Here is a 54,425-nt window from a genome sequence, read left to right as displayed (position 1 = left end):
CGCCGCGACCCAGGGCCAGAGCGTGGCCGATGGCGTCGACATCCCGGGCTGCTTCCTGGGCAACCCCAGCGCCAGCAACACCTTCAACCTGCAGAACATCGACGCCAACGGCAATCCCACCGGCACCTACACCAAGCTGACCATGAACCCCAGCGACTGGGGCTGGCCGTCGCCGATGAAGCGCACCTACAAGGCCATCGATCTGTTCCTGGAGCATCCGTTCGACGGCAAGTGGGAGTTCCGCGTGGACTACACCTACTCCAAGCTGCAGGGCAACACCGAGGGTCCGGCCAATTCGGATACCGGGCAGGGCAGCGACAGCCACGACAATGGTGTGTCCACGTCGGAGAACTGGGATATCGCGGCGATCATGAAGTACGCCGATGGCTATCTGGCCAACGACCATCGCCATCAGATCAAGCTGCATGGCAGCTACGCCTTCAACGACGACTGGTCGGTGGGCGTCAGCGCGCGTCTGATGGCGGGTGCGCCGGCCAACTGCTTCGGCTACTACAACCCGGAGGGCAGCATCGACGAGAACGACAATGCCGACGGCGGTCCGGCCGATCCGGCGGGCAACTATGGCGCGGCCTACCATACCTGCTTCGGCAAGTCGGCTTCTCCCGGCACCAAGTTCCTGCCGTGGACGCACGATTGGGATCTGGGCGTGGTGTATGCGCCGGGCTACTTCGATCACAAGCTGCGCTTGGGTCTGAACGCGTTCAACGTGTTCAATTCCCACGGCATCACCTCGCAGGGCTGGACCTCGGAAACGGCGGCCTACACCGTTTCCAACACCTACGGCCTGCCGTACGCGTTCCAGTCCCCGCGCTACGTGCAGTTCTCGGCGGCCTACGACTGGTAAGCCGGCGCGACTGCGACAGCTGCACCAAGAGCCGGCTCCGTGAGGAGCCGGTTTTCTTTTTGGCTCTTCACAGCAGTGCGAATTCGGTGAGCGGACTTCGCCAACCAGCCTCGACCCGGCCAGACGCGGCGCTTCGTGTCCGTCCGCCCTGTAGAGCGGAGCTTGCTCCGCTGGGGCTTTACCCACGAATCAAACCAAGAGCAGCGGAGCAAGCTCCGCTCTACAAGGAGGTCGCGACGTGAGCGGAAGAAACCGCTCCTCCCGTCGGGATCATCTGCAATGACTGATTGCAACCGCCGCCGCAGCGGGCCGTCCTTTCCTCGAGCGTGCGTTTCCCGTCCGGCTCAAAGCCCCGCCAGAAACCCCCGCACCGCCGGGTCGAAGCGGGCGAAGTCGACCAGGAAGGCGTCGTGGCCCTGCGGCGAGGGCAGGGGGACGAAGCTGCTGTCGGCGCCGCCGGCGCGCAGGCCCGAGGCGATCTGTTCCTGCTGCTGCAGCGGGAACAGGATGTCGGTGGTGGCGCCGATGGCCATCGCCTTGTCCAGCTTGATGGAAGTCAGCGCCTGCAGGATGTCGCCGCCCGCGGCGTACTCTGCCAGGTCGAACCAGTCCATCGAGCGGCTCAGGTACAGATAGCAGTTGGGGTCGAAGCGGCGCACGAAGCGGCGCGCGTGGCCTTCCAGATAACTCTCCACCTGGAACTCCAGGCCGAATGGCTCCTCGTCCGGGCGGTCGGATTCCAGCCGCACGCGGCCGAAGCGACCGTCCCATTCCAGCGCCGAGCGGTAGGTGATCACGCCCAGCTTGCGCGCCATGCGCATGCCGCTTTCCGGATAGGCGCGCTCGCTGTAGTCGCCGCCGTTCCACAGCGGGTCCAGGCGGATGGCCTCGCGCTGCAGCGAGCGGATGGCGATGGAGAAGGGCAGGGCCTGCGCGCTGCCGGAGATGTTGACATGGCTGCGCGCGATGCCGGGGTTGGCGTGCAGCAGGGCCAGGGCGGTCATGCCGCCCATCGAGTTGCCGACCACGCAGGCCAGCCGCTCGATGCCGAGCGCGCGCACCACCTCCACGGCAGCGGCGGCGCCGTCCTCGATCGACAGGTCGGGGAAGGTGAGGCGATACGGCTGGCCGGTGGCCGGGTCGATCGACGCAGGTCCGGTCGAGCCCTTGCAGCTGCCCAGCGAGTTGACGCACACCACGAACCAGCGCGTGGTGTCGATCGCCTTGCCCGGGCCGAGCATCGCCTCCCACCAGCCCGGCGTGTCGTCCAGCGCGCTGGAGGCCGCATGCGCATCGGGCGAGAGGCCGGTGACGATCAGGATGGCGTTGTCGCGCGCCGGCGACAGCGTGCCCCAGGTCTCGTAGGCGACGCGCGCGCCGTGCAGTGCGCCGCCGCGCTTCATGGGGAAGGGCGAGGACAGCGCGTGCCAGCGCGTGCCGGGGGGGATGAATTCGGTCATCGCGTCAGTGTAGCCGGTGGGCAAATCGCGACGCGTCGCGCCGGTTGCGTCGATCTGGCAACGCAGCGTGCCGATGATCCGGCGCGCCTTCAGCGCGCGCCGCTGCCGATCACCAGAGTCACCGGCGCCTGGGCCGGCAGGCGCACGCGCACGGGCGCCGATTCCAGATCGCCGGCGCTGCGCTGGGCACTGCCGCTGGCCGAGACGCGGGCGATGAGTTCGACCTCGTGCAGTGCGGAGAGCTTCTGCGTGGGCATCGGGCTGTCCGCATCGCTCAGGCGGATCTCCAGCGGCAGCTGGCCGAGCGTGTGCTTCTGCACGGCCACCGGCATCGGCGGGCCATCCGGGATGCGCGCGATCACGAACACCGTGGCGTCGGCCGGCGGGCGTGCGGCGGCCGGAAGCGCGGGGTCCAGCGTCACCCGCACGCGCACCGCGTTGGCCTCGTCCGCGGCGGCAGGCGCGCTCGTCGGGGCGGTCAGCGGCGGCTGGCCGGCCTCGGCGCGGGCCGCGTTGATCTGCTCGCGCAGGCTGTTGGCCGTGGCGGTGTCGACCTGGGCCAGCAGCGGTTCCCAGGTGGCGGCGGCCTGCGCGGCGGCGCCGCGCTGGCGCTGGGCCACGCCGAGGAACCAGCGCGCGCGTTGCTGCGTCGGATCGATGCGCAGCGCATGTTCGAGCATCGTCACGGCCTGATCGTCCAGGCGCCGCTGCGGATCGGCCAGGCTGCGCGACTGAGCCGCCTCGACCAGCGCGTTGGCATCCTCGGGCAGCAGCGCCGCGGCGCGGGCGAAGGCCTCGCGCGCTTCGACGGCCTTGCCCTGCGCTGCCAGCGTGCGGCCCAGCAGCTGCCAGCCTTCGGCGGCCTGCGGATCGCGCCGCAGTTGCTCCTTGAGCAGGGCGATGGCGTCTTCCATCGTCGTCGGCGCCTGGCTGGCCTGCGGCGCCAGGGCGGCGGGCGTGCCGAGCAGCCGGTACAGCGCGAACGCGCATACGCCCAGAGCGACCACCAGCCCGGTGGCCAGCTTCGGCGCGCCGCGCCACAGCGGCCACAGTGCGCCGCCCAGCACCAGCAGGGTCAGCACGGCGGCGGCGATCACGAAACCGGTCATCACCACTCCTGCCCGTCGTCGGCCGGCGGCGGGCCGCTCGCGCTGCGTCGGCGCACCACGCGCACGACGATCAGCATGCCGACCACCAGCAGCAGCAAGGGCCCGAACCACAGCGGCCACGTGCTGCGTTCGACCTGCGGTCGATACAGTACGAACTCGCCATAGCGCGAGACCAGATAGGTCTTGATCTGCGCATCGCTCTGGCCGGCGTTCATCAGCTGCAGCACTTCGCGGCGCAGGTCGTGGGCGATCTGCGCATTGGAATCGGCCAGCGACTGGTTCTGGCACATCACGCAGCGCAGCTCGTGGGTGAGCGCGTTGAAGCGCGCCTCCTGCGCCGGATCGCGGAACTGCAGCGGCGTGGGATCGCTGACCTGGGCCCAGGCCAGCAGCGGCGCGGCCAGGGCGATCAGCATCAGGGCGCGCAGCAGCGCCTTCATCGCGCGCGCTCCGCGGCGGCCAGCGCCGGCAGCAGTTCGGTCTCGACGATGGCCTGGTCGAGCGGGCCGACATGCTTCCAGCGCACGATGCCGCCGGCGTCGACCAGGAAGGTCTCCGGCGCGCCGTAGATGCCCCAGTTCAGCGAGGCCTTGCCTTCCACGTCGCTGACCACGGCCTCGTACGGGTTGCCGAACTGCTGCAGCCAGCGCAGCGAATCGGCCGGGTCATCCTTCAACGCATAGCCGATCACGCGCACCTGGCCCGAGCGCGCCAGCGCGCTGACGGTGGGGTGTTCGACCCGGCACTCCGGGCACCAGCTGCCCCAGACGTTGAGCACATAGGGCCGGCCGCGCAGCGTGTCCAGATCCAGGGTGCTGCCCGGCGCGTGCAGCAGCGGCAGCACCGTGGCCGGCGCGGGGCGGCCGATCAGCGCCGAGGGCAAGGCCTGGCGGTCGGGGCGGTCGGAGCGCTGCACGGCCACCAGCAGCAGCGCGAACAGCGCGGCCAGGCACAGCGCGCCGATGATCAGCGCCCCACGCGAGACGCCGCGACGCTCGGCGGGCATGCTCATGGCGTGGCCTCCGGACGGCGACGGAAGCGGCGATCGCTGGCGCTGACCAGCCCCCCCAAGGCCATCAACACCGCGCCGGCCCAGATCCAGCGCACCATCGGCTTGACCTGGATGCGCACCGCCCAGGCGCCGTTGCCCAGCGGTTCGCCCAGCGCCACGTAGACATCGCCGAGCACGCCCGGGCGCACGGCCGATTCGGTCATGACCTGACCGCCGCTGGCGTAGGCGCGCTTCTCCGGATGCAGGGTCTGCAGCGGCGTATCGCGCCGGGTCAGCTGCAGCGTGCCGCGGTCGGCGACGTAGTTGGGGCCGCGGCTTTCCTGCACGCCTTCGAAGGTGAAGCCGTAGTGGCCGACCTCGACCGTCTGGCCGGGCCGCAGCGCCACTTCGCGCTGCACGTTGAGTGCCTCGACCAGCAGCGCGCCGACCAGGAAGACCGCGATGCCCAGATGCGCCAGGCTCATGCCGAGCATCTCGGCGGTCAGGCGCCCCTGCGCGCGCAGCCGCTGCCAGACGAAGCGCAGCGTGCCGGCGGCCACCCACAGCGCCCCGGCGATGCCGGCGGCGGTCTTCCACTGGCCCTGCGGCGCGATGAAGTACGCGATGCCGCCGCCGATCAGCGCCAGCACCGCCCACGGCGCCAGCAGCGCGGCCACGCGCGAGGCCTGCTCGCGCTGCCATTTGAACAGCGGCCCGAACGGCAGCAGCAGCACCAGCGGCGCCATCAGCAGCAGGAACAGCAGGCTGAAGTAGGGTGGGCCGACCGAGATCTTGCCCAGGTCCAGCGCATCGGCCAGCAGCGGATACAGCGTGCCCAGCGCGACCATCGCGCAGGCGCAGGCCAGCAGCACGTTGTTGGCCAGTAGCAAGGTCTCGCGCGAGCTGGCCGCGAACGGCTTGCCGTCGCCCATCTGCGGCGCGCGCAGCGCGTACAGCAACAGCGAACCGCCGACCACGATGCCAAGGAACACCAGCACGAACAGCCCGCGCGTGGGATCGGCCGCGAACGCATGCACGCTGGTCAGCACGCCCGAGCGCACCAGGAAGGTCCCCAGCAGCGACAGCGAGAACGCGGCGATGGCCAACAGCAGCGTCCAGCCGCGGAAGGACCCGCGCTTCTCGGTCACTGCCTGTGAATGAATCAGCGCCGCGCCGGCCAGCCAGGGCATGAAGCTGGCGTTCTCCACCGGGTCCCAGAACCACCAGCCGCCCCAGCCCAGCTCCGAATACGCCCACCAGCTGCCCAGCGCGATGCCGCCGGTCAGAAACGCCCAGGCCACGTTGGTCCACGGCCGCGTCCAGCGCAGCCAGCGCGCATCCAGCGTGCCGTCCAGCAGCGCGGCCACGGCGAAGGCGAAGGGCACCGCGAAGCCCACATAGCCCATGTAGAGCATCGGCGGATGGATGATCATCCCCGGGTCCTGCAGCAGCGGATTGAGATCGCGCCCCTCGCCGGGCGAGGGCAGCAGCCGCACGAAGGGATCGGAGGTGAACAGCAGGAAGGACAGGAAGCCCACCGCCACCACGCCCATCACCGCCAGCACGCGCGCCACCACCACCTGCGGCAGGTGCGCGGAGAAGCAGGCCACCGCCGCGCTCCAGCCGGCCAGCACCAGCGCCCACAGCAGCAGCGAGCCCTCGTGCGAGCCCCACACGGCGGTGTAGCGATAGACCAGCGGCAGCAGCGAATTGGAGTTCTCGGCCACGTAGCGCACCGAGAAGTCCTGCTGCACGAACGCGGCGGTCAGCGCCGCGAACGCGACGAACACCGCGGCCAGCTGCGCGATCGCCGCCGGCCGCGCGATCGCCATCCACGCCACGCGCCCGCGCTGCGCACCCAGCGCCGGCAGCACCGCCTGCACGAGGGCCACCAGCAGCGCGAGGATGAGGGCGAACTGGCCGAGCTCAGGAAGCATGGTGAAGCCGGGACCGGGGACCGGGGACCCGGAACCGTGAAAAAGAGAAAGGCGAAAGCTCGGTGCAGCCTGGACGCGACGACGCGCGCAACGATGATCGGTGAGGGCGCGCAGCCGCTTCAGACCTTGGGGTGCCGCTTTCCCGGGTCCCGGGTCCCCGGTCCCCGATGCCGCCCCTGCCAGACCTCACTGCTTCACCTGATGCTTCTGATGCGCCTTGCCCATCTTGTCGGCGACTTCCTTGGGCATGTAGGTCTCATCGTGCTTGGCCAGCACCTCGGTGGCGACGAACTGGCCCCCCTGCATCGAGCCGGTGGCGACCACGGCCTGATCCTCGCGGAACAGGTCGGGCAGGATGCCGGTATAGACCACCGGCAGCTGCGCATCGCCGTCGGTGACGCGGAAATGCGCCTCCATCGAGCCCTGCGCGCGCTGGAACGAGCCGCGCTCGACCATCCCTCCCAGGCGGAAGCGCGCATGGTCGCCGGCCTGGCCGGAGAGCACCTCGGCCGGGGTGAACAGATAGTTGGCATTGCGCGACAGCGCCGCGGCGACCAGCGCGGTGGCCAGGCCCGCGGCCACCAGCAGCGCGCAGACCAGCAGCAGACGGCGACGGCGGACCGGATTCATCGCGGCAGCTCGGTCTGCGCGGGCGCGGCCACGCGCCGGGCTTGGGCGCGGGCCTGGCGCTGGCGCGCGCTGCGCAGCAGCTGGCGCAGCTGCAGGCGCGGCAGCAGGAAGTCCCAGGCCAGCACGATCACGAACACCGCATAGGCGCCGATGACGTAGGGCAGATAGCTCACGGGCGCGCCTCCGCCAGCCGCAGCACCCAGTCCTTGCCGGCCTCGCGGCGCAGGTTGTCCAGGCGCGCGCGCTGCAGCAGCGAGCCGGCGAACCAGGCCTTGGTCGCCAGCACCATGATCCACAGCGGCGTGATCATGCTGGCGTCCATGTGCGAGGGGCCCATCAGGCTGATGGTCTGGCCCTGGTGCAGCGAGTTCCACCACACCACCGAATAGCGGATCACCGGCAGCAGCGCCACCCCGACGATGGCCAGCAGCCCGGCGGCGCGGGCGGCGGCGCGACGGTCCTCGATGGCGCCGTACAGGCCCATCACGCCCAGGTAGAGGAACAGCAGGATCAGCTCGGTGGTCAGGCGCGGGTCCCAGTCCCACCAGGTGCCCCACATCGGCTTGCCCCAGATCGAGCCGGTGGCCAGGGTGATGACGGTGAAGGCCGCGCCGATCGGCGCGCAGGCCATGGCCAGGATCTCGCACAGCTTGATGCGCCAGATCAGGGCGATGGCCGCATACAGCGCCATCAGCCCGAACACGAACAGGCTCATCCACGCGGCGGGCACGTGGATGTAGAGGATGCGGAAGCTGTCGCCCTGCTGGTAGTCGGCCGGCACCACGAACAAGGCCTGCCACAGCCCCACCAGCATGGCGACCAGGCCGATGCCGAAGCACCACGGCGCCCAGCGCGCGGCGAAGCGATCGAACACCGGCGGCGAACCGAGCCGATGGAACCACAGCACTAGCGCATTCTTCTGGGACATCGAGACTCGTGGGGCTTGCGGAAAGACGCCAGCTGGCACCCGTCGGGCGAAGGCAATGCCGAGGCCGCGCCAGGCAGGGTGGGCGGCGCGGCGGTGCCCGGATTGTCCACCAAAAGCAAGGACGGCCGCCACGCTGCGCCGCACACCGCGGCCGCCTCGGCCCGGGGACGCCCGGGCCGCGCGCGCCGGCTTACTTGACCGTCAGCGTGCCCTTCATCAGGGTCGAGTGGCCGGGGAAGCTGCAGAAGAACGAATACGGGCCGCCGCTGGCGATCTTGGCCACCGGGAAGCTGACCGAGGTGCTCTCGCCGCCGCCGATCAGCTTGCTGTGGGCGACCACGCGCGCGTCGCCGGCCTTGACGTAGTCCGCCGGCGCGCCGGCCTTCATGCCGTCGCTGTCGATGCCGGCCATGTCGGCCGTCTTGCCGATCACCACGTTGTGACCCATCACGGTCTTGGCCAGCTTGCCGGTGTGCTTGAGGTTGATGGTGAAGTTGGCGCAGCTCTTGGGCACATCGATGTTGGTCAGGCTGTACTTCATCATGTCGTTGCCTTCCAGGTCGGCCGAGCAGGTGGCGGCGCGCGCGCCGAAGGACGCACAGGACGCGGATGCGGCGAGGATGGCGGCGGCGATCAGGTAGGGACGCATGTTTCGAACTCCGGTGAGGGTTGGGACGTGGAAGCGGGCGAAGGCTTGGGGGCTGGACCGCGCGAGGCGCCGTGCAGGTGTGGGGCACAGGATCGCGCGATCACTGTAATGGGTGGAACTGGCCGATGGTCTGACAGTCGGGGCCGGAAAGGGAAGCGCCGCGGCGGGTGGGGCGCGCTCGGGCAGGTGGAAGCGAGGCCTACTCGGTGGCGATGCGCAGCGCCGCGGCCGCCGCCAGCGGCGCCAGCACGATGGCCAGCGCCAGGCCGGCCGCCAGCATCAGCAGGGCGAAGCCCGGGTCCAGCCCTTCCGCGGCCCGGGCCACCGCGCCGGCGCCGAACACCAGCACCGGCACGTACAGCGGCAGCGCCAGCAGGGCCAGCAGCACCCCGGCCCGGCGCATGCCCACGGTCAGCGCGGCCACCACCGCGCCGAGCAGGCTCAGCAGCGGCGTGCCCAGGGCCAGCGAGGCCATCAGCACCGGCAGCAGCGGGCGCGGCAGGTACAGCAGTTCGGCCAGCAGCGGGGTGGCGATCAGCACCGGGCCGGCGGTCGCCAGCCAGTGCGCCAGCACCCGCACCGCCACCAGCCAGGCCAGCGGCACCGGCGCCAGGATCCACTGCTCCAGCGAGCCGTCCTCGGCATCGCCGCGGAACAGGCTGTCCAGGGTCAGCAGCCCGGCCAGCAGCGCGGCCAGCCACAGCACCGCCGCCGCGACCCGCGCCAGCAGCTGCGGGTTGGCGCCCAGCGCCAGGGCGAACAGCACCACCACCAGCAGCGCGAACAGGGCCGGCTGCAGGGCGTCGCCGCGCCGGCGCCACAGCAGGCGCAGGTCGCGGCGCAGCAGCGCGGCGGCGGTGCCGGGCAGGGTGGGCGGACTCACGCGGCGACCTGCTCGCGCCCGGCGAGCAGCAGCTGCCGGGTGCGCACCGGCGGGGCGGCGTAGGCGCCGTGGGTGGTGACCAGGGCCGCGCCGCCCTGCGCCAGATGCGCCGAGATCATCCGGTTGACCAGGGTGATGCCGTCCAGGTCGAGGTTGGCGTAGGGCTCGTCGAGCAGCCATAAGGGCGCCGGGGAGAGCCACAGCCGGGCCAGCGACAGGCGCTTCTTCTGCCCGGCCGACAGCTGCCGGGCCAGGGTGTCCTCGTAGCCGGCCAGGCCGGTGGCGGCCATCGCCTGGGCCGGGCTGAGCGTGGCGCGGCGGCCGTGCAGGCCGCACAGGAACTCCAGGTTCTCCAGCGCGCCCAGGTCGCCCTTCAGCGCCGGCAGGTGCCCCAGGTAGGCCATCGCCAGCGAACGCGCGTGCGCATCGGCGCTGCGCCCTTCCAGCGCGATGGTCCCGGCGTCGGCGCGCAGCAGGCCGGCCAGCACGCGCAGCAGCGTGGTCTTGCCGGCGCCGTTGCCGCCCTGGACCAGCAGCGCCTCGCCGGCGTCGAGCTGGAACGCCAGCGGCCCGAATACCGGCTCCTCGTTGCGGCTGAAGGCCAGCGCCTGGACGGACAGCAGGGGCGGGCGCGGGGCATCGGACGTCATCGGCCGCATTCTAGGGGAGGTCGTCGATCGCGGCCTGCCGGGGAACTTGGGACCGTGGGGCGCGCGCGCCGCTCAGCCCGTCCAGTCGGTGAACATGTCGTCGGGCGCATCGTGCGGGCGCGGGGCCTGCATGCGCAGGCGCACCGGTTCGCCGGCCAGCCAGTACAGCGTGCCGGCCTGGCCGAAGTCGCGCGCCAGCGCGTCGGCCTGGTCCCAGCCCACGTCCAGCACCAGCCAGCCGTGCTCGACCGCGCCGCCCTGCGCATTGCAGCCCAGGGCGCGGTGGATGCTCAGGCTGGTCTCGCGCAGGCGCTGTTCCAGGACCTGGGCGGCCTCCAGGTTGCGCGCCTCGCCGGCCGGGCAGGAGCGCGGATTCCAGGCGGTGACGAACTGGTAGCTGCGCGCGCCGAGCTGGCGCTCCACGTCGGCGGCCGACTGGCCGACCTGGAACAGCCATTCCTTGCGCCCCACCACCACGAAGTAGTGCGCGGCGGCATACAGCCGGGCCAGGTCGCCCAGCGCCGGTGGTGTCTGTTCCAGTTCCCCGTCCATGGCGCGGATCATGGGCACGGCGCGGCGCCGGCGCCAGTCAGACCAAGGTCGTGGGGGCCCCGGCCCGGGCCGGGTCACCGGCGTGCCCGACGCCATTGCGTACACTTGCGGCCCCCACCGACCGCCCTCTTCCGGACCGATGCAGCCGCAGACCAAGTTGCCCCGCGTGGGCACCACCATCTTCACCGTGATGTCGCAGCTGGCCGCCGAGCACGGCGCGGTCAACCTCGGCCAGGGCTTCCCTGATTTCCCGGTCCCGCAGCGGCTGGTGGACGAGCTGGACCGCGCCATGCGCGCCGGCCACAACCAGTACCCGCCGATGACCGGCGTGGCGCCGCTGCGCCAGGCCATCGCCGCCAAGGTGCTGCGCTGCTACGGCGCCCAGGTGAACGCGGACACCGAGATCACCGTGACCAGCGGCGCCACCGAGGCGCTGTTCAACGCCATCCACGCGGTGGTGCGCCCGGGCGAGGAGGTGATCGTGCTCGACCCGGCCTACGACAGCTACGAGCCGGCGATCGAACTGGCCGGCGCGCGCGCCGTGCACGTGGCGCTGGACCCGCAGACCTTCGCGGTGGACTGGGACCAGGTGCGCGCGGCGATCACGCCGGCCACGCGCCTGATCATGGTCAACAGCCCGCACAACCCCTCCGGCGCCATGTTCGGCAAGGCCGACCTGCAGGCCTTGAGCGACCTGCTGGAAGGCACCGACATCTTCCTGGTGTCCGACGAGGTCTACGAGCACATCGTCTTCGACGGCCGCGTGCATGAGTCCGTGCTGCGCTGGCCGCAGCTGGCGCGGCGCGCCTTCGTGGTGTCCAGCTTCGGCAAGACCTACCACTGCACCGGCTGGAAGATCGGCTACGCCATCGCCCCGCCGGCGCTGACCGCCGAGTTCCGCAAGGTCCACCAGTACAACACCTTCACCAGCTTCGCCCCGGCCCAGCACGCCTTCGCCGCGATGCTGCAGGCCGAGCCGGAACACGATGAGCAGCTCGGCGCGTTCTACCAGGCCAAGCGCGACCGTTTCCGCGAGCAGCTGCTGGGCACCCGGCTCAAGCCGCTGCCGGTGCCGGGCGGGTATTTCCAGCTGGTGGACTATTCGGCGGTCAGCGACCTGCCGGACATCGAGTTCGTGAAATGGCTGACGATCGAGCACGGCGTCACCGCGATCCCGCTGTCGCCGTTCTACGAGACCCCGCCGGCCGGCCAGCGCCTGGCGCGGCTGTGCTTCGCCAAGAACGCCGCCACGCTGGATGCGGCGATCGAGCGGCTGGTGAAGCTCTGAGGGCAGGGACGGCGCACTCGTCGTCTCCGTTCTTCCAGAAGTGTGGAGACGGCTCCTCCCCTTTCGCGAAGCGAAGGGGGAGGTTGGGAGGGGGTGCTTTTTGCTTTTGCCTTTGCTTTGGCCTTCCCCGCGAAGAGCGACCCCTCCCCAGCCCTCCCCTTGGCCTGCGGCCAAAGGGAGGGGGCAAAGGCGGGCGCCGCCTCGGGAACGCCTCAACCATCGTTCCCGAGCAGGTGGAAACCCAGGGGCTTTCGGGCAAGCGTCCCGGACGCTGGATTCTCGCGTTCGCGGGAATGACGGGGGAGGAATTCTTGAACGGTGAGGCATCGAAGCGGTCGACGCGTGATCGCGTCGTCCGGGTTGAGCGTAATCTTCAGGTCCAGACTCCCAAGCCCCCGTTCCGAAGAGCACGCCCATGCAAGACCTCCGCATTGCCCTGGTCCAGGGCGCGACCCGCTGGCACGACCCGGCCGGCAACCGCAGCTACTACGGCGAGCTGATCGCGCCGGCGGCCGGCAAGGCCGACCTGGTGATCCTGCCGGAGACCTTCACCAGCGGCTTCTCCAACGACGCCATCGATCGCGCCGAAGGCATGGACGGGCCGACCGTGGCCTGGATCGTCGAGCAGGCGCGGCAGCTCGACGCGGCGGTCACCGGCAGCGTGCAGCTGCGCACCGAGGAGGGCGTGTTCAACCGCCTGCTGTGGGCCACGCCCGATGGCGGGCTGTCCTGGTACGACAAGCGCCACCTGTTCCGCTATGCCGGCGAGCATCAGCGCTATGCGCCGGGCCGCGATCGCCTGAGCGTGGAATGGAAGGGCTGGCGGATCAATCCGCAGGTCTGCTACGACCTGCGCTTCCCGGTGTTCTGCCGCAACCGCTTCGATGTCGAGCGCCCGGGGCAGCTGGACTTCGACCTGCAGCTGTTCGTCGCCAACTGGCCCTCGCCGCGCCGCTATGCGTGGCAGACGCTGCTGCGCGCGCGGGCGATCGAGAACCTGTGCGTGGTGGCCGCGGTCAACCGCGTCGGCACCGACGGCAACAACCTCAGCTACGCCGGCGACAGCGTGGTGCTCGATGCCCTGGGCCAGCCGCTGGCCGAGGCCGACGCCGCCGAGGGGCTGACCTACGCCGCGGTCTCGGCGCAGGCGCTGTTGGCGCACCGTGCGCATTTCCCGGCGATGCTCGACGCGGACCGCTTCGAGCTGGCTTGAGGTGTGGGTTGTCCTTCGCCTGCGGGCAGTTCGGTAGATCGAAGCGACAACCCAGCGCGCGTTGCCTTGCCCGCAAGCGCGGTTCGATTTCATCGCCCGACCGCGTAAGGAGATCCACTTCTGCACGCGTCCGCATCCTGAGTTCGGGTAGGAGCGGCGACCTGCCAGGTTTGAGGCACAACCCCGAACCGGGTTGATCCAAGTCAAGGCGGCCCGCGCGCCGGGCCGCGACCATGGGCGCATGTATCCCGCCCTTCCCGAATCCGGCGACTGGTCCTTCGACGCCGACCTGCTGCGGCGCTACGGCGTCAATGGCCCGCGCTACACCTCCTATCCCAGTGCGCTGCAGTTCGATGCGGCGTTCGGGCCGACGCAGTTCGCCGAGCAGGCGCGGCAGAGCAACGTGGGCCACTACTCGCGGCAGCTCTCGCTGTACGTGCACGTGCCGTTCTGCGCCAGTCCGTGCTTCTACTGCGGCTGCAACCGGGTGATCACGCGCAGCCCGCTGGCCGGCGATCGCTACGTGCGCCACCTGGAGCGCGAGATCGCGCAGGTGGCGGCGCTGTTCGAGCCCGACCGCGAGGTGGTGCAGCTGCACTTCGGCGGCGGCACGCCCAACTTCCTCGACGCGGCGCAGCTGACGCGCGTGGTGGACGGCCTGCGCCGCCATTTCCGCTTCAGCCAGGCGCCCGACCGCGACATCTCCATCGAGCTGGACCCGCGCACCACCACGCCGGCGCATCTGGCCGCGCTGGGCGCCTGCGGCTTCACCCGCGCCAGCCTGGGCGTGCAGGACTTCTCGCCCGGCGTGCAGCACGCGATCAACCGCGTGCAGAGTTTCGAGCAGACCTATGCGGTGGTCGCCGGCTGCCGCGCCCACGGCATCGGGTCGATCAATCTGGACCTGGTCTACGGCCTGCCGCACCAGACCTTGGAGGGCTTCGCCCGCACGCTGGACCAGACCCTGGAACTGCGTCCGGATCGGCTGGCGGTGTACGGCTATGCGCACATGCCCGCGCTGTTCCGCGCGCAGCGGCAGATCGACGAGGACGCGCTGCCCGATGCCGAAGGCCGGCTGGCGCTGCTGGAACTGGCGGTGCGCAGGCTGCGCGCGGCCGGTTACGAATACATCGGCCTGGACCACTTCGCCCTGCCCAGCGATGCGCTGTCGGTGGCGCTGCGCTGCGGCAGCCTGCACCGCAACTTCATGGGCTATACCACCCATGCGCAGACCGATCTGCTGGGCTTCGGCGTCAGCGCCATCAGCCATGTCGGCGACAGCTACAGCCAGAATCCGCGCGAGCTGCCGGCCTGGGAGGCGGCGCTGGATGCGGGCCGGCTGCCGACGATGCGCGGCGTGCTGCTGGACGAGGACGACGCCATCCGCGCCGATGTGATCCAGCGGCTGATGTGTGGCGGGCGGGTGGAGGCAGAACAGGTCGAGCGCGCCTGGAGCATCCGCTTCGACGACTACTTCCGCGACGAGATCGATGCGCTGGCGCCGCTGGTGCGCGACGGCCTGGTGCAGGTCGCACCCGAGGCCATCCAGGTCACCGCGCGCGGGCGCGGTCTGCTGCGCCTGGTGGCGATGCGCTTCGACCGCTACCTGGCCCAGGGTGGCCTGGAGGGGCGGCACTCGCGCGCGGTGTGAGGCCGGGCAGGGCGGTCTTCAACGCCGCCCGCACCGTTGTCCAGCGGCAACCTGCGCGCGACGTAATTCAGGTCGCTTCGGACGGCGCGCGCGTCACCACGAAGCACTTCTGCACGATGCCCGCCGGTTCCCGATAGGTGCGGAACCCCATGGCCTCGTAGTAGCGCAGGCCCGCGGGATTGTCGGCGCCGATGTAGGCATCGATCTTCTCCAGCCCTGCCGCGATGGCCGCCTGCCGGCTGGCTGCGAACAGCGCCTTGCCGATCCCGAGCCGATGCGCCCGGGGGCTGATATGCGTGCCGATGATGCCCCAGCCCTCAGGGACGTCGTACGGATTGCCCGCCGTGGCCCGGATCAGCGACTGGAAGCCGAGCACGCGCCCCTGCGCGTCCTGCGCGAGGCTGCACTGGAGGCGCGCCGGGTGCTGGATGTAGCGGGCCAGCACCGTCTCCCGGTCGCTCGGACGCTCGCGGTCGGTGACGGCGATGATCTGCCGCAGCACCGCGCTCATGGCCTCGGCGTCCTCGACGCGCGCAGGCCGGATGCGCACCGGATCGGTCACGGCGTGAAGCTGAGCTCGAAGGACACGAAGAACGGTGCGCGCGGCGGGGCCAGCAGCACGCGTCCGCGCAGGAAGCGGTCCAGGCAGATCGCCAGCGGCGTATCGCCCTTGCGCCAGGTGCGGGCTATGCCGCCGCGCGCATCCAGCCGGGCGACGATCACGAACGGGGTGGTGTCGGCCTTCGGCGAGGCGCAGGCGGCGACGCCGCGTTCGAGCGTGTCCTGCTGCGCCGCGCGCATGGCCTGGCTCAGAGCGGGCGGCAGCGAGGCCTCGTCGCGATCGGCCTGGGCCTTGGCCTGGGCGATGTCGGCGGGGTTCCAGCCCTCGCTGCCCGGCGCCGGGGTCTGCGCCAGGGCGGGCAGGCACAGCAGGCAGGCCAGCAGGGCGGCGGTGCGGACGATGGTGGGTTGCATGGAAAACTCCTCGAGCCAGGCGATCAACGATAGCCGGCGGCCTGCAGCTCGAACAGCTCTGCGTAGCGACCGCCCTCGGCCAGCAGGCTCTCGTGGGTGCCGACCGCCTCGATCCGGCCCAGGTGCAGCACCAGGATGCGGTCGGCCATGCGCACCGAGGAGAAGCGATGCGAGATCAGCACCGCGGTGCGCTGCTCGGACAGTTCGCGGAAGCGCTGGAACACCTCGAACTCGCTGCGCGCATCCAGCGCGGCGGTGGGCTCGTCCAGGATCATCACCTGCGCCTGGCGCATGTAGGCCCGGGCGATGGCGATCTTCTGCCACTGGCCGCCGGACAGGTCCACGCCGGTCTTGAAGCGCCGCCCGATCAGCTGCTCGTAGCCGCCCGGCAGGCCTTCGATCACCTGGTCGGCCAGCGCGCTGTGCGCGGCGGCGCGGATGCGCGGGGCATCGTCCATCGCCTCGATCCGGCCCACGCCGATGTTCTCGCTGGCGGTGAGGTAGTAGCGCACGAAGTCCTGGAAGATCACCCCGACATTGGCGCGCAGTTCGTCCAGGTCGTACTCGCGCAGGTCGCGCCCGTCCAGCAGGATGCGGCCCTCGTCCGGGTCGTATAGCCGCGCCAGCAGCTTGACCAGGGTGGTCTTGCCCGCGCCGTTCTCACCGACCAGGGCCAGCACCTCGCCGACCTTTAGTTCGAAATCCAGATGCCGCACCGCCCAGTGCTGCGCGTCCGGGTAGCGGAAGCCGACGTTCTCGAACACGAAGCCCTGACGGATCGGCTGCGGGAACGGCACCGGCTCGGCCGGCGAGGTGATCTCCGGCTGGATGGCGAAGAAGGAGAACAGATCGTCCAGGTACAGCGCCTGGCCTGCGACCTGCGAGAAGCCCACCAGCAGGCCCTCCAGCAGCTGGCGCAGGCGCAGGAAGCTGCCGGCCAGGAAGGTCAGGTCGCCGATCGAGAAATCGCCCTTGACCGTGCGCCAGGCGATGTAGGCATAGGCCGCGTAGTAGCCCAGCGACCCCAGCGCCGCCAGCGCCGTGCCCCACAGGGCGCGCCGACGCGCCAGCGCGCGGTTGGCGGCGAACAGGCTCTGCGCCAGGCTACGGTAGCGTTCGATCAGGAAGCGGTGGAGGTTGAAGATCTTCACCTCCTTGGCGGTCTCGACGCTGGCGCCGGTCTGGCGCACGTATTCGAGCTGGCGGCGCTCGGGCGTCCACTGGAAGTTGAGCGAATAGCCCACCGCGTTGAAGTGCGACTCGCCGACGAAGGCCGGCACCAGCGCCACCACCAGCAGCGCGATCAGCCATGGCGCATAGGCCAGCAGGCCGATGGCGAAGCTGATCACGGTGACGGTGTCCTGGACCTGGCCGAACAGCTGGCTGAGCAGGTTCATGCGGCCCATGGTCTGGCGCCGCGCGCGATCCAGCTTGTCCTGCAGCTCGGGGTCTTCGAAGTCCTCCAGATCCAGCGTGGCCGCGTGCTCCATCAGCCGGATGCTGGTGGCGTTGGTGAACAGCTCGGAGAGCAGCGTGTCGGCGTAGCTGATCGCCCGGCCTAGCAGGTCCGAGCCGATCGCCAGGACGAATTCCAGCGCCAGCAGTTCCATCAGCCGGGTGAGCCGGCCGCTGGACAGCGCATCGGCCAGCGAATCCAGCGGAATGCCCGCGCCGACCAGGCGCACGGCCTCGTCGATGATCAGCTTGCCCACGTACAGCGCGGCGATCGGCAGCAGCGCCTTGATCAGACGCAGGCCCAGGCTGCCCACGGTCAGCCACGGACTGGTCGCCCAGACCATGCGCAGGAAGGGCGGCACGTTGCGCATCGCGGCGAAGCGCTCGCGCAGGCTGGGGCGGGGGCTGGGCGAGACGGAGGCGGCAGGCGGCATGGCGCCATTGTGGCGCCGTGGCGATCACGACGACGAGAACCCCGCAAACGCCGACACCCCGGCGCGAGGGCCGGGGTGTCGGGATGCAGCGCGCCGCGATGGCGGATGGATCAGTGGTGCGCGCCGCCCGGGCCGTGCACGTGGCCGTGGCTGAGTTCCTCGGCCGTGGGCTCGCGCACGTCGGTGACCTCGACCGCGAAGTGCAGGGTCTTGCCGGCCAGCGGATGGTTGCCGTCGACGGTGACCTCGTCCGGGCCGACCTGGACCACGGTCACCACCAGCGGGCCGTGCTCGCCATGGGCCTCGAACTGCATGCCCGGGATGATGTTGGCGCCGGTCGGGAACGCGCCCAGCGGCACCACCTGCTGCAGCTGCTCGTGGCGCGGGCCGTAGCCCAGCTCGGGCGGCACGTCGACCTGGACCTTGTCGCCGACCTGCTTGCCGGTGAGCGCGCTCTCCAGGCCCGGCACGATGTTGCTGGCGCCATGCAGATAGCTCAGCGGCGTATCCGGCGCGGACTGGTCGATGACGCTGCCGTCGTCGCCGGTGAGGGTGTAGTGGATCGTGGCCACGCGGCCATCCTGGATTTCCATGAAAAACATCCGTGAACGGGTGAGGGGAGCACGTCGGTGGCTTCACGACGCGAAGGAGAAGGACACGCCACTACCCTAGGCAAAAGCCGGCGCTGACACAACCGCAGCCCGTTCATTTATGCATGTCGACCGGATAGACCGTGGCGATGCCGCAGCCGCCCGCGCGCAGCGGCTGCGCGAAGCCTTGCGGGCGCGCATCGCCCAGCACCACATCGCCGGGATTGCCGCAGATCATGCCCAGGTCCAGACCCGAGCGGAACGCGAGCGCCGGACTGCGCTGCAGCATCGGACAGCTGCCGGTGAGCTCGACCCGATACCAGCGATGCCCGCCCGGATGACGGCGCGAGACCTCCACCAGCAACCCGTCCGGATCGCTCGACCAGGACCGCAGGTAGCGCGGCGCGAAGCAATAGCTCGGCGAGCCTCGGAAGCCGGCGCCGCGCTGCGGGCCGATCACCTTGACCGTATCGAGCGTGGCCATGGCGTCCCGATCGGCCTGCTGCATCAGCCGCGCATAGGCCTTGGCGTCCAGCGGCTCGACGGCGGCGACCGCACAGCGTCGCCCGTCGACCTGCACATAGGCCGGTGCGCCGTTGCAGATCCAACCCTCAGCGCCGAACAGGCGCGCGTCGGCCGCGGCATCCACGCCGGGGCAGTCGGACTGCAGCCCGAGCCGGTAGGGCCGGCCGTCGTGCGCGACGATGGCCAGCGTGCGTGCATCGACCTGACGCACCTCGGTCATTCGGCGCGCATTCAGGCAGTCAGGCGCCGGTGGCATGCGTGCGACCTCGGCAGCGTGCGCGGCGCAGAAAGGCAGGCTCAGCAGCCACGCCAGCAGGGTCGGGCGCATTGCATCGGTCCTTCATGGACGCGTAAGAGGCGGGCGCCGCCGTTTTACCTCATTGCGCGGCAGGGGCCAATGCGGCGCGGCGCGCGCGGTAGACCGCCTCGGTCTGCGGCTTGATGAACAGCGCCACCAGCTCCGGATAGCGTGCCTTGACCGCCGCCTCGATGCGGGTCACGCAGGCCTCGATCTGCTCGGTCGTGCGCGTGTCCTCGAACTCGGCGCTGAGCGTGGCCAGCACCTGGTTGGGCCCCATCTGGATGGTGGTCACGCCGTTTGCGTTGCCCACCTCGGGGTCGGCGTTGGCGATCTCCAGGATGCTCTTGCCGATGCCGGGCTGGGCCGGCTCGCCGATCAGCAGGCCCTTGGTCTCACGCGCCAGCATGAAGGCGGCCACCGCCAGTACCGCGGCGATGCACAGCGAGGCCACCCCGTCGAGCACGGGCATGTCCAGCACCTGCGCGGCGACCAGGCCCACCAGCGCGAAGCCCAGCCCCAGCAGCGCGGCGCTGTCTTCCAGCAGCACGGTGAAGGTGGACGGATCCTTGCTGCGGCGGAAGGCTTCGAAATAGCCCAGCTCGCCCTTGGTCGCGCGGAACTCGCGCAGCGCCACCCACCACGAGCCGCCCTCGAACAGCATCGACACACCCAGCACGATGTAGCTCACCAGATGGTTGCTGGCCGGCTCGGGCTGGCGGATATGCGCGATGCCTTCGTAGGCCGACACGCCGGCGCCGGCGGCGAACACCAGCAGCGCCACGATGAAGCTCCAGAAGTACAGCTCGCGCCCGTAGCCGAACGGGTGGGTGGGATCGGCCTGCTTCTCCGCGCGGTGCAGGCCGTAGAGCAGCAGCACCTCGTTGATGGTGTCCACCAGCGAGTGCACGCCCTCGCTGAGCATGGCCGAGCTGCCCGACAGCCACGCCGCGATGAACTTGGCCACGGCGATGGCCAGATTGCCGGCCAGCGCGGCATAGACGACAAGACGGGAGCCGGAGGGCTTGGCCATGGGCGGCGGTGCGATGCGGGTGGGGCTTGCATGTTGGTCATCTCCGCGTCCCCTGCGCGTGAGCGCACGAGTGCAGGGCGGCGTCTGGCAGGGGATGCGGGTGCGGGGGAGTGCGGCCCAGGTCGTACAATGGCGCTTTCTCCTTCTTTGCTGGTTCTGCGCCTCATGCCCACCGCCCCCGCCTGTCCGCAATGCACCCTGGACAACACCTACGTCGATGGTGCGCAGTGGATCTGTGCCGACTGCGGCTATGAGTGGTCGGCCGAGGCCGTCACCGCCGATCAGGCCTTGGTGGTGCGCGATGTCAACGGCAACGTGTTGGCCGCCGGCGACACGGTCACGGTGATCAAGGACCTCAAGGTCAAGGGTTCCAGCATCCCGCTCAAGCAGGGCACGGTGATCCGCAACATCCGCCTGGTCGAGGACGATGCCGAACACATCGAAGGACACTCGGACAAGATCAAGGGCCTGGTGCTGAAGACCTGCTTCCTGCGCAAGGCCTGAGCGCGCGTTCGCACGTTGCGTGCCTGGCGCGCTCGGCAAGGCACCGCTGCGGAACCCCCTCCACCGTCGTTCCCGCGAAAGCGGGAACCCATGGACGTTCGCGCGGAAGCCTCATAAGGCGCTGGATGGTTAGACATGCGTCTGCCGAGAAGCACTTCCCGCGTTGGCGGAAAAGACCGAGTTCTTCGGGGAACGATGGATTCATCGATCTCTCGAGGCGCGATGCGCGAGGCGCAACCCGCCGACGCATTTGCCCGCCTCGCGCCGCAGCTACGAGAAGCACTCTTTTCCGGTTTCCAGCATCGCAAAAAACAACAGGCCGCTTGCGCGGCCTGTCGGATCATCCGGGATGCTGCCCGTCAGGTGCCGTCTTCGGGCACTTCCACCTTGGTCAGCACGCGGGTGTTGCCGAGTTTCTCGATGCGGCCGCCGGCCTTGCGGAAGGCGGCCAGGTCGGCCTGGATGCGCTCGTGGGTCAGCGGCGCGCTCTTGTCGGAGGCGCGGGGCTTGCTGGCGGCGATCTTGGAACTGGTGCGGGGCATGAAGCTCTCCTTCGTCGTGGAGCGGCGGGGGCGCTGCGACCCGCCCTCGTGGCGAGAGGATCGGCCGCAGTGCGCGGGTGCAGGTGTCGAATCCGATATGCGGCCAGTCGCCGGTCAAGGCAAGGTGAGCCGCAGGGGGACAGGCCGAAGCCGGACAGGGACTGCGTCGGGAGGGCCGGGAGCGGGGCGTACCCGGCCGGTCGCAGGCGCCGGTGGGCGGGGAAGCACAGTCCGGTGCGTGCGATTCGTGGAACACGGGTAGTGTACCACACTTTGTGTTCCACGGCTCTGGCGCCGCCTGAAGGCCTGCGGCGGCTTGGCAGCGCGATGATGGCCGGGTAGCGTGGCGCGCCCCCTCTGCGATGAGCATTCACGATGATCCAGCGTTTCGATACCGGTCCGCGCATGTCCGAGATGACCGTGCACAACGGCGTGGCCTACTTGGCCGGGCAGATCGCAGAGGGCGGCGGCGACATCGCCGCGCAGACCGGCGAAGTGCTGGCCGCCATCGACGCGCTGTTGGCGCGCGCCGGCACCGACAAGTCCAAGATCCTGCGCGCCGAGATCTTCATGGCCGACCTGGCCGAGTTCGCCGGCATGAACGCGGTCTGGGAAACCTGGGTCGTGCCCGGCCACACGCCGGCCCGCGCCACCGTGCAGGCGCGGCTGGCCGATCCGGCGTGGAAGGTCGAGATCGTCGTCACCGCCGCGGTCTGAGGCATGCACGGCCTCGCGCCGGCAGCCGATCCTAAGACCTAGCCCACGATGCAGGACGACCTTTTCGCCCGACCGGCCGCGCCGCCGCCGAGCCTGTTCTTCGCGCTGCTGCCCGCGGCCGGCGACCAGGCGCCGCTGGAGGCGGCGCTGCAGGCGCATGCGCCGCGCTTCGAGGGCTTCAAGCCGATGCGCGCGGCCAAGCGCCACGTGACCCTGCTGTACCTGGGCGAACCGTTCGACGAGCAGATCCCCGGCCTGGTCGAGGGCGCACAGCGCGCGGTGGCCGGCGTGCAGGGGCAGGCCTTCGTGCTGAGCCTGGACCGGCTGGCGGTGTTCGGCCGCAACGCGGTGGTGCTGGCCGCCTCGCAGACGCCGCCGGCGCTGGCCGCGCTGGAATCGGCGCTGCGCGCGGCGGCCACGCGCCAGCGCATCGTGCTGGCCAAGTCGCCGCCGCTGCATCCGCATCTGACCCTGGGCCACAACGACGGCAAGCGCCTCGCGCCGGAAGCCTGCGCGCCGGTGCGTCTGGCCTTCGATGCCTTCGTGCTGCTGCGTGGCGGCCAGCGCGAGGCCTACGTCGAACTCGGCCGCTGGGTGCTGGGCTGATCAGCCCGCCGGCGCGCGCTGGCGCCGGGCCACCGCGATCCCGGTCAGCGCGGCCGCAGCCAGCACGCCGGCGGCGATCAGGAACGGTGTGCCGATGAAGGGCAGGGCCGCCTCGGGCCCCACCGACCGGGAATACACCCAGCCGAAGAACACTGGCGAGACCACGCCTGCGATCGCGCCGACGCTGTTGTTGGCGCCCTGCAGCTGACCCTGTTCGGACTCGGACACGCGCTGGGTCATCAGCGACTGGATGGTCGGCATCGCCAATCCCCACAGCGCGTTGGGCAGCATCGCGGCGACGAACAGCCAGCCGGTCGGCGCCAGCCCCATGCAGGCGATGCCCAGCGCGCCGAAGCACAGGCCGATGATCATCGTGCGGCGATCGCCGAAGCGGCGCACCGCCGGGCCGGTCAGCGTGCCCTGCACCAACATGTCCAGGGCCCCGACCATGGCCAGCAGCAGACCCACCTGCCAGGCGCCCCAGCCGTAGCGGTCGGCCGCGTACAGCACGAACACCGCCGAGAACACGTGGTGGGCGAAGTACAGCAGGAAATTCACCACCGCCAGGCCGGTCAGCTCCTGGTGCGAGCGCAGCAGGCGCAGCGCGCCCAGCGGATTGGCGCGCGACCAGGAGAAGGCCATGCGCTTTTCCGGCGCCAGCGATTCGGGCAGCACGAACGCGCCGTAGGCGAAGGCCAGCGTGCTCATCGCCGCCGCCGCCCAGAACGGCGCGCGCGGCGACCATTCGCCCAGCACGCCGCCCAGCAGCGGGCCGGCGACGAAGCCGGCGCTGAAGGCCGCGCCGATCAGGCCGTAGCCGCGCGCGCGGTTCTCCGGCGTGGTGATGTCGGCCATGTAGGCATAGACGGTGGTGAAGCTGGCCGTGGTGATGCCCGAGACGATGCGCCCGGCCGCCAGCCACCACAGGTTGGGCGCCAGGGCCATCAGCAGGTAGTCGATCGCCAGGCCCGCGGTGGACAGCAGGATCACCGGACGGCGGCCGTAGCGGTCCGACAGCGAGCCCACGATCGGCGAGACGCGGAACTGCATCAGCGCCCACAGCGCCACGAACACGCCATTGATCAGCCCGGCGCGCGCATTGGAGCCGGAGAACTGCTCGATCAGATGCGGCAGCACCGGGATGATGATGCCCATGGCCACGATGTCGAGCATCGCGGTGACCAGGATGAAGGCGACGGCGGCCTTGCCGGCACGGAAGGCGGGAAGCGGCATCGGGAAGGCTCGCGTGGTGCGCCGCGGGGCGGAAGGACGGGCGGCGGGCGGCGCGATGGTAACCCGCCGAGATGGCCGCGGTGCCACGCGGGCTATGCGCTGGGGGGGCTTCCTGCGCGCTGGGACTTTTCCCACGCAGGGGCGCGGCGCCCGGCGATGGTGCGCCGCACCCGCTCGACGCACGCTGACGCCAAGGACTCAGGCAGGACGCCAGCCGATGCAATGGACGCAGGCCACGACCAACGCGCGCGCAGGATGGAGCCGATGCGCGGCCGCACTCGGCCGCATGCCCGTGCCGGCCTTCGGCGGCGGCGTGGCGATCTGCATGCTGCTGGGCGTCTGTACCTGTCTGCTGCTGCCGGTCCTGCCGGCGCGCGGCTGGCTGCTCGCGGCCCTGGCGCTCGGTGTGGCCTGCTGGGCGCGGGGTGGGGCGGGACGGCTGGCGGGTTCATTGCTGTTCGGCGTCGGCTGGGCCGGTCTGCAGGCCGGCTGGGCGCTGTCGGCGCAGCTGCCGGCGCGCGCCCAGGCGCGCGACTGGCGGATCGAAGGCCGCGTGATCGGCCTGCCGCAGGTCGAGGCCCGGCGCACGCGCTTCGACTTCCTGGCCGACGGCTGTCCGGCCGGTCCCGAGGTGCCGTGTGGCCGGCGCCTGCAGCTGGCCTGGTACGACGAGACCGACGCCATCGCGCCGGGCCCGCGCGCCCGTCTGCAGGCCGGGCAGCGCTGGCAGCTGCTGGTGCGGTTACGCGCGCCGCGCGGGCTGGTCAATCCCGGCGGGTTCGATAGCGAGCGCTACGCGCTGGCGCGGCGCGTGGCGGCCACCGGCTATGTGCGTGCTGCACCGTTGGCGCACGCGCTGGGGCCGCCGGCCGGGATCGACGCATGGCGCGCGCGGATGGCGGCGCGCATCGCCGCGCACGCCCCGGTCGGGGCGCAGCGCTTCGTGCGCGCCCTGGCGCTGGGCGATACCGGCGGCCTGGACGATGCCGACTGGGCCACGCTGCGCGCCGCCGGGCTGACCCATCTGATCGCGATCTCCGGCTTCCACGTCGGGCTGGTCGCCGGCTTCGGCGCGCTGCTCGCGTCAGGCCTGTGGCGCCTGCTGCCGCGCCTGGGCCGGTGGCTGCCGCGGCAGGTGGCGGCCGGCGTGGCGGCCACGCTGTTCGCCTGCGGCTACGCGCTGCTGTCCGGCGGCGCGCTGCCGACAGTGCGCACGGTGCTGATGATCGCCGTGGTGGCGCTGGCGCGCTGCGGTCGGCGGCCCGCAGGGGCGGTGGCCGCGCTGGCGTTGGCGACGCTGGCGGTGCTGCTGGTCGATCCGCTGGCGCCGCTGGTGGCGGGCTTCTGGCTGAGCTTCGCCGGCGTGGCCTGGCTGGTGTGGTGCCTGCCCACGCATGGCCTGCCGGCTTGGCGGGCGTTCCTCTCGGCGCAGGGCGTGGCCACGCTGGGGCTGCTGCCGCTGACCGTGGCTCTGTTCGGTCAGGCCTCGCTGGTCGGGCCGCTGGCCAACCTGCTGGCGATCCCGTGGTGGAGCCTGGTGGTGGTGCCGGCCTGCCTGCTCGGTGTGGCCGCCGAGACCCTGCACACCGGCTGGGGCACCCCGGCCTGGTGGCTGGCCGGGCAGGCGTTCGAACCGAGCTGGCGGCTGTTCGCCTGGCTGGCGCAGGGCCGCTTCGCGCTGTGGTGGCTGCCGGAAGGCGCGTGGTTCGCGCTGCCCCTGGCGGTGCTGGGCGCGTTCTGGCTGCTGCTGCCGCGCGGCGTGCCCGGCAAGCCGCTGGCGGCGCTGCTGTGGCTGCCACTACTGCTGCCCGACCTGGACCTGCCGCGCGAAGGCGAGGCCACCGTGACCACGCTCGATGTCGGCCAGGGCCTGTCGGTGCTGGTGCGCACGCGCGGCCATGCGCTGCTGTTCGATACCGGGCCGGCGGTGGCCGACGGCTTCGATGCCGGCGAGCGCGTGGTGGTGCCTGCGCTGCACGCGCTGGGCGTGCACCGACTGGACCGGATCATGGTCAGCCACGGCGACGCCGACCACGCCGGCGGCCTGGACGCGGTGCGACGCCAGATGCCAGCGCTGGAAGTGCTGGGGCCGGCCGGCGCGCCGATTCCGCTGCAGACCGCCTGCCGCGCGGGACAGGCCTGGGCCTGGGACGGGGTGCGCTTCGAGGTGCTGCATCCCGCGCGCGGCTTTCCCTACCTGCGCAACGAATCCAGCTGCGTGCTGCGCGTGGATACCGCGCACGGCGCGGTCCTGCTCACCGGCGACATCGGCCAGGTGATCGAACGCGGGCTGCTGCGCACGCGGCCGGCGGCGCTGAAGGCGCAGGTGGTCCTGGTGGCCCATCACGGCAGCAGCGAGTCGTCGGACCCGGGCTTCGTCCGGGCCACGGGCGCGCGCCTGGCGCTGGTCTCGGCCGGTGCGGACAACCGTTTCGGCCATCCGCAGCGGCAGGTGGTGCGGCGCTGGCAAGCGGAGGGTGCGGAAGTGCTGAACACCGCCGACAGCGGTGCGCTGAGCGTCTGGCTGCGCGCGGAAGGGCTGTCGGTGCGCGAGCGTCGGCGCTGGCGCGCGCGCCTGTGGGACGCGGTCCGGGCGCGCGAGGCGTCTGGGCTATCCTATCGGTCTGTTCTCACACGGCCGGCTGCGCCGTAAGGATTCAACGTGCTGGAACTGGTCAAGGCGGGCGGCTGGCCCATGATCCCGCTGCTGCTGCTCGCCGTGCTGGCCCTGGCCATCGTGGTGGAACGCTTCTGGAGCCTGCGCCGCAAGGAGATCCTGCCGCCGGGCCTGGGCGAGGAGGTGCGCCGCTGGGCGACCTCGTCCCATCTGGAGGCCTCGCACATCGAATCGCTGCGCCGCACCTCGCCGCTGGGCGCGCTGCTGGCCGCCGCCCTCGACGTGCGCCACCGCTCGCGCGATGTGATCCGCGAGCGCATCGAGGACACCGGCCGCCACCTGGTCCATCGCATGGAGCGCTACCTCAACACGCTGGGCACCATCGCCGCGGCCGGCCCGCTGCTGGGCCTGCTGGGCACGGTGGTGGGCATGATCCAGATGTTCTTGGGCATCCTCGACCACGGCCTGGGCGATGTGAACCAGCTGGCCGGCGGCATCGGCAAGGCGCTGGTGTGCACCGCCACCGGCATGCTGGTGGCGATTCCGGCGCTGATCTTTCATCGCTATTTCCGCGGCCGCATCGCCGGCTACGTGATCGAGATGGAGCAGCAGGCCATGGCCCTGTCCGATGCGCTGGAAGCGCCGCACGCCGCCGCGCGCGTCGACTGAAGGCCGCGCCCGATGCGTATCCGCGACGACCGCGCGCACGACGAGCCGGAGATCAACCTGGTCCCGCTGATCGACGTGATCCTGGTGCTGATCATCTTCTTCGTGATCACCACGACCTTCGATGCGCGCTCGACCCTGCAGCTGCAGCTGCCGTCGGCCTCGCAGCAGCCGGCCGACGCGCCGGCCAAGGCGCTGAACATCCTCATCAACGCCGAGGGCCGCTACTTCGTCGGCGACAGCGAGGTGCTGCGCACCGACGCCGACGCGCTCAAGCAGGCCATCGCCCAGTCCGCCGGCAAGGACCACACGCGCCCCGTGCTGCTGCGCGCCGACGCGCGCACGCCGCACCAGGCGGTGGTGACCGCACTGGACGCGCTGGCCCAGCTGGGCTTCAAGCGCATCTCGATCGCCACCGCCCCCGAACAGGAGCCGCGCCGGTGAGCGCGGCCGTCCCCGGATCGGCCTGGCAGACCTACCGCCGGCTGCTGACCTTCGCCAGGCCGTATCGCGGCCTGCTGCTGCTGGCGTTCGTGGCCGCGCTGGTCGAGGCGGCCGGGACGGGCGCCTTCACCCGGCTGATGGAGCCCATCACCAACCGCACCTTCCTCAACCAGGGGCCGCCGCAGGCGCTGTGGGTGATGCCGGCGCTGATCCTGGTGATCTTCCTGGTGCGCGGCGTGGCCGGCTACATCACCGACATGTCGATGGGGCGCGCGGCGCGCAGCATCGCCCGCGACCTGCGGGTCAAGGTGCTCGGCAAGTACCTGTCCCTGCCGGGCGCGCGTTTCGATGCCGAGCCCGTCCCCTCGATGCTGATACGGCTGGGATCCGATTCGGACCAGGTCGCGCAGGCGGCGGTCGACGCGCTCAAGACCATGATCCAGCAGGCGCTGCAGGCCATCGTGCTGCTGATCGTGATGCTGGGCGCCAGCTGGCAGGTGACCCTGTCCATCCTGGTGCTGGTGCCGCCGCTGGCGTTCGTGATGAACAAGGTCGCCAAGCGCTACCGCCGGGTCAGCCACCGCATCCAGGAGAGCGGGGCGCAGCTGCTGCAGGCCGCCGACCAGACCTTGTCCAACCATCAGGAGGTCAAGGTCTACGGCGCACAGCAGTCCGAGCTGGAGCGCTATCACGCGCTCGCCGACCACAACCTGCGCCTGGCGATGAAGGTCGAGTCCACCCGCGGCATCTCCACCGCCACGGTGCAGATGATGGGCGCCATCGGCCTGGCGGCGCTGCTGCTGATCGCCGGCCACGAGGCCGCCGCCGGCCGGCTCAGCGCGGGCGGTTTCTTCAGTCTGCTGCTGGCCATGGCCGGCATCATCCCGGCCCTGAAGAACCTCACCAACGTGCAGAACGTCCTGCAGCGGGGCGTGGCCTCGGCCGAGCGCCTGTTCTCGGTGCTCGATGCACCGGACGAGGTCGACGCCGGCACCCGTCCGCTGGTGCGCGCGCAGGGCACGATCGAGTTCCGCGACGTCACCGCGCGCTATCCGGGCCAGCTGCGGCCGGCGCTGGAGCACATCAGCTTCATCGCGCGCCCCGGCACGGTCACGGCCATCGTCGGCCGCTCGGGCAGCGGCAAGTCCAGCCTGATCAAGCTGATCCCGCGCTTCTACGACGTCGAGTCCGGCCAGATCCTGATCGACGGCGCGCCGGTGCAGGACTACCGCCTGGCCGACCTGCGCCGCCAGATCGCACTGGTCGGCCAGCAGGTGATGCTGTTCGACGGCACCGTCGAGGCCAACGTGGCCTATGGCGAGATGCGCTCGGCCGAGCCGCAGGCGCTGGACAAGGCGCTGCGCGACGCGCACGCGATGGAGTTCGTCGAACAGCTCGAGCACGGCAAGGACACCGCGATCGGGGTCAAGGGCGGCAAGCTCTCCGGCGGCCAGCGCCAGCGCCTGGCGATCGCCCGGGCGATGCTGAAGGATGCGCCGATCCTGATCCTGGACGAGGCCACCGCCGCGCTGGACAACGAGTCCGAACGCCTGGTGCAGGATGCGCTGACCCAGCTGATGCCCCACCGCACCACGCTGGTCATCGCCCATCGCCTGTCCACCATCGAGCACGCCGACCAGGTGCTGGTGCTCGACCACGGCCGTCTGGTGGAGCAGGGCACCCACGCCGAACTGCTGGCGCGCGGCGGCCTGTACGCGCAACTGCACGGCGCCCAGTTCCGCGAGGCCGAATGAGCGCCTCGCGCGGCGCGCCGAAGTACTGGTTCGACGGCGCACCGGTGCCGCTGCTGCCGCGCCTGCTCGAACCGGTCTTCCGCGGCGCGCTGCGCCTGCGCGCCACCCTCTACCGCATCGGCCTGCTGCGCCGCCGGCGCGTGCCGGTGCCGGTGGTGGTGGTGGGCAACCTGACCGTCGGCGGCACCGGCAAGACGCCGCTGACCATCGCCCTGGTCCAGCGCCTGCGCGAGGCGGGCTGGACGCCGGGCGTGGCCAGCCGTGGCTACGGCCGCCAGGACCCGGGCAAGCCGCGCTGGGTCGAGGCGGACACCACGCCGGCCGAAGGCGGCGACGAGCCGGTGCTGATCGCGCGCCGCACCGGCGCCAAGGTGCGCGTGGACCGCGACCGCGTCGCCGCCGCGCGCGCGCTGGCGGCGGCCGGCTGCGACATCGTGGTCTGCGACGACGGCCTGCAGCACATCCGCCTGCGCCGCGATGTGGAGATCGAGGTCATCGACGGCCGCCGCCGCTACGGCAACGGCCGCGTGCTGCCGGCCGGGCCGCTGCGCGAGCCGGCCGAGCGCAGCGCCCAGGTCGATTTCCGCGTGGTCAACGGCGGCAGCGCCGGCTTCGGCGAATGGGCGATGACGCTGCGCTCAGGCCTGGCCCTGCCGCTGGCCGGCGGGAAGCCGACCACGCTGGCGGCCTTCGGCGGCCATCGCGTGCACGCCGTGGCGGGCATCGGCCACCCCGGCCGCTTCTTCGACCTGCTGCGCGGCTACGGCATCGGCGTAGTGCCGCATGCCTTCGACGATCACCACGCCTACAGCGCAGACGATCTGCGCTTCGGCAGCGAGCTGCCGGTGCTGATGACCGAGAAGGACGCGGTCAAGTGCGCCGCCTTCGCCGGGCCGTGGGCCTACAGCGTGCCGGTCGAGGCCGAGCTGCCCGAGGCGTTCTGGGTGGCGGTGCTGGGCCGCGTCGCGGCGCTGCGGACGTTGGGGCCGTTGGGCCACAAGGGCTGAACGCCCGTGGCCGCGCGGTCCTCGGGTCGGCCGGGCCGGCGCGGGGCAGCGGCTAGAATGGCCTCATCTCCCCACCCCCACGCCCGGCAGGGTGCGCCCCCGACCGGGCGCGCTCGAAAGACCTTCGCATGACCGACCTGCAAGAACCCTTCGTCGTCGCCATTCCCGCCCGCCATGACGCCACGCGTCTGCCCGGCAAGCCGCTGCGCCTGCTCGGCGGCCAGCCGCTGGTGCTGCACGTGGCGCAGCGCGCGCTGGCCGCCGGCGCGCGCGAGGTGTGGGTGGCCACCGACGACGAGCGCGTGGCGCGCGCGCTGGACGGCAGCGGCGTGCAGGTGGCGATGACCGCCGCCAGCCATGCCTCGGGCAGCGACCGCCTGGCCGAATGCGCCGGTATCGCCGGCTGGGACGATCGGACCCTGGTGGTCAACCTGCAGGGCGATGAGCCCTTCGCTCCGCCATCCGGCATCCGCGCCGTGGCCGCCGCGCTGTCGGCCAGCGGCCACCCGATGGCGACCCTGGCCACGCCGATCGACGAGGCCGAGCAGGTGTTCGACACGAACGCGGTCAAGGTGGTGCTGGCCGACAACGGCGATGCGCTGTACTTCAGCCGCGCGCCGCTGCCCTGGCACCGCGATGGCTTCGCCCGCAGCCGCCAGGTGCTGGCCGACGCGCCGGCGCCGTTCCTGCGCCATATCGGCATCTATGCCTACCGCGCCGGCTTCCTGCGCACCTTCGCCGCGCTGCCGCCAGGCCGGCTGGAGCGCACCGAATCGCTGGAGCAGCTGCGCGCCCTGGAGGCCGGCTTCCGCATCGCCGTGGCGCTGACGCCCGAGGCCTTCCCGCCGGGCGTGGACACTCCCGAAGACCTGGCGCGCGCCCAGCGCCATCTGGACGGCATGCGGTGAGGCCTGGCCGTGCGCCGCCGCTCCCGCGCGTGAAGCGCGCCGGCGCGCACGGCTTGAAGCCGGCCGCCTGCGGCATCATTCAGTATTCATGAATCCCGTCCACGCTCCCGACTTCCCGCACGGTCTGCTGTGGCTCAACGCCGCGCCGACCGCGCTGCAGTCGCTGCGTGGCAGTGCGGTGGCGCTGGCCTTCGTCGACCCGGCCTCGAGCTGGTGCCTGCAGCGGCTGGCCGACCTGGCGCTGCTGCAGCGCCGCTTCGGCGCGCGCCTGCAGGTGCGGGTGATCGCCGTGCCGCGTTTCGACGTGCACCGCGATCCGCAGGCCGCGCTCAAGCGCCTGCGCCGCTTCGGGGTCAGTTTCCCGATCGCGCACGATCTGGACTGGCACGCCTGGCAGCGCTTCGGCATCGAGGCCTGGCCGACCGTCGTGCTGATCGACGCGCAGGGCATGGTGGTCGACCACATCGTCGGCACGCCCGGCGTCGGCGCGCTGGAGAATCAGCTCACCGCGCTGTGCGAGCCGCTGGACGAGCCCCTGGTCGACACGCGTCCGGTCGAGACCCATCCCGAGCCTCGCCTGCCGCTGTGTTTCCCCACCGGCCTTGCGGTCAATGCCGAGCGCCTGTACGTGGCCGACACCGGCCATCACCAGATCGTCGAATGCACCCACGCCGGGCGTGTGATGCGGCGCTTCGGCAACGGCAACGCCGACGCGCTGGACGGCGACATGGAGATCGCCAGCTTCCGCAGCCCCACCCACGTGGCACTGCTGCGCAACGAGCTCTACGTGGCCGACACCGGCAACCACCTGATCCGCCGCATCCACCTGGGTACCGGCGCGGTGCAGACCCTGCTGGGCACGGGCAAGGCCGGGGTGCCGGCCGAGGGCCCGATCCACGCGCCCGGCGATGTCGCGCTGGCCTCGCCGGCTGGGCTGGTGGCGACCAACAGCCATCTGCACTTCGCCCTGTCCGGCGACAACCGGGTATGGAGCTGGGACCTGGGCAACCGCATGCTCGAATGCCGCGCCGGCTCGGGCCAGCTGGGGCAGCGCGACGGCGCCGGCATCCTGGCCAGCTTCGCCCAGCCGACCGGCCTGGCGCTGGTGCAGCAGGCGCTGTACGTGTGCGACACGCTGGGCGCCTCGCTGCGCGCGGTGCAGCTGGGCGGCGATTTCGCCAAGACGCTGGTGGGCGGGCAGGGGCCGTGGGAATTCGGCGATGCCGACGGCCAGCGCCAGCAGGCGCGCCTGCAGGCGCCGGAGGACGTGACGCTGGATCCCGACGCGCCGGTGCTGTGGATCGCCGACACCGGCAACGGCCGCATCCGCAGCCTGCGCCTGGGCGGCGGCGCGGTGACCTCGCTGGACCTGGGGCGGCGCCTGGCGCAGCCGGCCGGCCTGGCCGCCTTTGGCGGCAAGCTGTGGATCGCCGAGACCGACGCGCACGCGGTGCTGTGCGTGGACCTGGCCAGCGGCGCCGTCTCGCAGGTGCCGATCGAAGCATGAGCCGTCGCAGTCCCCCGGGCCAGCCGTTCGACGGCAAGGCCTTCGCCGCTTCGTTGAGCACCGCGCCGGGCGTGTACCGCATGTACGCGGCCGACGACACGCTACTGTACGTGGGCAAGGCGCGCGCGCTGCGCAACCGCGTGGGCAGCTATTTCAACAACGCGCCGCGCAACCCGCGCACCCTGGCAATGATCTCGCAGATCGCGCGCATGGACGTCACGGTCACCCGCACCGAGGCCGAGGCGCTGCTGCTGGAAAACCAGCTGATCAAGTCGCTCAGCCCGCGCTACAACGTGGCGCTGCGCGACGACAAGAGCTATCCCTACGTCCTGCTGACCAGCGAGGAATTCCCGCGCATCGCCTTCCATCGCGGCCCGCGCGCGATCGCCGGGCGCTATTTCGGCCCCTACGCCAGCGCCGGCGCGGTGCGCGACACGCTGAACCTGATGCAGAAGCTGTTCCGCATCCGCAACTGCGAGGACAGCGTCTTCCGCAACCGCACCCGGCCGTGCCTGCAGTACCAGATCGGCCGCTGCACCGCGCCGTGCGTGGAGCTGGTCGGCCAGGCCGAGTACGACCAGTCGGTGCATCGCGCCAGCTTGTTCCTGGGCGGGCGCAGCGATGAGCTGTCCGACGAGCTGACCGCCGAGATGGAGCGCGCCGCCGAGAAGCTGGACTTCGAGGAGGCCGCGCGCCTGCGCGACCTGCTCAAGCGCCTGCGCGGCATGCAGTCGCGCCAGTACGTGGACGGCCACGCCGCCGACCTGGATGCGCTGGCCTGCGCGATGCAGGGCAGCACCGCCTGCGTGCTGCTGCTGGCCTTCCGCGACGGCCGCAACCTGGGCACGCGCGCCTTCTATCCGCGCACCAACGGCGAGGAGAGCGCCGAGGAAGTGCTGGCCGCCTTCGTCTCGCAGTACTACGCCGAGCAGGTGCCGCCGCGCGAGCTGCTGCTGGACCGCGAGATCCCCGACGCCGAGCTGATCGAGGCGGCGCTGTCCAGCGCGGCCGGCCGCAAGGTCCAGCTGAAGTGGAGCGTGCGCGGCGAGCGCGCCGGCTACCTCGACCTGGCCCGGCGCAACGCGCAGATCACCCTGGCCACCGAGATGACCAGCCGCAACGCCCAGGCCGCGCGCAGCCAGGCGCTGGCCGAGTTGCTGGGCCTGGCCGAGCCGGCCCAGCGCATCGAGTGCTTCGACATCAGCCACACCATGGGCGAGGCGACGGTGGCCTCGTGCGTGGTGTTCGACGAGAAGGGCGCGGTGCGCTCGCAGTACCGGCGCTTCAATATCAGCGGCATCGAGCCGGGCGACGACTACGCGGCCATGCGCCAGGCGATCGAGCGTCGCTTCCGGCGCGCGATGGAGGAGGGCGAGGAAGCGCGTTTGCGAGCCACTGGCTCGCGCGCTGACGAGCGCCCTCGTGCCCGGCACGAGGGCCGGGATCTCGATCTGCCCATATTCCCCGACGTGCTGCTGATCGACGGCGGCGCCGGCCAGCTGCGCCAGGCGCGCGAGGTCCTGGCCGACCTGGGCGTGGACGGCGTGGCCCTGGTCGGTGTGGCCAAGGGCGTGGAACGCCGCGCCGGGCACGAGACCCTGATCCTGGACGACGGCCGCGAGGTCAGCCCCGGCGCGGCCTCGCCGGCGCTGCAGCTGATCCAGCAGGTGCGCGACGAGGCGCACCGCTTCGCCGTCACCGGCCACCGCGGCAAGCGCCAGAAGGCGCGCACCACCAGCAAGCTGGAGGACATCGCCGGCATCGGCCCGCGTCGGCGCGCCAGTCTGCTCAAGCATTTCGGCGGCCTGTCCGGGCTCAAGGCCGCCGGCGTGGAGGAGATCGCGCGCGTGGAAGGGGTCAATCACGCGCTGGCCCAGCGCATCTACGCTAACCTGCACGGGTTGCCGGAACCGGCGGCGCCCCCAACGCCCGGCCCAGATCGCCCATGAAGTTGACCGTTCCCACTTGGCTGACCCTGCTGCGGATCGTGCTGATCCCGGTGCTGGTGGTGGTCTTCTACCTGCCGTACGCGTGGACCAGCGTGGCCGCCGCGGCGGTGTTCGTGATCGCCGCGGTCACCGACTGGCTGGATGGCTGGATCGCGCGGCGCTGGCACCAGTATTCAGCTTTCGGCGCGTTCCTGGATCCGGTCGCCGACAAGCTGATGGTGGCCGTGGCGCTGTTCCTGATCGTGCAGGGTCATCCCACGCCGTGGATGGCGTTCTGGGCCGCGGTCATCGTCGGCCGCGAGATCGCCGTGTCGGCTCTGCGCGAGTGGATGGCCGAGATCGGCCAGCGCGGCAAGGTCAAGGTCGCCTGGATCGGCAAGGTCAAGACCACCGTGCAGATGATCGCGCTGGGCTGCCTGCTGTACTCGGTGCGCCCGGCCGGCCATTCGCTGAGCGATGTGTGGATGAGCGTGCCCGTGTTCCACATCGGCGACTGGCTGCTGGCCGTGGCCGCGCTGCTGACCCTGTACTCGGGCTACCAGTATCTGCGCGCCGCCTGGCCGAGCCTGCGCGAAGATGAGCAGGCAGCCGTTGACACGCGCAAGAAAGGCACTACAATTTCGCCTCTCTCGCGGGATTAGCTCAGTTGGTAGAGCACGACCTTGCCAAGGTCGGGGTCGAGAGTTCGAGTCTCTTATCCCGCTCCAAGTTTCAAGGCGCAGTTGAAGTGGAGTTGCTTCAACGGCGTTGACGAAACCCCGGCCCATCGGGGTTTTGTTTTGTCGGAAGGCTCTTGCGGCCAACCGCGCGTCACCGGCCTGGTGGCAGAGTGGTTATGCAGCGGACTGCAAATCCGTGCACGCCGGTTCGATTCCGACCCAGGCCTCCACAACTCGAAGAAGCGAAGGTAAACTTTCGCTTTACGTAACACAAAACGCGGGATTAGCTCAGTTGGTAGAGCACGACCTTGCCAAGGTCGGGGTCGAGAGTTCGAGTCTCTTATCCCGCTCCAATTTTCACTAGCGTTTCGCGCTAGTTTGAACGGCCCTACGGGGCCGTTCTTGTTTTCCGGGATCGGCTCACGCCGGGCGAACTGGTCCGGGCATCCCGGACATCGGTGGAAAGCCTCCCGCGCGCCACCTTTCCCAACGCGGCGTCGCTCCATGGCGACGCATCGAGCCGCACGACCTGCTCGTCCGGCGTCAATCGGCCCGCACGAGCGTCCAGATCGCGATCTGCCTGGGCTCGGCCAGCAGCGCGTCCAATGCGGCGTGCCACGCCTGTCGGTAGGGCCGGTGCAGCTGGACGTTGAGGACATCGTCGCGATCGGTCCAGGTCTCGTGGAGCTGGAAGACGTGCGGCCGCTCCGGATCGACGTGCAGCGCGGCGCGCACGAAGCTCGTCTCATGGCGCATCGCATCCAGCACAGGACCCAGCAGGGCGAGGAAGCGCGCCACCTGGTCCACCTTGACGTGGAAGGTGATGACGTAGGTTTCGGGCGCCGACCGCGGCGCCTGGGCGACAGGCGCGCTCATGGGCTGGCCCGCCGGGCGATGTCGCCGGCAAGCCGCGGTGCGTGCGTCACCATCACCCCGTGCGCCACGCCTTCGTAGACGACCAGTTCCGCGCCGGGGATCGTCGCGGCGTAGACCCGGCCGCTGCTGTCCAGCGGCGCGGACACGTCGCGGTCGCCATGCAGCACGGCGACCGGCAGGTCGAGCGCGGCGGCTTCCGCCGACAGGTCGCTCAGGGCGATCGTGCGCTGGAACGCGACGACGGCGCGACGCGAGCAGTCCAGCACCATGCTCGCCATCCACGCGTTGATGCGCTCCGGCGTGCCGGGGGCGAAGGGCGCGAGGTTGGCGTCGATCCAGGCCGACAGGTCGAAGGCGAGCTGCGCGCACAGCGCATCCACCATGACGGGTGTGACGCCATCGGTGCCGATGACCCGCGGACCCGTGGCGCCGACCAGGATCAGCCTGGCGATGCGCGCGCGGCCGTGGCGCGACAGGTAACGGATCGCTTCGCCGCCCGCCCCGGAGTGCGCGACCAGCGTGACCCCGGTCAGGTCGAGCGCCTCCAGCACGGCGGCGGGATCGTCGGCGAGGTCGTCGTAGTCGTAGCCCGGCCGATCCGTCGATCGCCCATGGCCATTGCGGTCGTAGGCGATGGTGCGCAGGCCGGCGGCGTTGAGATGCAGCATGACCTCGCCCCAGATCCGTCCATCCATCGCCCAGCCCGCCAGCAGGACCACGGGCGCTCCCTCGCCCCAGTCGCGGACGAACAGCGCGTGGCCGTCGCCGCGCGGGATGAAGGCCGCGCTCATGCGACCTCCCGGTCGAGAAAGCCGATCACCTCGGCGATACGGCCATCCGGCGCGATGCGGACCACGTCGGTCCCGCCGGCCACCGGCGCCCCGTGCGGCGCCGCCAACGTCCAGGAGAAGCGCACGAACGGGCCATGCGCATCGGGCATGCCGCGAAGGGCGAAGGCGCACCCGGGGAACTGCGCGCGCGCGGCGGCGATCATGGCGGCGATGCCGCCGTGGCCTTCACCTGCCATCATCGGATCGGTGTAGCGGGCATCGGCGGTCCAGCCTTCCGCCAGGCGACGATCGCGCGCTGCGGCGTCGGCTTCGTTCCACAAGGCGAGATAGGCGCGGGCCAGGGTGTTGGGGTCAGTCATCCTCGTTCTCCTCATCGTCGATGCGCCGAGGATGCCCAGGCCGCACAGAGCCTGCGATTACCCCGCAGGTAATGGCAGCGCTGCCGCCTTTCGCTAGGATGCGGCCATGGCCACAGACGCGATCACCGTTGGCGACTTGCTGCGCGAGTGGCGGGCCCGGCGTCGGCTGAGCCAGCTCGATCTGGCCGGCGAGGCGCAGGTGTCGACGCGCCATCTGAGCTTTGTCGAAAGCGGGCGCGCGGCGCCCAGCCGCGAACTGCTGCTGCGCCTGGCCGAACCGCTGGCGATGCCGCTCAGGGAGCGCAACCGCCTGTTGCTCGCGGCGGGGTATGCGCCGATCCATGGCGAACGCGCGCTCGAGGCGCCCGACATGGCGGCCGCGCTGGCCGCGGTCGAAGCCGTGCTAAACGCGCACGCGCCATTCCCGGCGCTGGCGGTGGACCGCCACTGGAACCTGGTGCGCGCCAACGAGGCGGCGGCCGCGCTGTTGGACGGCGTCGATCCGGCGCTTCTGGCGCCCCCCATCAACGTGCTGCGCGCGACGCTGCATCCGAAAGGGCTCGCGCCCAGCATCGTCAACCTGGCGCAATGGCGGCACCATCTGCTGGCGCGGCTGCGCCTGGACATCGCGCATTCGGCCGATCCGGCGCTCGACGCACTCCATGCCGAACTCAGCGGCTTCCCGTGTCCGGAAGGTGAGCGCGCTGCGCAGTCCGTCGCGCGCATCGCGGTGCCGCTCGCGATCCGCAGCGGACCAGGCGGGGGCGTGCTGTCGTTCCTGTCCACCACGACCGTGTTCGGCACCGCGATCGACGTGACCCTGGCGGAGCTGACGCTGGAATGCTTCTATCCGGCCGACGAACAGACCCGGCGCGCGCTGCTCACCGGCTCAGGTCCGTGATCGATCGGGTGACATGGCCCTGATCGTCGAGAAAATCGATCGTGGCGCGGCCGTCCGCCGCGACCTTCAGCTCCAGACGCTTGCGGCCGTCGGTGTCGCGCAGCGCCAGCACCGACGCCTTGTCCGAGGTCCGACCGAGAAACGCGCGCGGCGCGACGACCGCACCGGCGGCGCGGATGGCGGCTTCGCGTTCGGCGCTGGGGGGCTGGCGCATCAAGCGGGCGACGGTCGGGAAATCGACCGGCTGGTCCGGGCGGTCGTTGATCGCCAGGCCCGCCTGCCGGTCCTCGCCGTCCTCGCTGCTGCTCAGCGCCACGGTCTGGTCCTGGCGCCAGCGGTCGAAGGACAGTGCGCCGAGATTGGTCGGCTTGCCGTCCTTCAGTGCGCCGGAGAACACCAGCCCGCCGTTCTCCGTGCCTTCGTCGTTGTAGAAGATCATGCCTGCCTGGGGACGGTCCGGATGCGGCGTCTCGTGGCCGGCGACGATGATGCCCGGCATCCGGTCGCGCGAAGCGATCGTCATGCGCAGGGTGCCGTCGGGCTCGCGGATATTGATGCGCTGCACATCGATCGTCTCGAACCTCGTGCCCGTCGGGCTGGCATTGGCACCGAACATCATCCAGACCATGGCGACAGTCATGACCGCCGCATAGGCCCCGACCGCGCGCGAGGCATCAATCTTCATGACCTGCTCTCCTGATATCGGCGCCGCTCGACACAGGCGGCGAGGGCGATGCGAATTGAATCACCTTAGACCCCCGTGCCGCCATCCGGCTTGCGCCGGGAACGCCTATCCCTGAACACGTAGAGGAGCGATGGAGATGTGGTTCATGCTTGCCGCACTGCTTGCCGCCATGCCTGGTCCGCCGCCCAAGGCCGTGATGCCGAAGGGCGAGATCGAACAGATCACGCTTGCGCCGATGTTTCGCTATCGGTTCATGTGTTCCGAGCATCCCGTTGGCGAGCTGGACTACGCCGGTGATGCGCTCGGCACCGATTGCCTGGTCTTCGGCGGCATGGACGGGGACAGCGGCTTCGCCAGGCTCTATCGACGCGATGGACATGCCAATGCGGACTGGTACGGCTGGCATGCCGAGGTGCTGGCGCCGGTCGACGGCGTCATCGCGTTCGTCTACGACAATCCCCGGGTCAACACGCCCGGCACGCTGGGGCCGCCTCCGGCGGGCACCGTCCGCATCCGCACCCCGGACGGGGCGATCGTGACGATGGGGCACCTGGCCGAGCTGCGGGTGCACGTCGGCGAGACGGTCGAGGCAGGTCATGTGCTGGGCCTCGATGGCAACAACGGCAATGCGCGCGCGCCGCATATCCATGTCGGCGCGTATCGCGAGGCGGACAATGCGCCGCTCCAGATCCGCTGGGATCTGCGGGCTTTGGCCAGGACCCAGCCGTTCCGCGAGCCGGGCGACTGAGGCGATGCAAGGTTCGGTGCGGGAGACGACCGCCGGCCCGGCCGGCAGACGACAGGGCCTGTTCGTTCGTGGCGCCCGCGCGCGGCGTCGAACCGCGTGCGGAGGAGGCGTGCTTTTTGCTAGCCTGCGCACACCGCTCCATCCATGCCCGGATGGCGAAACTGGTAGACGCATCGGACTTAAAATCCGCCGGGAGCAATCCCTTGCCGGTTCGATTCCGGCTCCGGGCACCAAGTGGCATGCAAAGGTGGAAAGCCCCGAGAGATCGGGGCTTTGTCGTTTGAGCGCGCGTCGCGAAGGCGATCTCATGCGGTGCAGGCCTGCTCGAGCTTCATGCGGCGTGTCTTCGCTGTCTCATGATCCGATGTTGACGATCGGAGGGCTAGGTTGGCTTGTGTTCCTGGCATCTGGAGCGCCCCGATGAGCGCGATGCGCCCGTGCTGCCGCCGTATCGCGCGAGCGGCGCCGAGCAACCGCCGGAAAAGGACGGAAACGCGAGCGTCGAGACGGGTTCGGCTCACTGCGAGCGGCCAGGGCACTTGGCCCGGTGTGCAAGGAAACTGGGTTCCGTCTTCCGCGGGTGAGGAACTCATCCTCGCAACCCGAATCCGGTGGCTGCGCCAATTCCGAGACGGACGTTAGGAGAACGCGATGAGCATGAAAACCAGGTTCAACGCCATGGCCAAGAAGGCGGCCTACGCCGCGGGCACGCCCTGGGCCTTCGGGACTGCGGCGCTGGCGGTGGTGCTCTGGGGCTGTAGCGGTCCGGTGTTCGGGTTCAACGACACCTGGCAACTGGTCATCAATACCAGCACCACGATCATCACCTTTCTGATGGTGTTCCTGATCCAGCACACCCAGAACGCCGATACGGCGGCGATGCAGATCAAGATCGACGAGCTGATCAATGCGACGCGCGGCGCGAACAACGCCCTGCTGGACCTTGAGGAGCTCGACGAGCAGGCGCTGGAAGAGCTGCGCAAGAAGTACGAGGAGTTGGCCAGAGAGGCGCGGGATCGAATGGGTCGGACCCGCTCCGATACGACCTGAGCGTCGATGTCTCTTTGAGTGCCGATAGCGCCTTGACCGGTACGGGTGCGGCGCAATTTTCGCGGCGCTGTTAAAAGCAGCTCAGTATTTCCACCACGTTCCCGCGCCAATCCGTAACGCGCCCGGGTCCAGGGTGGATTCGACCTGCCCCGATGCGCACGATGCCGAACTGGCGTCGTCGACCTCCGGCCTGACCGCGTTCGATACAAGCCGAGATCAGGGACGCGCAAAGGCGCGCTGGGCAATTCCGCACCGACCGGCGCTCGTTCTGCGCCCTGCATCAGGAGTGACGCCATGATATCCCGCACAGCCGACGACAAGCCCCACACCGATCTGAAGAACCCGGACGCCAAGCACGACGAGGCGCTGGAGGAAACCTTTCCGGCAAGCGACCCGATCTCGCCCTTCGTGCCGGCGGTGAGAGACGAGGGCAACAAGGAACATCGCGACGTCTCCAATGCGCACAGCGACCATGCCAAGGGCCACACGCCGGACAAGGTGCTCAACGACGAAGAGGCGCTGCGCAAGCACCACGACAAGCCGGACGACCCCAAGCAGTCTCCGGTCGACCCCGAGCATGACTATTCCGACCCCAGCGGGCAGCGTGACTGACCGCGTCTGGTCGAGCCGCCCGATCAAGGGCGGTTGTTGTAACGCTCCGGCGCGATCGCGCCGGGGCGAGGGGAACCCCACCGCCGACCAAAGTCCTCCCGCGGTGCCGAGCGCCACTGCATGTGAAGCGCACACCATCTCGCGCTAGTCTTCTGACGGACCTGTCACCCCGTGACGCGCACGAACACGTGGTTTGAACATCGGCATCACGCGCCGTGGCCGGGGATCGGGCGAGGCTAGGGGTCAGCTTCGATTGTCGAACGGGCGGCCACGCCGTCCGTCTCGCGTCCGCCATCCCACCCAGCTGGAAGGAACAGCCAGGCATGAATCCCTCATTCGACGTGAAACTCACGCGCCGCGATCTGCTGATCACCGGCGCCGTCTCGACGGCCGGCGCCGCCTCGGCCAGTCTGCCGTCCACCGCGCAGGCGATGGCCGCGCCGGCCGCGCCGGAGAAGATCAGCAAGCAGCGGGTCGCCTTCGAGGTCAACGGCAAGCCGGTCACGCTCGAAGTCGATACGCGCACCACGCTGCTGGACGCGCTGCGCGAGCATCTCAAGCTGACCGGCACCAAGAAGGGCTGCGACCACGGCCAGTGCGGCGCCTGCACGGCGCTGGTGGACGGGCGCCGCCTCAATACCTGCCTGAGCTTCGCCGTGATGCACGAGGGCAGCAAGGTCACCACCATCGAAGGCCTGGGCCAGCCGGGCAACCTGCATCCGATGCAGGCGGCCTTCGTCAAGCACGATGGTTACCAATGCGGTTACTGCACGCCGGGGCAGATCTGCTCGGCAGTGGCGGTGCTGGACGAGATCAAGCAGGGCGTGCCCAGCCATGTCACCGGCGATCTTGAGGCCAGGCCCCAGTTCACGGTCGACGAGGTGCGCGAGCGCATGAGCGGCAACATCTGCCGCTGCGGTGCGTATTCCAACATCGTCGAGGCGATGAGCGACGTGGCGGGAGAGCGCGCATGAAGGCCTTTTCCTACGAGCGTGCGGGATCGCCCAAGGACGCCGCCGCCGCGCTGCTGAAGACGCCCAACGCCAAGTTCATCGCCGGCGGCACCAACCTGATCGACCTGATGAAGCTGCAGATCGAGACGCCCACCCACCTGGTGGACGTCAACGGCGTCGGGCTGGACCGCATCGAGGCCACCGACGAGGGCGGCCTGCGCATCGGCGCGCTGGTGCGCAATACGGACCTGGCCGCCGACAAGGTCGTGCGTCGCGACTATCCACTGCTGTCGCGCGCCCTGGTGTCCGGCGCCTCGGGCCAGCTGCGCAACAAGGCGACCACGGCCGGCAACCTGCTGCAGCGCACGCGCTGCCCGTACTTCTACGACACCGCCCAGGCCTGCAACAAGCGCATGCCCGGCAGCGGCTGCGCGGCGATCGAGGGCTTCAACCGGACCCTCGCCGTCGTCGGCGCCAGCCCGGCCTGCATCGCCACCCACCCCAGCGACATGGCCGTGGCCATGCGCGCGCTGGACGCGGCGGTGGAGACCACCAACGCCGAGGGCAAGACCCGGCGCATTCCGCTGGACCTGCTGTATCGCGCGCCCGGCACCACACCGCATCTGGAAACCACGCTGGAGCGCGGCGAGTTCATCACCGCCGTGAGCCTGCCCAAGCCGGTCGGCGGCACGCAGGTCTATCACAAGGTGCGCGACCGCGCGTCCTACGCCTTCGCGCTGGTGTCGGTGGCGGCGATCGTGCAGCGCGACGGAAGCGGTGCGGTGGCGCTGGGCGGCGTGGCGCACAAGCCCTGGCGCAAGCCGGAGGCCGACGCGGCCATGCCGCAGGGGGCCAAGGCCGTGGTCGATCAGCTGCTGGCCGGTGCCAAGACATCCGAACACAACGCCTTCAAGCTGCCGCTGGTCGAGCGGGCACTGGGCGCGATCCTGGCCGAAGCGAGGGCCTGAGCATGAAATTCGATACCCCGGCCACCACCAATCCGATCGACCAGGGCAAAGTCGTCGGCCGCGCCCAGGACCGCATCGACGGACCGCTCAAGACCACCGGCACCGCGCCCTATGCCTATGAGCATCATGACGTGGCGCCCGGCCAGGTCTATGGATACCCGGTGTGCGCCACCATCGCCAAGGGCCGCATCCGCTCGATCGACACCGATGCGGCCAAGGCCGCACCCGGCGTGCTCGGCATCGTCACCGCGGCCAATGCCGGCAAGCTGGGCAAGGGCAAGATGAACACCGCGCACCTGCTCGGCGGCCCGGAGATCCAGCACTACCACCAGGCGGTCGCGCTGGTGGTCGCCGAGACTTTCGAGCAGGCGCGCGCCGCCGCGCACCTGATCAAGGTCGACTACACCCGCAGCGATGGCGCCTTCGACCTGGCCAAGGCCAAGGGCCAGGCGAAGATGCCGAGCGATTCGCAGGACAACAAGGACACCGCGCACGGCGACTTCGCCGGCGCCTTCGCCAGCGCGCCGGTCAAGCTGGACGCCACCTACACCACGCCCGACCACAGCCACGCGATGATGGAGCCGCACGCGTCCATCGCGCAGTGGGAAGGCGATCAGCTGACGCTGTGGACATCCAACCAGATGATCGCCTGGAGCGTCGGCGACGTGGCACTGACCCTAGGTATCCCGAAGGAGAAGGTGCGCCTGGTGTCGCCGTACATCGGCGGCGGTTTCGGCGGGAAGCTGTTCGTGCGCTCCGATGCCGTACTGGCGGCGCTGGGCGCCAAGGCGGTGGGGCGGCCGGTCAAGGTGACCCTGCCGCGGCCGCTGATCATCAACAACACCACCCATCGCCCGGCCACGCTGCAGCGCATCCGCCTGGGCGCCACGCGCGAGGGCAAGATCACCGCGTTCGGCCACGAGAGCTGGTCGGGCGATCTGGAAGGCGGCCAGCCGGAGACCGCCGTCTCGCAGAGCCAGCTGCTCTACGCGGGCGAGAACCGCATGACCGCCATGCGCCTGGCCGTGCTCGACCTGCCCGAAGGCAACGCCATGCGCGCCCCGGGCGAGGCCTCGGGGATGATGGCGCTGGAAGTGGCCATGGACGAGCTGGCCGAGAAGCTGGCGATGGACCCGGTCGAACTGCGCGTGCGCAACGACACCCAGGTCGATCCCAACCATCCCGAGCGTCCGTTCTCGCAGCGGCACATGGTCGAATGCCTGCGCACCGGTGCGGAGAAGTTCGGCTGGAGCAAGCGCAGCGCCAAGCCCGGCACCCGCCGCGAGGGGCGCTGGCTGATCGGTATGGGCATGGCCACCGCCTTCCGCAACAACCTCAACATGAAGTCCGCCGCGCGCGTGCGCCTGGGCGCCGACGGCGTGGTCACGGTGCAGACCGACATGACCGACATCGGCACCGGCACCTACACCATCCTCGCCCAGACCGCCGCGGAGATGATGGGCGTGCCGCTGGAGCGGGTGAAGGTGGAGCTGGGCGATTCGTCCTTCCCGGTCTCGGCCGGCTCGGGCGGGCAGTGGGGCGCCAACAGCTCCACCGCCGGCGTGTACGCGGCCTGCGTCAAGCTGCGCGAGGCCGTGGCCGGCAAGTTCGGCATGGACGTGGATAGCGTCCGCTTCGAGGACGGCATGGTCGTGGCCGGCGGCCAGCGCAAGAAGCTCGCCGACGCGGCGGCCGATGGCGAACTTGTGGCCGAGGACAAGATGGAATACGGCGATCTGGCCAAGAAGTACCAGCAGTCCACCTTCGGCGGCCACTTCGTCGAAGTCGCGGTGGACAGCGCCACCGCCGAGATCCGCATCCGCCGCATGCTGGCGGTGTGTTCGGCCGGCCGCATCCTCAACCCCAAGTCCGCGCGCAGCCAGGTGATCGGCGCGATGACCATGGGTGCCGGCGCGGCGCTGATGGAGGAGCTGGTGGTGGACAAGCGGCTGGGCTTCTTCGTCAACCACGACCTGGCCGGCTACGAGGTGCCGGTGCATGCCGACATCCCGCACCAGGAAGTGATCTTCCTGGAGGAGACCGACCCGATCGTCTCGCCGATGAAGGCCAAGGGCGTGGGCGAGCTGGGCATCTGCGGCGTGGCCGCGGCGATCGCCAACGCGGTCTACAACGCCACCGGCGTGCGCGTGCGCGACTACCCGGTGACGCTGGACAAGCTGCTCAAGGAGATGCCAGCGCTGACAGCCTGAGCGTCGTGGCCGGGTCGGGCGTTGTCTCGCATCGACCCCCGCCTCGTCGTTCGGTGGAAGCCACGCTTCCGATCACATCGCGACCTGCGTGTAGAGCGGAGCTTGCTCCGCTGCATTTCGGCCGGATCGTAGAGAAGGTCCAGCGGAGCAAGCTTCGCTTCATTTCGGTCGGATCAATGGGAAGGCCTAGCGGAGCAAGCTCCGCTGCGTCTCGGCCGGATCGTCGGGAAGGCCTAGCGGAGCAAGCTCCGCTCTACAGGGTGGGGTCGCTTTAGGCCAAAAAAAGCCACCGGGCGGCTCGCGCGGGCTTGGGTCGGCATTCCGCGAGGACTTGTCGCACTTGGCAGCGCCGCGAACGATGCTGTCCGGCGCGCTGCCACACCCGTCCGGACCGATGCCCCTCTGAGGCAGAGAACCGCTCACTCGCCGCAATCCCCTGCCCGGGAGAGGAACCAAAAAAACGGTTTGACCGATCCGGGAAGTGCCATTACTATTTGCGCCCCGATCGGCCCCAAGGGCTCGCATCGAGGGCGGTTAGCTCAGCGGTAGAGCATTGCCTTCACACGGCAAGGGTCGCAGGTTCGATCCCTGCACCGCCCACCAAGTCTCACGAAAAAGCCGGCTTCGCGCCGGCTTTTTCGTGTCCATTGCGCGAAGCCGGCGCAACAGCTGCGCCGGCCCGCCACCTGTCGCCTCAGCTCAGCACTTCCTCCAGGATGCGCTTGCCGTCGTGGCGCGCATCGTGCTCGGCGTCCTGCTCCTGCTCGGCCTGCGCCTTCATCAGCGGGCAGTGCGCGCTCATGTAGTCGATCTCCAGGTTGAGGCGTTCGAGCAGGAAGTCGACGAAGGCGCGCACCTTGGGCGACTGCACGTGGCCGCGCGGGAAGACCGCGTTGAGCTCGTACTCGCCACCCGTCCAGCCGGCCAGCACGCGCTGGACCAGACCATGCTCGACGAAGGGCTTGACCATCACGTCGGCCGAAAGCAGCAGACCCTCGCCGCACAGCAGCGCGCCCTTGAGCGCCGACGGATCGTTGGCCACCAGGATCGGATTGATCGCGAACTCCCGCGCGCCGTTGCCATCGTTCAGCGACCAGCTGTAGCTGTGGCCCTGGCGGTGCTTGGTCATGGCGAAGGTGCGGTGGTACTGCAGATCGTCCGGGTGCAGCGGCTCGCCATGCCGGGCGATGTAGCTGTTGGCGGCGAACACCTGCGTGTACAGCACGCCCAGCTTGCGTGCGATCAGGTTGGAGTCGGGCAGGTTGCCCAGGCGCAAGGCCACATCGACCTCTCCACCGATCAGGTCCATCGGCTCGTTGCTCAGCAGCATCTCTACCCGCACCTCCGGATGGCGCGCATGGAATTCGCCCAGCAGCGGGGCGATCTTGTCGATGCCGATGGAGTAGGGCGCGGTGACGCGCAGCCAGCCGCGCGGGCCGGCATGCAGCTGGCCGACGGCGCTCTCGGCCTCGGCCAGTTCGCGCGCGATGCGCTGGCAGTGTTCGTAGTAGACGTTGCCGGCTTCGGTCAGGCCGAGCTTGCGCGTGGTGCGGTGCAGGAGCTGCGCGCCCAGGCGCGTTTCCAGCTCCTGGACCTTGCGGCTGACCGTGGTCTTGGGCAGCCGCAGTGCGCTGGCGGCGCCGACGAAGCTGCCCTTCTCGACCACCTTGACGAAGATCAGGGTGTCGTTGAGATCGTGGGACATTGGAGTCCTCCTTGGCGGGGGAAGAGGGATTGGACCGGGAGCGGGATGATTATTCCCCTAAATCTGGACTAATCAAGTCCTGCATGCAGGCCTAAGGTGGCGACCTGTCCTGATCACCTGGCCCACCGCCATGTCCCTGCTGACCCGCCTGCGCCGCTTCCTGGCCCCCGAGAACCGCCGGAAAATGGAGATTTCACCGGTCTCTACCTTACTGCGCGCCCGCCAGGACGCGGGTTTCCGCGACTTTGCCCAGAGCCGCCGCAATCAGCTGGGTGCGGCCCGGGTCTCCGGTCGGCTGGGTCGCGATTTCGGGATTATCCCGATGGCGGGAGGAAAACTCCCATGAGTGGGATGATCAAGCCCGGCACCCCGTTGGCCGCCTCGCTGGTGCTAGGCGCCGATGGCGCGGCCGGTGCCGGCGTGGTCGCCGCGCTGATCGAGGCCGGCAGCCCGGTCGTGGCGGTGGGCGCCCCGGGCGAGATGATGGACGCGCTGGCCCAGGCCCATGGCGAGGAGCCCGGCCTGCACCTGCTGCGTCAGCCGCTGCCGCTGGACGAGGCGGCCGCCGCCGCGCTGGCGGAGCAGGTGCGAGCCCATGGCGTGCGCCTGCATGCCGTGTTCGCGCATCTGTTCGCCCCCTCGACCAGCGGGCGCCTGCTGGATCAGCCCGCCGCCCGCCTGGAGCAGCGCCTGTCGCACGACGTGGTCGCGCACCTGGCGCTGGCGCGCCATCTGCTGCCGCTGCTGCAGGACCAGGACGGCACGCGCCACTACGTGATCCTGGGCGGGCCGGCCACCGAATGCGGCTGGGCCGGACACGGCCACGCCTCGGTCGGCTCGGCCGCCCTGCACATGCTGGCCAAGGTGCTGCACGAGGAAGCCGTCCCGCTGGGCGTGCGCGTGCAGCTGCTGGCCGTGGCCCACCCGCTGTCCACGCCGAAGAACCGCGCCCATGCCTGCGCCGGCTGGCCCGATGCGCTGAGCGTGGGCCGCAGGGCGGTCGAACTGCTGCGCCCGGCCGCTTCCGGCCGCGTGCGCGCCGTCGTGCCCTTCGATGCGGCGTGGGTGCCACCGCCGGTACGCACCCTGTTCGACGCGCTGCCCAGCGCGCCCACCGTCTCTTCGCTTGACCTCAACCGTGGTTGAGGTCGCAACCTCGCCGCGCCTTTTCGTTTTCCCCACAAAGAGTCTTCGTCATGAATCCTTCCCGCACCGACTCCTTCTTCCGCGCTCGTCGCCTGTCCTCCTTCGCGCTGCTGGCCTTGTCGGTGGCGGTGATCGCCGGCTGCAACAGCAACGCCGCCGAGACCGCCGCCCCGCCGCCGCCCGCGGTGAGCGTCGCCCCGGTGCTGATCAAGCCCATCCGCCAGTGGGACGAATTCAGCGGCCGCATCGAAGCGGTGCAGACCGTGCAGCTGCGTCCGCGCGTGTCGGGCTACATCGAGTCGGTCAACTACCGCGAGGGCGATGAGGTCAAGGCGGGCACGGTGCTGTTCACCATCGACGCGCGCAGCTACCGCGCCGCGCTGGCCCAGGCCCAGGCCCAGCTGGCCCGCGCGCGCAGCGCCGCCAGCCAGGCCACCGGCGAGGCCGATCGTGCCCGCAAGCTGGCCGATCAGCAGGCCATGTCCACCGAGCTGTACGAACAGCGCCGCGCCACGTCCAACGAGGCCGCCGCCGAGGTGCAGGCCGCGCAGGCCGCGGTGGACGCCGCGCGCCTGGACCTGGAATGGACCAAGGTGCGCGCGCCCATCGACGGCCGCGCCGGCCGTGCGCTGGTCACCGCCGGCAACCTGGTCGGCGCCGGCGATGCGGCCAGCGTGCTGACCACGGTGGTGTCCGACCAGGTGCAGGTGCACTTCGACGCGGACGAGACCACCTTCCTGCGCTATGCCGAACTGGCGCGCAAGGGCCAGCGGCCCAGCGGCCGCGAGGGCGGCCTGCCGGTGCAGGTGGCGCTGGTCGGCGAGGACGGCTATCCGCACGCCGGACAGGTGGACTTCGTCGACAACCAGCTCTCGCCCGGCACCGGCACCATCCGTGTGCGTGCGCTGATGGACAACGCCGACCGCAGCCTGGTGCCCGGCCTGTACGCGCGCGTGCGCCTGCCGGGCAGCGGCGAGTTCAAGGCGATGCTGGTCGACGATGCGGCCATCCTCACCGACCAGGACCGCAAGTACGTCTATGTGGTCGATGCGCAGGGCAAGGCGCAGCGCCGCGACGTGCAGCTCGGCCGCCTGGCCGACGGGCTGCGCATCGTCAACGGCGGTCTGCAGGCCGGCGACAAGGTCGTGGTCGAGGGCGTGCAGAAGATCTTCATGCCCGGCATGCCGGTGCAGGCCAAGACGGTGGCGATGCAGCCGCCGGCGGCCAAGCCGGCCGAGCAGCGCACCACCGCGATGAACTAGCGCGGCCGGGTGGAGGTGGGAGCCGCCATGGCGGCTCCCACCTCCACCCCACAGGCAGGAATGCAACACGCAATGAAGCCTCGCTCCGGGAAAGGAGCGAGGGCGGCGTCGCTCACTTTCAGGAACACCACCCCATGAACATTTCCAGATTCTTCATCGACCGGCCGATCTTCGCCGCCGTGTTGTCCATCGTGATCTTCGCCGCGGGCCTGATCGCGCTGCCGCTGCTGCCCACCGGCGAATACCCCGAAGTGGTGCCGCCGTCGGTGGTGGTGCGCACGGTGTACCCGGGCGCCAATCCCAAGGTCATCGCCGAGACCGTGGCCACGCCGCTGGAGGAGCAGATCAACGGCGTCGAGAACATGATGTATCTCAAGTCGGTGGCCGGCTCGGACGGCGTGCTGCAGATGACCGTCACCTTCCGCCCCGGCACCGACGCCGACGATGCGGCGGTGAAGGTGCAGAACCGCGTCGCCCAGGCCAATGCGCGCCTGCCCGAGGACGTGCGCCGTCAGGGCGTGACGGTGCAGAAGCAGTCGCCGACCTTCCTGATGGTGGTGCACCTGACCTCGCCCAAGGGCAAGTACGACAGCCTGTACCTGCGCAACTACGCGCGCCTGCACGTCAAGGACGCGCTGGCGCGCATCCAGGGCGTGGGCGATGCGCAGGTGTTCGGCGGCGGCGATTACGCCATGCGCGCCTGGCTCGATCCGGAGCGCATCGCCGCCCTGGGCCTCAACGCCAGCGACGTGGTCGGCGCCATGCGCGAGCAGAACGTGCAGGTCTCCGCCGGCCAGCTCGGCGCCGAGCCCATGCCGGGCAGCAAGTTCCTGACCCTGATCAACGCCCAGGGCCGCCTGCGCACCGAGCAGGAGTTCGGCGACATCGTGCTCAAGACCGGCAGCGACGGCCAGGTGGTGCGCCTGCGCGACGTGGCGCGGCTGGAGCTGGGCGCCGGCGACTACACGCTGCGCTCGCAGCTGGACGGCAAGAACGCGGTCGGCATCGGCATCTTCCAGGCGCCGGGCGCCAATGCGCTGCAGATCCGCGATGAGGTCATCGCGACCATGGACGAGCTGACCAAGCAGTTCCCCGAGGACGTCAAGTACGAGGCGGTCTACGACACCACGATCTTCGTGCGCGATTCGATCAGCGCGGTGGTGCACACCCTGCTGGAGGCCGTGCTGCTGGTGGTGCTGGTGGTGATCCTGTTCCTGCAGACCTGGCGCGCCTCGATCATCCCGCTGATCGCCGTGCCGGTGTCGGTGGTGGGCACCTTCGCCGCGCTGTACCTGCTGGGCTTCTCGATCAACACCCTGACCCTGTTCGGCCTGGTGCTGGCGATCGGCATCGTGGTGGACGACGCGATCGTGGTGGTGGAGAACGTCGAGCGCAACATCGAGGAAGGCCTGACCCCGCTGGCCGCCGCGCACCAGGCCATGAAGGAGGTCTCCGGGCCGATCATCGCCATCGCGCTGGTGCTGTGCGCGGTGTTCGTGCCGATGGCCTTCCTGTCCGGCGTGACCGGCCAGTTCTACAAGCAGTTCGCGGTGACCATCGCCATCTCCACGGTGATCTCGGCGATCAACTCGTTGACCCTGTCGCCGGCGCTGGCCGCGCGCCTGCTCAAGGGCCACGACGCGCCCAAGGACGCGCTGTCGCGCGGCATGGAGCGGGTGTTCGGCCGCTGGGTGTTCCGCCCGTTCAACCGCTTCTTCAACCGCAGCTCGTCGCGCTACCAGGGCACGGTCTCGCGCATCCTGGGCCGCCGCGGCATCGTGTTCGCGATCTACATCGGCCTGCTGCTGGCCACCGGCGTGATGTTCAAGGCGGTGCCGGCCGGCTTCATTCCGACCCAGGACAAGATGTACCTGATCGCCGGCGTGAAGCTGCCCGAAGGCGCCTCGATCGAGCGCACCGACGCGCTGCTGCGCAAGGTCTCGGACATCGCCATGCACACCGAGGGCGTGTCGCACTCGATCTCCTTCCCCGGCCTCAACGCGCTGCAGTTCACCAACACGCCCAATACCGGCGTGGTGTTCCTGACGCTCAAGCCGTTTGCCGAGCGCCATCGCAGCGCGCTGGAGATCAATGCCGAGATCAACCGCAAGATCTCCTCGCTGGGCGAGGGCCTGACCTTCTCGATGATGCCGCCGCCGATCCTGGGTCTGGGCAACGGCAACGGCTACCAGATGTTCATCGAGGACCGCGGCAACCTGGGCTACGGCGCGCTGCAGAACGCGGTCAGCCAGTTCCAGGGCGCGGTGTCGCAGGTGCCGGGCATGAGCTTCCCGATCGGCACCTACCAGGCCAACGTGCCGCAGCTGGATGCGCAGGTGGACCGCACCAAGGCCAAGGCCCAGGGCGTGGCGCTGACCGACCTGTTCGACACCTTGCAGACCTATCTGGGCTCGGCCTACGTCAACGACTTCAACCAGTTCGGCCGCACCTGGCAGGTGATCGCCCAGGCCGATGCGCCGTACCGCGAGACGGTCGAGGACATCGCCCGCCTCAAGGTGCGCAACGCCGCCGGGCAGATGGTGCCGGTGGGCTCGATGGTGGACATCAAGCAGACCTACGGCCCCGACCCGGTGCTGCGCTACAACGGCTATCCGGCCGCCGACCTGGCCGGCGAGGCCGATGCGCGCGTGCTGTCCTCGGCCGAGGCGATGCAGAAGCTGACCGACCTGGCCGCCCAGGTGCTGCCCAACGGCATGCATATCGAATGGACCGACCTGAGCTACCAGCAGGCCAGCCAGGGCAAGGCGGCGATGGTGGTGTTCCCGCTGGCGGTGATGCTGGCCTTCCTGGTGCTGGCCGCGCTGTACGAAAGCTGGACCCTGCCGCTGGCGGTGATCCTGATCGTGCCGATGACGCTGCTGTCCGCGCTGTTCGGCGTGTGGCTCAGTGGCGGCGACAACAACGTGTTCGTGCAGGTCGGCCTGGTGGTGCTGATGGGCCTGGCGTGCAAGAACGCGATCCTGATCGTCGAGTTCGCCCGCGAGCTGGAGCTGGGCGGCAAGGGCATCGTCGAATCCGCCCTGGAAGCCTGCCGCCTGCGTCTGCGCCCGATCGTGATGACCTCCATCGCCTTCATCGCTGGCACGGTGCCGCTGGTGTTCTCGCACGGTGCCGGCGCCGAGGTGCGCGCGGCCACGGGCGTGACGGTATTCGCTGGCATGCTGGGCGTGACCCTGTTCGGCCTGTTCCTGACCCCGGTGTTCTACGTGGCCCTGCGCAAGCTCTCCGGCCGTCAGCTGGTCCATCACGACGCGGCCCCGGCCCTGGCGCAGACCCATCCGCAAACCGCGCACTGAGCGCGTCCTTCCTTCTCGTTCCCAACACGGAGCTATGACATGAACACTTCCAAGAAGATCGCGCTGGTCACCGGCGCCACCCGCGGCATCGGCGCCGAGACCGTGCGCCAGCTGGCCCAGGCCGGCGTGCATGTGATCCTGGCCGGCCGCAGTCAGCAGGCTGCAGAGCAGGTCGCGCAGACCCTGCAAGCCGAGGGCCTGTCGGTCGAGGCGCTGCAGCTGGACGTCACCGACACGGCCAGCATCACCACCGCGGTGCAGGCCGTGCAGGGTCGCCACGGCAAGCTGGACATCCTGATCAACAACGCCGGCATCGTCGCCGACGAGAGCGACAAGCTGCCCTCCGAGCAGTCGCTGCAGACCTGGCGCAAGACCTTCGACACCAACCTGTTCGGCCTGGTCGAGACCACCCAGGCGTTCCTGCCGTTGATCAAGGCCGCCGAGGCCGGGCGCATCGTCAACGTGTCCAGCGCGCTGGGCTCGCTGACCCTGCACAGCGACCCGGACTCGTTCATCTACCACTTCAAGATCCCGGCCTACGACGTGTCCAAGAGCGCGGTCAACGCGTGGACCATCCACCTGGCCTATGAGCTGCGCGACACGCCGGTCAAGGTCAACACCATCCATCCGGGCTACGTGAAGACCGAGATGAACTACAGCGACGGCGAGCAGCGCGGCGAGATCGACGTGCCGGAAGGCGCCAAGACCAGCGTGCAGATGGCGCTGATCGGCGCCGACGGCCCGACCGGAAGTTTCACCTACCTGGGACAGGTGCTGCCATGGTGAGGCATGTATTGGGCATCGGCGTCGCCTCGGCGCTGCTGGCCGCCTGCACGGTCGGGCCGGACTACGTGCGTGCCGATGCGCCGCGCGCGGAGACCTTCGTGCAGGCGCCGGTGACCGCGCAGGTCGCCGGCAGCGCGACCACGGCCGAGCGCGAGTTCTGGCGGGCCTTCAACGATCCGCAGCTGTCCTCGCTGGTCGAACGCGCGCTGCTGCAGAACCACGATGTGCGCATCGCCCTGGCGCGCTACGACCAGGCCCGCGCGCTGTCCCGCGACGCCGGCTACGCGCGGCTGCCGCAGCTGGACGCCAATGCGCAGGCCGAGCGCGTGCGCAGCAGCGCCGACCAGGCGCCGGGCGTGGATCGCGACGGCCGCGACACGCACAACTACGTCGGCGGGCTGGGCGTGAGCTGGGAGCTGGATCTGTTCGGCCGCCTGCGGCGCGCCAGCGAAGCCAGCCGCGCCGATGCGCAGGCGGCCTCGGCCGACCTGGCCGCCATGCAGGTGGCCATCGCAGCCAGCGTGGCGCAGGGCTGGTTCGAACTGCGCGGCCTGCAATCGCAGCTGGACATCGCCCGCGAGAACGCCGCCACGCAGGAGCGCACGCTCAAGCTGCTGCAGGCGCGCACGGAGGCCGGCTTCAGCGATGCCTTCGACGTGGACCGCGGCCGCGCGCAGCTGGAAGCCACGCTGGCGCGGATTCCCTCGCTGGAAGCGGCCGAGGCCGTGGCGGCCAACCGCATCGCGGTGCTGGTCGGCGCCACGCCGGAGTCGATGGCGGCCGAGCTGATGACCAGCGGCGCATTGCCGACCCTGCCGGCGGCGCCG

The 54,425-nt window shown here is 70.3% G+C and carries 53 protein-coding genes, 5 tRNA genes and 1 pseudogene (2 of these 59 running past the window's edge); 34 read left to right on the top strand and 25 right to left on the bottom strand.

Annotated elements, in window-relative coordinates; all coding sequences use genetic code 11:
• Window positions 1-865: the final stretch of a TonB-dependent receptor domain-containing protein gene (locus ACFJIT_RS08515; RefSeq protein WP_379655577.1), read on the top strand. 2,234 nt of this gene lie to the left of the window's left edge; 865 of the gene's 3,099 nt are visible here — the last part of the coding sequence; the start codon falls outside the window, past its left edge; the stop codon is at window positions 863-865.
• Window positions 866-1,209: 344 nt separating this feature from the next.
• Here ACFJIT_RS08515 and ACFJIT_RS08510 read toward each other — a convergent pair whose 3' ends face one another.
• From ACFJIT_RS08510 to ACFJIT_RS08455, 12 genes are all read right to left on the bottom strand, one after another.
• Window positions 1,210-2,325: a homoserine O-acetyltransferase gene (locus ACFJIT_RS08510; protein WP_379655576.1), complete on the bottom strand. Its 1,116-nt coding sequence runs from the start codon at window positions 2,323-2,325 to the stop codon at window positions 1,210-1,212.
• Window positions 2,326-2,414: 89 nt separating this feature from the next.
• Window positions 2,415-3,434 (bottom strand): tetratricopeptide repeat protein, encoded by a 1,020-nt coding sequence (locus ACFJIT_RS08505; protein WP_379655575.1) that lies wholly within the window; start codon window positions 3,432-3,434, stop codon window positions 2,415-2,417.
• Complete coding sequence (locus ACFJIT_RS08500; protein ID WP_379655742.1) at window positions 3,434-3,865, bottom strand: cytochrome c-type biogenesis protein; 432 nt, start codon at window positions 3,863-3,865, stop codon at window positions 3,434-3,436. Before ACFJIT_RS08500 ends, ACFJIT_RS08505 begins: the two co-directional genes overlap by 1 nt.
• A gap of 5 nt (window positions 3,866-3,870) precedes the next feature.
• Window positions 3,871-4,446: a DsbE family thiol:disulfide interchange protein gene (locus ACFJIT_RS08495; protein ID WP_379655574.1), complete on the bottom strand. Its 576-nt coding sequence runs from the start codon at window positions 4,444-4,446 to the stop codon at window positions 3,871-3,873.
• Window positions 4,443-6,362: a heme lyase CcmF/NrfE family subunit gene (locus ACFJIT_RS08490; protein WP_286577415.1), complete on the bottom strand. Its 1,920-nt coding sequence runs from the start codon at window positions 6,360-6,362 to the stop codon at window positions 4,443-4,445. The genes ACFJIT_RS08495 and ACFJIT_RS08490 overlap by 4 nt, the downstream gene beginning before the upstream one ends.
• Window positions 6,363-6,548: 186 nt before the next feature.
• Window positions 6,549-6,992, bottom strand: coding sequence for a cytochrome c maturation protein CcmE (gene ccmE, locus ACFJIT_RS08485; protein WP_379655573.1), 444 nt, complete (start codon window positions 6,990-6,992; stop codon window positions 6,549-6,551).
• Window positions 6,989-7,165 (bottom strand): heme exporter protein CcmD, encoded by a 177-nt coding sequence (ccmD, locus tag ACFJIT_RS08480; RefSeq protein ID WP_130522326.1) that lies wholly within the window; start codon window positions 7,163-7,165, stop codon window positions 6,989-6,991. The genes ccmE and ccmD overlap by 4 nt, the downstream gene beginning before the upstream one ends.
• On the bottom strand, window positions 7,162-7,920 hold the full coding sequence (gene ccmC, locus ACFJIT_RS08475; RefSeq protein ID WP_130522327.1) for a heme ABC transporter permease CcmC: 759 nt from the start codon (window positions 7,918-7,920) through the stop codon (window positions 7,162-7,164). The genes ccmD and ccmC overlap by 4 nt, the downstream gene beginning before the upstream one ends.
• Window positions 7,921-8,110: 190 nt before the next feature.
• Window positions 8,111-8,569, bottom strand: coding sequence for an azurin (azu, locus tag ACFJIT_RS08470; protein ID WP_286577417.1), 459 nt, complete (start codon window positions 8,567-8,569; stop codon window positions 8,111-8,113).
• A gap of 199 nt (window positions 8,570-8,768) precedes the next feature.
• Complete coding sequence (ccmB, locus tag ACFJIT_RS08465) at window positions 8,769-9,452, bottom strand: heme exporter protein CcmB (RefSeq protein ID WP_337052273.1); 684 nt, start codon at window positions 9,450-9,452, stop codon at window positions 8,769-8,771.
• Window positions 9,449-10,102, bottom strand: a complete 654-nt coding sequence (gene ccmA, locus ACFJIT_RS08460) for a heme ABC exporter ATP-binding protein CcmA (protein WP_337052274.1) — start codon at window positions 10,100-10,102, stop codon at window positions 9,449-9,451. Before ccmA ends, ccmB begins: the two co-directional genes overlap by 4 nt.
• 72 nt (window positions 10,103-10,174) lie before the next feature.
• On the bottom strand, window positions 10,175-10,654 hold the full coding sequence (locus tag ACFJIT_RS08455) for a DUF3293 domain-containing protein (RefSeq protein ID WP_340648001.1): 480 nt from the start codon (window positions 10,652-10,654) through the stop codon (window positions 10,175-10,177).
• Between the two features lie 139 nt (window positions 10,655-10,793).
• On the opposite strand from ACFJIT_RS08455, the gene ACFJIT_RS08450 reads away from it, so the two are divergent.
• From ACFJIT_RS08450 to hemN, 3 genes are all read left to right on the top strand, one after another.
• Window positions 10,794-11,942, top strand: a complete 1,149-nt coding sequence (locus tag ACFJIT_RS08450) for a pyridoxal phosphate-dependent aminotransferase (protein WP_337052275.1) — start codon at window positions 10,794-10,796, stop codon at window positions 11,940-11,942.
• A gap of 415 nt (window positions 11,943-12,357) precedes the next feature.
• Window positions 12,358-13,155 carry an amidohydrolase gene (locus ACFJIT_RS08445; RefSeq protein WP_130519524.1) on the top strand — a complete coding sequence of 266 codons (798 nt, stop codon included), beginning with the start codon at window positions 12,358-12,360 and terminating at the stop codon, window positions 13,153-13,155.
• Between the two features lie 241 nt (window positions 13,156-13,396).
• Complete coding sequence (gene hemN, locus ACFJIT_RS08440; RefSeq protein WP_337052277.1) at window positions 13,397-14,806, top strand: oxygen-independent coproporphyrinogen III oxidase; 1,410 nt, start codon at window positions 13,397-13,399, stop codon at window positions 14,804-14,806.
• Between the two features lie 67 nt (window positions 14,807-14,873).
• Here the strand turns inward: hemN and ACFJIT_RS08435 are convergent, their stop codons facing one another.
• The 6 genes from ACFJIT_RS08435 to ACFJIT_RS08410 form a co-directional block, all read right to left on the bottom strand.
• Window positions 14,874-15,368 (bottom strand): GNAT family N-acetyltransferase, encoded by a 495-nt coding sequence (locus ACFJIT_RS08435; protein ID WP_337052278.1) that lies wholly within the window; start codon window positions 15,366-15,368, stop codon window positions 14,874-14,876.
• On the bottom strand, window positions 15,365-15,781 hold the full coding sequence (locus tag ACFJIT_RS08430) for a hypothetical protein (protein ID WP_235871755.1): 417 nt from the start codon (window positions 15,779-15,781) through the stop codon (window positions 15,365-15,367). The genes ACFJIT_RS08435 and ACFJIT_RS08430 overlap by 4 nt, the downstream gene beginning before the upstream one ends.
• A gap of 23 nt (window positions 15,782-15,804) precedes the next feature.
• Window positions 15,805-17,670, bottom strand: a complete 1,866-nt coding sequence (locus ACFJIT_RS08425; RefSeq protein WP_337052280.1) for an ABC transporter ATP-binding protein — start codon at window positions 17,668-17,670, stop codon at window positions 15,805-15,807.
• Window positions 17,671-17,780: 110 nt separating this feature from the next.
• Window positions 17,781-18,263, bottom strand: coding sequence for a peptidylprolyl isomerase (locus ACFJIT_RS08420; RefSeq protein ID WP_130519530.1), 483 nt, complete (start codon window positions 18,261-18,263; stop codon window positions 17,781-17,783).
• Between the two features lie 112 nt (window positions 18,264-18,375).
• Window positions 18,376-19,113 carry a DUF6491 family protein gene (locus ACFJIT_RS08415; RefSeq protein ID WP_337052281.1) on the bottom strand — a complete coding sequence of 246 codons (738 nt, stop codon included), beginning with the start codon at window positions 19,111-19,113 and terminating at the stop codon, window positions 18,376-18,378.
• 49 nt (window positions 19,114-19,162) lie between these two features.
• Window positions 19,163-20,116, bottom strand: a complete 954-nt coding sequence (locus ACFJIT_RS08410) for a cation diffusion facilitator family transporter (RefSeq protein WP_130519534.1) — start codon at window positions 20,114-20,116, stop codon at window positions 19,163-19,165.
• Between the two features lie 165 nt (window positions 20,117-20,281).
• On the opposite strand from ACFJIT_RS08410, the gene ACFJIT_RS08405 reads away from it, so the two are divergent.
• Window positions 20,282-20,620: a zinc ribbon domain-containing protein YjdM gene (locus ACFJIT_RS08405; RefSeq protein WP_337052282.1), complete on the top strand. Its 339-nt coding sequence runs from the start codon at window positions 20,282-20,284 to the stop codon at window positions 20,618-20,620.
• Between the two features lie 359 nt (window positions 20,621-20,979).
• Here ACFJIT_RS08405 and ACFJIT_RS08400 read toward each other — a convergent pair whose 3' ends face one another.
• On the bottom strand, window positions 20,980-21,162 hold the full coding sequence (locus ACFJIT_RS08400) for a hypothetical protein (protein WP_130519540.1): 183 nt from the start codon (window positions 21,160-21,162) through the stop codon (window positions 20,980-20,982).
• 375 nt (window positions 21,163-21,537) lie between these two features.
• Here ACFJIT_RS08400 and ACFJIT_RS08395 point away from each other — a divergent pair, with 375 nt between their 5' ends.
• Window positions 21,538-21,879 carry a RidA family protein gene (locus ACFJIT_RS08395; protein ID WP_130531080.1) on the top strand — a complete coding sequence of 114 codons (342 nt, stop codon included), beginning with the start codon at window positions 21,538-21,540 and terminating at the stop codon, window positions 21,877-21,879.
• Between the two features lie 48 nt (window positions 21,880-21,927).
• Window positions 21,928-22,485 (top strand): 2'-5' RNA ligase family protein, encoded by a 558-nt coding sequence (locus ACFJIT_RS08390; protein ID WP_337052283.1) that lies wholly within the window; start codon window positions 21,928-21,930, stop codon window positions 22,483-22,485.
• Here ACFJIT_RS08390 and ACFJIT_RS08385 read toward each other — a convergent pair whose 3' ends face one another.
• Entirely contained in the window at window positions 22,486-23,718 is a 1,233-nt protein-coding gene (locus tag ACFJIT_RS08385; protein ID WP_379655572.1) for a TCR/Tet family MFS transporter, read from the bottom strand. It lies immediately after the preceding gene.
• Window positions 23,719-24,004: 286 nt separating this feature from the next.
• On the opposite strand from ACFJIT_RS08385, the pseudogene ACFJIT_RS08380 reads away from it, so the two are divergent.
• From ACFJIT_RS08380 to ACFJIT_RS08325, 12 genes and pseudogenes are all read left to right on the top strand, one after another.
• Window positions 24,005-26,487: pseudogene (locus ACFJIT_RS08380) on the top strand (DNA internalization-related competence protein ComEC/Rec2); the annotation flags it as partial.
• On the top strand, window positions 26,381-27,004 hold the full coding sequence (locus ACFJIT_RS08375; RefSeq protein WP_130519548.1) for a MotA/TolQ/ExbB proton channel family protein: 624 nt from the start codon (window positions 26,381-26,383) through the stop codon (window positions 27,002-27,004). The pseudogene ACFJIT_RS08380 and the gene ACFJIT_RS08375, both read left to right, overlap by 107 nt.
• 12 nt (window positions 27,005-27,016) lie before the next feature.
• Window positions 27,017-27,445, top strand: a complete 429-nt coding sequence (locus ACFJIT_RS08370) for a biopolymer transporter ExbD (protein WP_130519550.1) — start codon at window positions 27,017-27,019, stop codon at window positions 27,443-27,445.
• A complete protein-coding gene (gene msbA / locus ACFJIT_RS08365; protein WP_130534024.1) occupies window positions 27,442-29,199 on the top strand; it encodes a lipid A export permease/ATP-binding protein MsbA in 1,758 nt (585 codons plus the stop codon). The genes ACFJIT_RS08370 and msbA overlap by 4 nt, the downstream gene beginning before the upstream one ends.
• Window positions 29,196-30,206: a tetraacyldisaccharide 4'-kinase gene (gene lpxK / locus ACFJIT_RS08360; protein WP_130534023.1), complete on the top strand. Its 1,011-nt coding sequence runs from the start codon at window positions 29,196-29,198 to the stop codon at window positions 30,204-30,206. The genes msbA and lpxK overlap by 4 nt, the downstream gene beginning before the upstream one ends.
• A gap of 128 nt (window positions 30,207-30,334) precedes the next feature.
• Window positions 30,335-31,114: a 3-deoxy-manno-octulosonate cytidylyltransferase gene (gene kdsB / locus ACFJIT_RS08355; RefSeq protein ID WP_337052285.1), complete on the top strand. Its 780-nt coding sequence runs from the start codon at window positions 30,335-30,337 to the stop codon at window positions 31,112-31,114.
• A gap of 88 nt (window positions 31,115-31,202) precedes the next feature.
• A complete protein-coding gene (locus tag ACFJIT_RS08350; protein ID WP_337052286.1) occupies window positions 31,203-32,621 on the top strand; it encodes a hypothetical protein in 1,419 nt (472 codons plus the stop codon).
• Window positions 32,618-34,570: an excinuclease ABC subunit UvrC gene (gene uvrC / locus ACFJIT_RS08345; RefSeq protein ID WP_337052287.1), complete on the top strand. Its 1,953-nt coding sequence runs from the start codon at window positions 32,618-32,620 to the stop codon at window positions 34,568-34,570. Before ACFJIT_RS08350 ends, uvrC begins: the two co-directional genes overlap by 4 nt.
• Complete coding sequence (gene pgsA / locus ACFJIT_RS08340; RefSeq protein WP_130519560.1) at window positions 34,567-35,211, top strand: CDP-diacylglycerol--glycerol-3-phosphate 3-phosphatidyltransferase; 645 nt, start codon at window positions 34,567-34,569, stop codon at window positions 35,209-35,211. Before uvrC ends, pgsA begins: the two co-directional genes overlap by 4 nt.
• A tRNA-Gly gene (locus ACFJIT_RS08335) sits at window positions 35,202-35,277 on the top strand. Before pgsA ends, ACFJIT_RS08335 begins: the two co-directional genes overlap by 10 nt.
• A gap of 108 nt (window positions 35,278-35,385) precedes the next feature.
• Window positions 35,386-35,459 (top strand) — tRNA-Cys (locus ACFJIT_RS08330).
• A gap of 47 nt (window positions 35,460-35,506) precedes the next feature.
• Window positions 35,507-35,582 (top strand) — tRNA-Gly (locus tag ACFJIT_RS08325).
• Window positions 35,583-35,772: 190 nt separating this feature from the next.
• On the opposite strand, the gene ACFJIT_RS08320 is transcribed toward ACFJIT_RS08325, so the two are convergent.
• Genes ACFJIT_RS08320 through ACFJIT_RS08310 form a run of 3 tightly spaced genes read right to left on the bottom strand, consistent with a single transcriptional unit; the run spans window position 35,773 to window position 37,255 of the window.
• Window positions 35,773-36,105, bottom strand: a complete 333-nt coding sequence (locus ACFJIT_RS08320; protein WP_131660624.1) for a putative quinol monooxygenase — start codon at window positions 36,103-36,105, stop codon at window positions 35,773-35,775.
• Window positions 36,102-36,896: an alpha/beta hydrolase gene (locus tag ACFJIT_RS08315; protein WP_337052288.1), complete on the bottom strand. Its 795-nt coding sequence runs from the start codon at window positions 36,894-36,896 to the stop codon at window positions 36,102-36,104. Before ACFJIT_RS08315 ends, ACFJIT_RS08320 begins: the two co-directional genes overlap by 4 nt.
• Window positions 36,893-37,255 carry a nuclear transport factor 2 family protein gene (locus ACFJIT_RS08310; RefSeq protein WP_337052289.1) on the bottom strand — a complete coding sequence of 121 codons (363 nt, stop codon included), beginning with the start codon at window positions 37,253-37,255 and terminating at the stop codon, window positions 36,893-36,895. The genes ACFJIT_RS08315 and ACFJIT_RS08310 overlap by 4 nt, the downstream gene beginning before the upstream one ends.
• A gap of 106 nt (window positions 37,256-37,361) precedes the next feature.
• Here ACFJIT_RS08310 and ACFJIT_RS08305 point away from each other — a divergent pair, with 106 nt between their 5' ends.
• A complete protein-coding gene (locus ACFJIT_RS08305) occupies window positions 37,362-38,156 on the top strand; it encodes a helix-turn-helix transcriptional regulator (protein ID WP_337052290.1) in 795 nt (264 codons plus the stop codon).
• Here the strand turns inward: ACFJIT_RS08305 and ACFJIT_RS08300 are convergent.
• Window positions 38,137-38,841, bottom strand: a complete 705-nt coding sequence (locus ACFJIT_RS08300; RefSeq protein ID WP_337052291.1) for a hypothetical protein — start codon at window positions 38,839-38,841, stop codon at window positions 38,137-38,139. The genes ACFJIT_RS08305 and ACFJIT_RS08300 overlap by 20 nt on opposite strands.
• A gap of 130 nt (window positions 38,842-38,971) precedes the next feature.
• On the opposite strand from ACFJIT_RS08300, the gene ACFJIT_RS08295 reads away from it, so the two are divergent.
• The 8 genes from ACFJIT_RS08295 to ACFJIT_RS08260 all read left to right on the top strand — a co-directional run bounded on the left by ACFJIT_RS08295 (window position 38,972) and on the right by ACFJIT_RS08260 (window position 45,985).
• Window positions 38,972-39,589: a M23 family metallopeptidase gene (locus tag ACFJIT_RS08295; protein ID WP_337052292.1), complete on the top strand. Its 618-nt coding sequence runs from the start codon at window positions 38,972-38,974 to the stop codon at window positions 39,587-39,589.
• A gap of 146 nt (window positions 39,590-39,735) precedes the next feature.
• A tRNA-Leu gene (locus ACFJIT_RS08290) sits at window positions 39,736-39,822 on the top strand.
• 418 nt (window positions 39,823-40,240) lie between these two features.
• The gene (locus ACFJIT_RS08285; protein ID WP_130519573.1) at window positions 40,241-40,639 is read left to right on the top strand and encodes a low affinity iron permease family protein; all 399 of its coding nucleotides are present in this window, start codon (window positions 40,241-40,243) and stop codon (window positions 40,637-40,639) included.
• A gap of 294 nt (window positions 40,640-40,933) precedes the next feature.
• Entirely contained in the window at window positions 40,934-41,251 is a 318-nt protein-coding gene (locus ACFJIT_RS08280) for a hypothetical protein (RefSeq protein WP_235873287.1), read from the top strand.
• A 323-nt stretch (window positions 41,252-41,574) separates the two neighbouring features.
• On the top strand, window positions 41,575-42,225 hold the full coding sequence (gene paoA / locus ACFJIT_RS08275) for an aldehyde dehydrogenase iron-sulfur subunit PaoA (RefSeq protein WP_379655571.1): 651 nt from the start codon (window positions 41,575-41,577) through the stop codon (window positions 42,223-42,225).
• Entirely contained in the window at window positions 42,222-43,172 is a 951-nt protein-coding gene (locus ACFJIT_RS08270) for an FAD binding domain-containing protein (RefSeq protein WP_379655570.1), read from the top strand. The genes paoA and ACFJIT_RS08270 overlap by 4 nt, the downstream gene beginning before the upstream one ends.
• Before the next feature lie 2 nt (window positions 43,173-43,174).
• The gene (paoC, locus tag ACFJIT_RS08265) at window positions 43,175-45,382 is read left to right on the top strand and encodes an aldehyde oxidoreductase molybdenum-binding subunit PaoC (protein ID WP_379655569.1); all 2,208 of its coding nucleotides are present in this window, start codon (window positions 43,175-43,177) and stop codon (window positions 45,380-45,382) included.
• A gap of 528 nt (window positions 45,383-45,910) precedes the next feature.
• Window positions 45,911-45,985: transfer RNA gene (locus ACFJIT_RS08260), tRNA-Val, on the top strand.
• Between the two features lie 91 nt (window positions 45,986-46,076).
• On the opposite strand, the gene ACFJIT_RS08255 is transcribed toward ACFJIT_RS08260, so the two are convergent.
• Entirely contained in the window at window positions 46,077-47,087 is a 1,011-nt protein-coding gene (locus ACFJIT_RS08255; protein ID WP_130519581.1) for a LysR family transcriptional regulator, read from the bottom strand.
• Window positions 47,088-47,217: 130 nt separating this feature from the next.
• Here ACFJIT_RS08255 and ACFJIT_RS08250 point away from each other — a divergent pair, with 130 nt between their 5' ends.
• The 6 genes from ACFJIT_RS08250 to ACFJIT_RS08225 form a co-directional block, all read left to right on the top strand.
• Window positions 47,218-47,433 (top strand): hypothetical protein, encoded by a 216-nt coding sequence (locus ACFJIT_RS08250; RefSeq protein ID WP_379655568.1) that lies wholly within the window; start codon window positions 47,218-47,220, stop codon window positions 47,431-47,433.
• The gene (locus tag ACFJIT_RS08245) at window positions 47,430-48,233 is read left to right on the top strand and encodes an SDR family oxidoreductase (protein WP_379655567.1); all 804 of its coding nucleotides are present in this window, start codon (window positions 47,430-47,432) and stop codon (window positions 48,231-48,233) included. Before ACFJIT_RS08250 ends, ACFJIT_RS08245 begins: the two co-directional genes overlap by 4 nt.
• A gap of 50 nt (window positions 48,234-48,283) precedes the next feature.
• Complete coding sequence (locus ACFJIT_RS08240) at window positions 48,284-49,495, top strand: efflux RND transporter periplasmic adaptor subunit (protein ID WP_130533994.1); 1,212 nt, start codon at window positions 48,284-48,286, stop codon at window positions 49,493-49,495.
• Between the two features lie 134 nt (window positions 49,496-49,629).
• Window positions 49,630-52,812 (top strand): efflux RND transporter permease subunit, encoded by a 3,183-nt coding sequence (locus ACFJIT_RS08235; RefSeq protein WP_130519590.1) that lies wholly within the window; start codon window positions 49,630-49,632, stop codon window positions 52,810-52,812.
• Between the two features lie 39 nt (window positions 52,813-52,851).
• Complete coding sequence (locus ACFJIT_RS08230; protein WP_379655566.1) at window positions 52,852-53,598, top strand: SDR family oxidoreductase; 747 nt, start codon at window positions 52,852-52,854, stop codon at window positions 53,596-53,598.
• Window positions 53,592-54,425, top strand: partial view of an efflux transporter outer membrane subunit gene (locus ACFJIT_RS08225; RefSeq protein WP_379655565.1) — the 5' portion only. It continues 660 nt past the right edge of the window; only the first 834 of its 1,494 coding nucleotides appear in the window; it begins with the start codon at window positions 53,592-53,594; its stop codon lies beyond the right edge, outside the window. The genes ACFJIT_RS08230 and ACFJIT_RS08225 overlap by 7 nt, the downstream gene beginning before the upstream one ends.

Origin of the sequence: Pseudoxanthomonas sp. UC19_8, from assembly GCF_042700505.1 — a bacterium.
Taxonomy (GTDB): Bacteria; Pseudomonadota; Gammaproteobacteria; order Xanthomonadales; family Xanthomonadaceae; genus Pseudoxanthomonas_A; species Pseudoxanthomonas_A winnipegensis.
This window is presented reverse-complemented; position numbering and strand designations above follow the sequence as displayed.

What these genes read in the sequence shown, in the direction of transcription:
- ACFJIT_RS08510 (WP_379655576.1), bottom strand. Translation starts at nt 2,325, where the DNA reads ATGACCGAATTCATCCCCCCCGGCACGCGCTGGCACGCGCTGTCCTCG.
- ACFJIT_RS08505 (WP_379655575.1), bottom strand. Translation starts at nt 3,434, where the DNA reads ATGACCGGTTTCGTGATCGCCGCCGCCGTGCTGACCCTGCTGGTGCTG.
- ACFJIT_RS08495 (WP_379655574.1), bottom strand. Translation starts at nt 4,446, where the DNA reads ATGAGCATGCCCGCCGAGCGTCGCGGCGTCTCGCGTGGGGCGCTGATC.
- ACFJIT_RS08490 (WP_286577415.1), bottom strand. Translation starts at nt 6,362, where the DNA reads ATGCTTCCTGAGCTCGGCCAGTTCGCCCTCATCCTCGCGCTGCTGGTG.
- ccmE (WP_379655573.1), bottom strand. Translation starts at nt 6,992, where the DNA reads ATGAATCCGGTCCGCCGTCGCCGTCTGCTGCTGGTCTGCGCGCTGCTG.
- ccmC (WP_130522327.1), bottom strand. Translation starts at nt 7,920, where the DNA reads ATGTCCCAGAAGAATGCGCTAGTGCTGTGGTTCCATCGGCTCGGTTCG.
- azu (WP_286577417.1), bottom strand. Translation starts at nt 8,569, where the DNA reads ATGCGTCCCTACCTGATCGCCGCCGCCATCCTCGCCGCATCCGCGTCC.
- ccmA (WP_337052274.1), bottom strand. Translation starts at nt 10,102, where the DNA reads ATGACGTCCGATGCCCCGCGCCCGCCCCTGCTGTCCGTCCAGGCGCTG.
- ACFJIT_RS08455 (WP_340648001.1), bottom strand. Translation starts at nt 10,654, where the DNA reads ATGGACGGGGAACTGGAACAGACACCACCGGCGCTGGGCGACCTGGCC.
- ACFJIT_RS08450 (WP_337052275.1), top strand. Translation starts at nt 10,794, where the DNA reads ATGCAGCCGCAGACCAAGTTGCCCCGCGTGGGCACCACCATCTTCACC.
- ACFJIT_RS08445 (WP_130519524.1), top strand. Translation starts at nt 12,358, where the DNA reads ATGCAAGACCTCCGCATTGCCCTGGTCCAGGGCGCGACCCGCTGGCAC.
- hemN (WP_337052277.1), top strand. Translation starts at nt 13,397, where the DNA reads ATGTATCCCGCCCTTCCCGAATCCGGCGACTGGTCCTTCGACGCCGAC.
- ACFJIT_RS08430 (WP_235871755.1), bottom strand. Translation starts at nt 15,781, where the DNA reads ATGCAACCCACCATCGTCCGCACCGCCGCCCTGCTGGCCTGCCTGCTG.
- ACFJIT_RS08425 (WP_337052280.1), bottom strand. Translation starts at nt 17,670, where the DNA reads ATGCCGCCTGCCGCCTCCGTCTCGCCCAGCCCCCGCCCCAGCCTGCGC.
- ACFJIT_RS08420 (WP_130519530.1), bottom strand. Translation starts at nt 18,263, where the DNA reads ATGGAAATCCAGGATGGCCGCGTGGCCACGATCCACTACACCCTCACC.
- ACFJIT_RS08415 (WP_337052281.1), bottom strand. Translation starts at nt 19,113, where the DNA reads ATGCGCCCGACCCTGCTGGCGTGGCTGCTGAGCCTGCCTTTCTGCGCC.
- ACFJIT_RS08410 (WP_130519534.1), bottom strand. Translation starts at nt 20,116, where the DNA reads ATGGCCAAGCCCTCCGGCTCCCGTCTTGTCGTCTATGCCGCGCTGGCC.
- ACFJIT_RS08405 (WP_337052282.1), top strand. Translation starts at nt 20,282, where the DNA reads ATGCCCACCGCCCCCGCCTGTCCGCAATGCACCCTGGACAACACCTAC.
- ACFJIT_RS08400 (WP_130519540.1), bottom strand. Translation starts at nt 21,162, where the DNA reads ATGCCCCGCACCAGTTCCAAGATCGCCGCCAGCAAGCCCCGCGCCTCC.
- ACFJIT_RS08395 (WP_130531080.1), top strand. Translation starts at nt 21,538, where the DNA reads ATGATCCAGCGTTTCGATACCGGTCCGCGCATGTCCGAGATGACCGTG.
- ACFJIT_RS08390 (WP_337052283.1), top strand. Translation starts at nt 21,928, where the DNA reads ATGCAGGACGACCTTTTCGCCCGACCGGCCGCGCCGCCGCCGAGCCTG.
- ACFJIT_RS08385 (WP_379655572.1), bottom strand. Translation starts at nt 23,718, where the DNA reads ATGCCGCTTCCCGCCTTCCGTGCCGGCAAGGCCGCCGTCGCCTTCATC.
- ACFJIT_RS08370 (WP_130519550.1), top strand. Translation starts at nt 27,017, where the DNA reads ATGCGTATCCGCGACGACCGCGCGCACGACGAGCCGGAGATCAACCTG.
- lpxK (WP_130534023.1), top strand. Translation starts at nt 29,196, where the DNA reads ATGAGCGCCTCGCGCGGCGCGCCGAAGTACTGGTTCGACGGCGCACCG.
- kdsB (WP_337052285.1), top strand. Translation starts at nt 30,335, where the DNA reads ATGACCGACCTGCAAGAACCCTTCGTCGTCGCCATTCCCGCCCGCCAT.
- ACFJIT_RS08350 (WP_337052286.1), top strand. Translation starts at nt 31,203, where the DNA reads ATGAATCCCGTCCACGCTCCCGACTTCCCGCACGGTCTGCTGTGGCTC.
- uvrC (WP_337052287.1), top strand. Translation starts at nt 32,618, where the DNA reads ATGAGCCGTCGCAGTCCCCCGGGCCAGCCGTTCGACGGCAAGGCCTTC.
- pgsA (WP_130519560.1), top strand. Translation starts at nt 34,567, where the DNA reads ATGAAGTTGACCGTTCCCACTTGGCTGACCCTGCTGCGGATCGTGCTG.
- ACFJIT_RS08320 (WP_131660624.1), bottom strand. Translation starts at nt 36,105, where the DNA reads ATGAGCGCGCCTGTCGCCCAGGCGCCGCGGTCGGCGCCCGAAACCTAC.
- ACFJIT_RS08315 (WP_337052288.1), bottom strand. Translation starts at nt 36,896, where the DNA reads ATGAGCGCGGCCTTCATCCCGCGCGGCGACGGCCACGCGCTGTTCGTC.
- ACFJIT_RS08310 (WP_337052289.1), bottom strand. Translation starts at nt 37,255, where the DNA reads ATGACTGACCCCAACACCCTGGCCCGCGCCTATCTCGCCTTGTGGAAC.
- ACFJIT_RS08305 (WP_337052290.1), top strand. Translation starts at nt 37,362, where the DNA reads ATGGCCACAGACGCGATCACCGTTGGCGACTTGCTGCGCGAGTGGCGG.
- ACFJIT_RS08300 (WP_337052291.1), bottom strand. Translation starts at nt 38,841, where the DNA reads ATGAAGATTGATGCCTCGCGCGCGGTCGGGGCCTATGCGGCGGTCATG.
- ACFJIT_RS08295 (WP_337052292.1), top strand. Translation starts at nt 38,972, where the DNA reads ATGGAGATGTGGTTCATGCTTGCCGCACTGCTTGCCGCCATGCCTGGT.
- ACFJIT_RS08285 (WP_130519573.1), top strand. Translation starts at nt 40,241, where the DNA reads ATGAGCATGAAAACCAGGTTCAACGCCATGGCCAAGAAGGCGGCCTAC.
- ACFJIT_RS08280 (WP_235873287.1), top strand. Translation starts at nt 40,934, where the DNA reads ATGATATCCCGCACAGCCGACGACAAGCCCCACACCGATCTGAAGAAC.
- paoA (WP_379655571.1), top strand. Translation starts at nt 41,575, where the DNA reads ATGAATCCCTCATTCGACGTGAAACTCACGCGCCGCGATCTGCTGATC.
- ACFJIT_RS08270 (WP_379655570.1), top strand. Translation starts at nt 42,222, where the DNA reads ATGAAGGCCTTTTCCTACGAGCGTGCGGGATCGCCCAAGGACGCCGCC.
- paoC (WP_379655569.1), top strand. Translation starts at nt 43,175, where the DNA reads ATGAAATTCGATACCCCGGCCACCACCAATCCGATCGACCAGGGCAAA.
- ACFJIT_RS08255 (WP_130519581.1), bottom strand. Translation starts at nt 47,087, where the DNA reads ATGTCCCACGATCTCAACGACACCCTGATCTTCGTCAAGGTGGTCGAG.
- ACFJIT_RS08250 (WP_379655568.1), top strand. Translation starts at nt 47,218, where the DNA reads ATGTCCCTGCTGACCCGCCTGCGCCGCTTCCTGGCCCCCGAGAACCGC.
- ACFJIT_RS08245 (WP_379655567.1), top strand. Translation starts at nt 47,430, where the DNA reads ATGAGTGGGATGATCAAGCCCGGCACCCCGTTGGCCGCCTCGCTGGTG.
- ACFJIT_RS08240 (WP_130533994.1), top strand. Translation starts at nt 48,284, where the DNA reads ATGAATCCTTCCCGCACCGACTCCTTCTTCCGCGCTCGTCGCCTGTCC.
- ACFJIT_RS08235 (WP_130519590.1), top strand. Translation starts at nt 49,630, where the DNA reads ATGAACATTTCCAGATTCTTCATCGACCGGCCGATCTTCGCCGCCGTG.
- ACFJIT_RS08230 (WP_379655566.1), top strand. Translation starts at nt 52,852, where the DNA reads ATGAACACTTCCAAGAAGATCGCGCTGGTCACCGGCGCCACCCGCGGC.